Source organism: Maritalea sp. YIW29 (genome assembly GCF_057219265.1).
Genome location: NZ_JBXVVF010000001.1, coordinates 1 through 57,671, shown reverse-complemented (window position 1 = coordinate 57,671; position 57,671 = coordinate 1). Strand labels below are relative to the sequence as shown.

Here is a 57,671-nt window from a genome sequence, read left to right as displayed (position 1 = left end):
GTTCGCCCTTCTGGATGGGCTTGCGTGCAAGTTTAAACCCAATTCCAGCGTTGCGGTCCAGCTTAGCCTCAATCCCTTCGATCAAAACCATTTCGCCGCCACGAATTGGACGTGCAACACCCAAAACATTGTCGGTAGCGTCCAACAACAGCAACCTATTGTCAGTTTTCATTTTCTTGCTTTCATCGGCGCCATCATTCATAAAACTACACCTTCTCAAATGAGCTGCTTCGACGAAGAAGCCCAGCATAAATTTGCATCAAAATTTCCCAAACTTTAGATAGGCTTCTTGAGGGTCTGTACCGGCCAAAATGGCTGTGCGGACTTTGTTTTCTGTCTGCATCGCCTCAATTGAGTCTGCTGCTATTTGTTCAACGAGAGCTTTGGGCACCCGAACAAGCCCGTCTAGATCACCAAGCAAAAAATCGCCCGGCTGGATCAAGACTTCGCCAATGATAATGTCCACGTCAAAACCCGTTGGCAGCCAGTGCCCGACCACATCCCGGGGCGTGTGAAACCGACGCCAAGCTTGAAATCCCTGTGCTTTCAAAAAATGCGTATCGCGAATGCCACCATCAATAACGCAACCCAGTACGCCCTTGCTTTTTAAGGTTTCTGAGGAAAGTTCTCCCATATGGGCAATCGTATGGTCATGGGGTTGAGAAACCCAAATGTGACCAGACTTTGCCCTAGAAAGTAGGCCTGTCCACTCCAACAGCGTTTGATGTCCGTCTGCTGTTTCGTCCACACGACCTTCGATGGTAAAGACCGGTCCACACAAAACATCATCAGTCAAAAGCGGCGTCAATTGATGCGGCAATGTAAAATTGCGCAATCCCATTTTGCGCATAACATCGTGCACCACGCCAGTGTAGCATTTTCCCAAATCTGCTGTAAGCGTTCCAAGATCAGGCATGATAAAATACTTCTTCCATCATCGCCCACCATTCGCCGTCTGCGCGTGTTTCGAGCGCCTTTTGACACGGAATGCAAACGTCCCACCATTCTTTGGTGATTGGCAAATCGGCCATGCGCTTCATATCAGCTTCAAAATCGTCGCCAACATATTCCCAATACCCAAAAAGCAAGTTCTCAGGTTCGCGCAAAAAAATCGAATAATTGGTTACGTTGCAATCGCTTAGGCTTTGCAAAATTTCGGGCCAAACATCCGCATGGAGCTCTTTATACTTCTGAATGAATTCTGGTCGAATACCGATAACCATGCCCATACGTTCCATCATAGTCTCCTCAGTTTAAAACCTTGTGAGAGCCTTCAAGGCTCAATTTCTCAATTGCAGAAAAATCCCAATCGATCCCCAGGCCAGCCTCGTTCGACGGCACGCCAAGACCATCATCAATTTTCATCGTTGTATGCGTTAACCGATCAAGCTGCGGGATATATTCCAGCCATCTCGAATTTGGCACCGCGCAACAAAGCGACACATGCAGCTCCATCAAAAAGTGCGGACAGATCGATACGTTAAACGCCTCTGCCATGTGGGCAACTTTTAACCACGGGGTTATGCCACCGATCCGTGCAACGTCCACTTGCACAATGGAAGCAGCATCGCGACGCAGGTACTCGTTGAACTGAGAAAGCGAGTACATGCTTTCGCCCACAGCGATTGGAACAGAAGTACCGCATGCCAAATTCTCATGACTACCAACATCATCGGCGCGCAACGGTTCTTCAAACCACGCAACATTGTGAGCTTCTAGAATTTGAGCCCGACGGCGTGCTTCCGACAAAGAAAAGCTTTGGTTTGCATCGGTCATAATTTCAAAATGATCCCCGACGGCCTCGCGCAAAGCACACAGCCTAGCCTCGTCATCCGCGGCTGCTTCATGCCCAATCTTGATTTTGGCGCCCTTAAAACCTTCAGCTTGACGGGCTTTTGCATCCTCGATCAATTCTTCCGGCGAAAGGTGCAACCATCCACCTTCTGTAGAGTAGAGCGGAACGCTAGACTTCGCGCCACCCGCCATTTTCCACAATGGTTGGTCGAATTTTTTACACTTGAGATCCCATAGTGCAATGTCGATTGCCGCCAACGACAAAGATGTAATCGCCCCCACACTTGTGGCGTGGGTTTTGAACAGTAAATCGCGCCAAATTTGCTCGATCTGCATCGGATCGCGGCCGATCAGACTTGGAACAAGCGTATGTTCCAACAGCGCCATAATCGATCTGCCACCTGTGCCAATCGTGTAGGTATAGCCAATGCCAATCGCGCCATCACTATCGGTGATTTTTACTATTGGCGTTTCTTGGCTTTCAAAACTTTGAATGGCATCTGTGCGTTTTACCTTTGGCGGTAAATCAACCATCAAAATCTCGACGCGTTCAATCTTAGCCATTCTGGCCACCAAGCACATTGTTGCCAGTGCCAGCGTCAAACAGGTGAATGCGGTCCAGCGAAAGGTTGAATGTCAAACGCTCATCGCCCACGATAGGTCGCGGGTTTAGCATTTTGCCTTGCACATCTTTCGCGCCAATCATTGAGAACAATATTGTCTCGGTACCCAGCGGTTCCGATATCGAGACCATTAGATCAAAACTTACCGTTTCGCCATCATCCCGCATGCCATGACCCACGGGCGTCAAATCGTCAGGACGAATGCCAACGATGATATCTTGGCCTTCGCTCACGTGATTTTGCGCCCGGCTTGGTACTGGTATCAAAATATTGTCTGCCAATGCAATTTGAAGACCCGACTTGCCGTTGCTCACAACTTTACCGTCGAGCTGGTTCATTGGCGGACTACCGATAAAGGAGCCAACAAATGTGTTCACTGGATTTTCAAATACATCCAGTGGTGTACCCACTTGTTCTATGTTGCCGTCCCGCATAATCACAATGCGATCAGCAAGTGTCATCGCTTCAACTTGGTCGTGGGTCACATAAACAATCGTATTGTTGACCCGCTTATGAAGTTTTTTGATCTCAGTCCGCATTTGAACGCGCAGTTTGGCGTCCAAGTTGGAAAGTGGTTCATCAAACAAGAAGACATCGGGATTGCGAACAATCGCCCTCCCCATCGCAACACGTTGACGTTGGCCGCCAGACAGTGCGGCTGGTAGACGATCCATCAACATGCCAAGACCCAAAATCTCAGCGGCGTCTTCTACGCGTCTAACAATTTCCGTCTCCGGCAGCTTTGCGATCTTTAGTCCAAATCCCAAATTATCCCGGACGGTCATATGTGGATAAAGCGCATAGTTTTGGAATACCATCGAGATGTTGCGGTCCCGGGGCGGCAAATTATTGACGACTTTTTCGCCAATTTTAATGGTGCCATCGGATATCTCTTCCAACCCTGCAATCATGCGAAGGGTCGTCGACTTTCCGCAACCTGACGGTCCAACGAGAACGACGAATTCAGAATCTCCAATTTCGAGATCAATTGCATGGACAACTTCGAGTTGGCCATATCGTTTTACAACTTGGCTGAGTGAAACTTCAGTCATAATTATCCCTTTACGCCGCCAAATGTGAGGCCGGCAATGAGGTGTTTTTGTACTAGGAATGTGAGGATCAGCGCGGGCACAATAATGATGAATGCCATGGCGCACATCCCAGCCCAGTCTGTCGTGAACTGTGCGATGAAATCGGTGAGGCCAACAGGCAATGTCTTACTGTTTGTTGAGCGCGTTAGATTGCTTGCCAGCGCAAACTCGTTCCAACTTGTTAGGAACGCGAATATCGCCGCTGATGCAATGCCAGACTTAGCCAGTGGAAACTCAATCTTCCAAAATGCCTGCCAGCGTGTGCAACCATCAACTTCTGCGGCTTCTGCCAATTCTTTGGGAATTTGGCGGAAAAATCCGTCGATCAGCCAGATCGTAAAGGGCACATTCAGTGCCACATAAACCAGAATGATCCCAAACTGCGTGTCGATCCATCCTAGGCGGGCCCACAAGATAAATACCGGTAAACTCAAGGCAATTCCAGGCACCGTGCGTGAGAGCATAAGGCCAAGAAACAACGTGTCTTTGAACTTAAAGCGATAGCGCGCAAACGCGTATCCACCTGAAATACCCACAATGATCGCAATGGCAGTGCTGGTAGTTGCAATGATGATTGAGTTTCGGAAATAGGCAAGAACAGGAATAGCAATCTGTGTTTCGCCAATGCCGAAAATGGCATAAAAATTATCAAGCGTAAGCCGTTGAGGAATCCAAATTGCAGGTTTTGCCAGAATTTCTTGCAAAGGCCTGAACCCAGATAGGATCACCCATAGCCCTGGTATCGTGATGATCAACATCACAATGAAAGTTATAACCCAGCTGATAATAGCTTTTGTTTGAGTGCTCATTATTGTGCGCCTCCCATATAACGTCGGGCAGCGACGAGTTTAGAAAAGAAATAATAGGTGAAAGCGATCGACAATAGGATCGACACATATGCCATGGCATTCGCCATGCCCATATTTGCACTGTCATATCCAGTGCGTGCGATCAGTGTCCAAAGCAATTCGGTTCGCCCAGCGGGGCCACCACCTGTCATGGTGTCCACCACGTCATAGGCGCGCGCCACATCTAGCGATCGGATGGTCATTGCAATGTATGCAAATGGCATCAAAAACGGCAGGGTAATGTGCCTAAAGGTTTGCCACGCATTGCAACCATCAACTTGTGCTGCCTCGAGCGGGTCTTTCGGCATGGCAAATAGTCCGGCAAGCAACAGAATGGCAAAGATGCTTGTGCTCATCCAAATTTCTGCGAATGCAATGGCGCCCATCGCAAGCCAACCATCTACCAGCCAAGCAATTGCTTGATCTGTAATGCCCAACCCCTGCAGTGCATTGTTCAAAATTCCAACATTGTCGTTGAAAATGAACTTGAATTGAAAGCCAACCAAAATTGGCGAAAACATCATGGGGAACATCATAATCGTACGCATTGTACGCTGACCCCAAGTGATCTTGTTGATCAATAAAGCAATGCCCAGACCGAGCAAAAACTCCAAGTTGATCACAACTGCTAGGAATCCAACGGTGCGGAAAAACGCAACCCAAAAATCCCAATCAGCAAAGATGCGTTGGTAGTTTCGCAAGCCGACAAACTTGAAAAGCGTGTCTGGCCTTGTCAATTTATATGGCGTGAAACTCGTCCATAGCGAGAACAAAATCGGCACCAATACAACAATCAAAATCATGATAATTGCGGGCGTCAACAACACATAAGGCGTCGCTTGTTCCGAGAACATTTTTCTTTTGAAACTTGTCAAAACTGACATTTTTTCTCCAGCGAATTTTTGTCATTTCGTGACAAATGAGTGGGGTCGTAACCCCACCCATATGGAAGGGCAGAGGATTAACCTTCGTCTTCGATCAACTGATTAGCCGCAGCTGCAGCATCATCCAATGCTTGCTGTGCTGTCTTCTCGCCAACAATTGCAGCTTGAAGTTGAGGGAACAGCTCGTTCGAAATCGGGATCCATAGTGGTGTAGATGGAACCGCAAAGGCATCTTCAGCCATTGACGCACCAAATGTTTCAAACACTTCAACCAACCAATCGTTGCCGCTTGCTTTTGACTCTGCAATAATCGCCTCAATTGCATCAGGACGTGTTGGCAACAGGCCAGTACGTGCTTCTGTCATTTGGCTTTCAAAGTCAGTTAGGAATGAAACGAACGATGCCGCTGCTGCTTTGTTATCACATGCCTCAGTAACTGAGAACGAGTGAGAGCCGGACCAACCAGTCCGCTTACCGCTTGAACCTTTTGGTGCGCGGATAAGGCCAACATCGCCTTTGATTTTGCTGTCATCGCTATTGAAGAACGTAGCCCAGCCACCCCAATCAAGGTTCAAAGCGACAGTGCCTGACGCGAAGCCTAGACCAGTTTCATCCCATAGATAGTTTGGCACACCTGCTGGAACAGCTTTTGCTTCATATAGATCCACAAACCATTCTAGCGCACGAACACCTTCTGGGGAGTTGAACGCTACTTTGCCGTCATTGCCAAAAAAGCTTCCGCCTTCAGCAACAAGCATCTCGTAGAAACGACCAGAAATGCCTTCATCTTTACCCACATATTGGGTGCCGTAGAAGTTTGGTGGATCAGCAAAGAAAATCGCCTGATCTTTAACTTGTGCCCATGTCTCAGGCGGCATCAGATCGTAGCCATATTCAGCTTTAAAGTCGGCTTGATTTTTCTCATCTGTGTACAAAGATTTGATGTAATACAGGTTTGAAACGTCAGAGTGACGTGCAAGTTGCACCAAACGGCCGTCAACCATGCTGGCATTCAAAACGTTCTGAGAAATAGCACCCACAACATCTTCAGCCAAAATGGCATTCAAGTCGACATATAGCGAACCATACTGAGGCGCAAAGCTTGTGTGGTTTGAACCAACGCACCAGTTGATAGAACCAGACGCGATATCTTGTTTGATCTCACGATCGAGCTCAAAGTGGTTTTTACGCGAAAGAATTTCCACTTTCGCACCAGTTGCGGCTTCCCACTCAGGAATGCGTGTATATAGCGGCTCATACTGTGCGCCACCAATCAGTTTTACACGTAGCGTGTATCCGTCAAATTCAGCGGCGCTTGCTGCACCGGCGAACATGGTGACCGCTGTGGCACCTGCCAGCATTATGGTCGATAGTTTATTCAACAATTTCATTATTTCCTCCCTAGTGATAAATAATTGCTTAGTTTGATAGATCGAATTCACGCTCGATTAGCGCGTTGTGCTCGCCGATCGATGGCGCAGGTTTCGGGCTCTTAAGTGTTGCCCCGTCCACGCGCACCGGTGAGCGAATTGCTTTCATTGAGTGGCCATTGCCCAAGTTCAAATCTTGGAAAAAATCAAGGGCTTCAAAGCTTGATGACTTGAATAGGTCTGGCCATTGAAGAACTTCTGACGCCCAAATATCATGGGATACAAACAGCTTCATCCAATGGTCTGTGGTTTGCGCATTCAAGTGATCAGCCAACACCCGCTTGATTTGATCGCGCTGTTCAAACCACAGTTTTTCGTCGTCGAATTTAGTTAGTGCGTCACAACCAATAATGCCGCCAAGTTTGTCCACCGGTGTCATAGCAATGGCGACATAACCGTCCTTGGTTGGGTAAACCCCATAAGGTGCAGACAGATATGCGTGTGCATTATTGAATGAACTGCGCTTGGGTAAACGGTTCTGCTGATCATTCAAATGGGTGGTCAACACCTCAAATTGAAAGTCGACCAGCGCTTCCAGCAAACTTGTTTGCACGTGGGCACCACGGCCCGACATGCCGCGCCGAATAAGCGCAGCCAGAATGCCTTGGACAGCTATATTGCCTGCCAATTGATCAGCAATTGCTAGCCCCATTGCTGTTGGTGCTTGCCCATCATCTCCAGACAGCCACAACAATCCCGAACGGGCTTGAGCCAGAAGGTCTTGGCCTGGAAGTTCTTTCCAATCGCCTTCTTCCCCATATCCAGAAACGGATGCGTAAACGACACCAGAATTTAGCTCTTTAACTTGCTCATAACCCAGACCAAGTTTTTCCATCACACCCGGTCGAAAGTTTTGGATGATCACATCAGCTTTCGCGCAAAGTTTGCGCACTTTTTCCAAATCCATTTGGTCTTTTAGATTTGCAGAATAGCTTTCTTTGTTTCGGTTGATGGCATGAAACAGCGTATTGGCGCCGTGCACTTCAACTTCGGACAAATAAAGATAGCGACACAAGTCACCGACTTCTGGCCGTTCAATTTTGACGACCCGAGCACCAAAATCTGCGAGTTTCAAGCCTGCCAACGGGCCGGCCAAAAATTGAGAAAAATCGACAACCAACAACCCGTCTAGAAGTGCATCGTCGTTTGAACTGGTCTTCATCGAACACTCTCCTGATAAAGAGCGTTGATAGCATCGACGGCATCGCGATTTGAGCGCATGCCCAAAAGACAATCATAAACAATATCGCCAGCATTATCTTGGAACGACATATAACCGTGGTGCCGAGGGCGCAGGTAAGATTGCTCAAGCGTCTCTAGTGTGTTTGTAAAGAAGTTCGCGCTGTGCTCATTGCACCTCGCATCCGTCCAAGCTTCGATGTTGGCGGGCTGCCCACCTGCATCGAAAAAGGCACCTTTTTGACATTCAGCCGAAGCAATCCAAAAGGAATATTCAAGTGCAATATCCAAATGTTTAGTTCGCGATGAAATGGCAATACCCGTACCGCCAATTGGAGACCCAATTGAGCCATTGTTGGCGTGCGCGGGGACGTTCCCGACTTCGATCAAATGAGGTCTAAACCCTTTGCGAGAGTAATTGGAGTAGCCATAAAGGTATGGACAATAAGAGTGCGAGTTCCGACAGGACAGCCATTCAAAAGCAGCAATCGGGTCCATTGAATAGCTCGCTGCATCGAGGTGTTCGCTGACCCGCTTCATTTGCTCCAGTGCAAAAACACCAATATCAGGATCGATACCGATCTGGGAGCGTCCGAAATCGTGACCAATGTTCGATAGGACATTGTAAAAACTCATCAATGAATTGATGGGAATTAGAGGCCATACAACTTGCTTGTCTTTGGCCAGTTCAACAACATCATCCCATGTTTGCGGTGCATCTTTAAGCAAGTCAGGCCGTCGCGCCGATATTGGTGACGCTGCATCAATTGCCAATCCCCATTGCCGACCTTCAAAATTGTAAGACTGATGTGAAACGCCAACTGATTGGCTAGCCAACACGTTCAACTCATCATCTCGGCTCTGTCCATCAAACGCGGCTAGAATACCGGACGACGCAATATCGCCGACATGAGGGTGGTCGATGACCATAAGATCAAATTCGTCGGCCATATCTTGGATCGGGCGATCTGCGAAAGCCTGCAACGAGCGCTTTTCCCAGACAATTTGAACGTGGGGATGACGGGCATCGCAAAACATCTCAGATGTAACAACCATCGGATCGAAACCTCGCACGTGGTCCCAAGTCATGCCTTTAATTGTAACGAGCGGATCAATCATTTTTCGCTAGATCCTGCTTGTCTATTGGCACTGCTTTGTTGTGCACTAGGGTCTTGATACTTCACCGTCATCAGATGCTCGCAATAAAGCGCCAGCACACCATCTTCCTTGAAGACGCTGTAACTCACCCGAACGAGGCCCATATCGTCATATTTCGGTTCTTTGGAGAGATTCTCTCTGATGGTGTAAATCGTGTCACCGATAAAAACAGGTTTGATGAACCGAAGTCGATCATATCCATATGAGAATGAATTCAAGCAATTGGTGGCAGCAAGACCAAGTCCATAAGAGAAGACTTGGGCACCAGCAACAAGGCGGCGGCCAAATACGCCCTCATTCTTTGCAAAATGCTCGTCCGCCACATAGGGATGCAAATCCATCACCATCATATTGAACTGCATCGCCTCACCTTCAGAGATAGTCCGGCGCAAACTACGAATTTGATCACCAACGGTGAAATCTTCGTAGAACCAGTTCTCAGCATTCCAAACAGGAATTTCACCATGCGCCTCAGGCATGTCTTCAGGCGGCCGCTTGTGCGTTCCAATTTCAATCGCCATTGATCGTTTGCTCCCTAATTGCCCTCATCTTATGCTTGACTATTTTATATGTCAAATCTAATTTCATATACAAAAGTACAACAACGGGAACCAGATCATGTACGAAGACAGATATCTTGAAGAATATGAATTGGGTGAAAAACGCAGCACGATCGGCCGCACTATTACCGAGACAGACATCGTCGTTCATGCGGGTCATACCGGCGATTTTTTTCCCCATCATATGGATGAAGAATTCAGCAAGGGTGAAGTATTTGGTCAGCGCATTGCCCATGGCACGATGACTTTTGCCATCGGGATTGGTCTAACCGCCACTGCGATAAACTCAAAGGCCTTCACATATGGCTATGAGAGATTGCGATTTCCGGCGCCGGTTTTTATCGGCGATACAATTCACACTGAAATCGAAATCACACGCATATCGGATGATCCTAAGCGTCCGAAATTTGGCCAGGTTGTCGAAAGTTGTTGGGTTAAAAACCAAAAAGACGAGACAGTTTTGTTTTGCGAACATATCCTATTGGTTCAAAAACAAGGAAATGAATGATGGAATTGAAACAGAACTGGACTGCCCCCAGCAGAGCAACACCAATCATCATTATCGGCGCGGGTGGAATTGTATCGGATGCACATTTGCCCGCATATCGCCAAGCCGGATTTCCAGTCAAAGGAATTTTTGACTTAGACCACTCGCGCGCACAAGAAGTTGCAAGCAAGTGGGACATCGAGGAAGCGTTCGCAACACTAGAAGATGCCATGGCACATGGCACCGACGTCATCTACGATTTGGCGCTGCCACCTTCGGCCATCGCTGGTGTTCTAAATCACATCCCTATCGGTGCAACGGTTCTTATTCAAAAGCCGATGGGCGAAAACTTCGAGCAGGCAAAGGAAATATTGAAAGTCAGCAGAGATCGCGATCTAAATGCCGCGATCAATTTCCAACTTCGATTTAGCCCTCAGATGCTTGCAGTGCGTGATGCGTTAGAACAAGGCACGCTTGGCGAACTGTTAGAAATAGAAGTCCACCTAAACGTCAATACACCGTGGGATCTGTTCCCATTTCTTAAAGCGATGGACCGTGTAGAAATCGCTGTTCACTCAATTCATTATCTTGACCTTATTCGGTCCATGGTTGGAAAACCAAATGGCGTTCTTGCCCGCACAATGGGCGACCCCCGCGCGCCGGATATGGCCCAAACTCGCACCACTGCATTGCTGGACTATGGCGACAATCTACGATGCGTCTTATCGATAAACCACAACCATAAATTTGGCAGCAAGTTCCAAGATTGCAAATTTAGATTTGAAGGCACCAAGGGCGCATTGATGACCCAAATTGGGGTAAACCTAAATTACCCTGAAGGTGAACCAGATGAGCTGTGGTTGGCAACCACCGACCAAGAATGGCAGCAAATCCCGCTAAAGGGGTCTTGGTTTATCGACGCGTTTGTTGGCGTTATGAGCAACATACAACGCTTTCACAATGGCGAAGATCCAAAACTCGTCACTTCGGTCGAAGACTGTATTGAAACGATGGCGTTGGTTGAAGCTTGTTTCGAAGCAAGTGATTTACCCTCGCACAAATTGCCAACGATCTAGTTGAATACTAAGTCGAATTTCTGGCCGGGCCACCGATTTGAACAGAAATGGCTTCAACGGCCTCGAGCAAGAAATTTCGGCAATCTTCAATTGGCACGCCGCCGTGATAGCGCCCCATATATGGAATGGTCAGCGCAGCGGCGGCAAACCCGTCAAACCCAAATATGGGTGCGCTAATATTGACGACGCCCTTAACGACAAAGCTTTGCATTTGCTCATGACCACGAACGGAAATGTCCGTTAATTCATCGCGCAATTTTTGCGGCGGAATGTTGTCGGGATGCGGTACATTGACAATTGTGCTGTTGATTTCTGCCGGGTCGCTATTCGCCAAAATCACTCGACCGGAAGAGGTTTGCCAAAGTTCAATCCGTGCGCCCATACGAACGCTCAACACATTGTTGCCCGGATTATCAACTTGCCCAACGATCACGACGCTATCTTCAGACCTGACAGCCAGATGACACGATTGGTTACAATCCTTTGCCAATTGCCGCATGACCGGCGCGGCGGCCACGGTCAGGCGTTTTACTACCGGAATGCGGTGAGCAAGTTCAAACAAATGCGTCGTCAGGTAATATCTGTCGCTCTCTTCATCTAGCGCGATGAGTCCCCGCCGCCGCAAAACGACCAGCATCCGAAAAATTTCGCTTACCGAACGGTCCAGCCGTTTCGCAATTTCGCCTTGCGTCAAGCTCGTGCCTTCAGAGGCTAGGATTTCAACAATGTCGAGCCCTTTATCAAGCGCGGGCGCTTTGTACTTTTCAGAACTGTCCAAATTCACCACCCAAAATCGCAATCATAGTTTTAAATATGAAAATTCAAGATTGGAGTAAACAGCTAAATTGACCAAAGCCCCGCATTTGTCATTAGGATTGCTGACGTTTTCCCAACTGGCTCTGCACTAGGTTCCAAACCCAATCAAACAGTTTACGGCCCGTTTGGGCGGAAATAATTCCCTGCCGAATTTCAAACTCTTCAAAGCGGAAGTTCCTTGCGGACAGGCCGCGAGCACGCAGGTCCGCGCCAAGCTGAACACGCATTTTCTCTCCACCGCAGAAGTACACTTTGGTGTTTGCCAGACTTACGTCAGCAATGGACTGAATTTTATCAGCCGACAGATGTCCCTCTTTTGCGCTTTCAACCAAATGGATTTGGAAATTCTCGTATCTATCTGCCACTGCCTGCAACTCATCCAAGTGAGTTGCATTGGACTTATCCCGCACACAATAGAACAGATGGATTGGGGCTTTCACGTTTTCCAACTCACCCGCAAATGCCAAGAACGGCGTAATGCCAATTCCTCCGGCGATCCAAATTTCGGGTGTTTCGGCATGTTTGTTGCGTTTAAAATGACCGTAGGCTGGAGAAATTTTCACACTATTGCCTGGCTTAATTTGCTTCGCCAACACTTTCGTATGGTCACCCAGTGGCTTGAATGAGAACCGAATGTTTCGATCTTTTTTTGGTGCTGAACTGATCGTAAACGGATGCACTTCGCGCTGGCCGTCCACCTTAAAATCAACAAATGCAAATTGACCCGCATGATGGCTCAACCCGCGCGACTTTGGGGAAAGTTCTACAGACACTGCGTCGCCGCTCTTTTCAACATTTTGCACGGAGTAAGAATGCCGCCCCCGCCAAATGGCGTTGGGCAACAGGGTGAACAAGTAACAAGCTATGCCCAAAATACAAAACGTGTTGGTGTAGATGCCAACTGGATCAAACAGCTCGAAGGGCTTGATCATAAATACATAGTGAAATGCAGAGAGCGCAAACAAAGCACCCATAAATTTATGGGACAGTTTCCACCAATGATAGGGAATAAAAGTCACCACCGTGATGACCCCCAATACCAGAAAACTATAAAGCGAGAATTCGCCCAGGGTCTCGGCGAGTTCAGTCAAACCCGTTTCACGCCCCAATCCATCAATATCAGCGTCAATGGTATCGTGAAGCAACACAGCTCCCAGCGCTAAAATGCCCAGCCATTTGTGCAAAACATAAATGCGGTCGAGACCGCCAAATATCTTTTCAAGCACAACAAATCGTGTCGCCAGCAATTGCGAGAAGCTCATCAAAATAAGCGCTGCGACCCCAATATATTGGCTCATCACGGCCCAAAAATCATGCTTCATCGCGAGTGGCCAAAACCAATAAAGCGGGAAAAAAGTTCCAATGACGACGATTAGAATACCAAGGGCTCTCATATTTAACTCGCTTTTTGGGGAGAGACGCGCGGCAATTCAAGCGTTGCTTGAAAAAGAAACCCAGTCTCAGATTTGATTGATTTTAGATTGAGGGTGCCACCAACCTGTTTTGCAATTGTGGCAACGATGGCAAGGCCAATACCGGTTCCCGGCGACGTGGTTGATCCGCGCACAAATGGCATGGTCAGACCGTCAAGTTCGCTAGGCATAAACTCTCGTGCCGCATTCTCAACAACGAGCGCATTGTTCTTGGACAGGCGAACAACAATATTGCTATTCCCCTCGCGGTATTTTTCAGCGTTTTCGATCAGGTTTCTAAGAGCAATCGCAAAAGCGTCCGGATCAATGGCGGCAAATAGCGTACTGTCTTGATCCCAGTTCAATTCCAGAATTCCAGCATGACCTTTGCGATCAAAATCCGCACAAACCAAGTCAATAATCGGCACCAAGTCGATCCCAATGTCTGATTGCGCAAATCCCGCTTCCAACCGTGCAAATTGCAATAGCCGTTCAGACAGCCGTGCAAGACGTTGCAAGGATTGTTCAACGTCCTTCGCTCGAGATAATTGCTGCTCTCCATCCAGTTCGCGCTGTAACCGTTGAACCTGTGCGATCGCCCCGGCAATTGGTGTTCGCAACTCATGCGCACTGCTCGCGGCAAAGCTTCGCTCTGCATCCAAGGCGTCACGCAGGCGGGCCAATAACTCATTCACTTCTTGTGCAATTGGCGCCAATTCTCTGGGATATGTTGCTGTTTCAGCCGCGGAAAGATTGTCCGCACCCCGCTCAGCAATCTCAGCCCGCAATCGTGTTACAGGCTTCATCACCTGCTTGACCGCGAACCAAATCAAAATCGCCATCAATGGCAGGATCGCAGCCAATGGCACAAGCAGACTGATGATGCTCTGCCATATGATTTCAGACCGATGATGATCGGTCTCGATAACAACGATTGTGATCCCGCTATCAATGTCCGCCAACGCAAAATAACGCCTCCCGGCAAAGTCAAAAAATCCCAAATTTGGGGTCTTGGATATGGCTTCAGCCGGCAAGTCATCAGGCGCAAGGATCAGTTTTCCCGCTCCATCGAGAACATAGAAGCTCAAAAAAGCATCTTCGTCGATACTCGTGGAAACGGCGCTCAACTCACCTTCTTTGATCTCATGCACATCATAGACAACCAAAGGCAAAAACCGGATGGCGCTCTGCCGGAGGTTTTCATCAAATGTCTCGTTGAGTTCGTGGTTGATAACATAAGCGGCTACGCCGACACCCAACAGCCATAGGGCGGCAACGCCCGCCAAAAGCTGAACCATCAAACGCTGCGACAGGGAAAAGTTGCGCCTCAAATTACGTCTCATGCAGAATTCACCTGATAGCCAATGCCGCGCACTGTCTTGATAAGATCCGCGCCAAGCTTTTTGCGCAATCGACTGACAAAAACCTGAACAGCGTTGCTTTCAATTTCTGCCCCAAACGCATAAAGCGAGTCTTCGATATCAGAACCGGAAACCACCGCACCTTGATGTCGAACCAGTCGCTCAAGCACCGCAAATTCGCGAGCGGTTAGGCGAACCGTTTTCCCTTCTCGGAAAACCTGCTTCTTCGCCAATTCGATCTTCACGTCACCAATTTCAATGGCGGGCAATGCATCGGTTGAAAACCGCCGCGCAACCGCGCCAATCCGGGCAGCGAGTTCATCCAGATCGAAGGGCTTTACAACATAATCGTCAGCGCCAGAGTTTAGCCCATCGATACGGGTGGCGATCTGATCTTGCGCCGTTGCAATTATCACCGGGACCGGATTGTTGGCGCTGCGGATGGACTTAAGCAGATCCATGCCCAGCCCATCCGGCAGGCCGAGATCTAGGATCAGCAGTTCATAATCAACGGATTCCAAGGACAATCGCGCATCATCAATGCGCTGCATCCAATCAACGCCATGTCCGAGCGCGGCAATGTGATCGCGCACGGCAGAACCAAGAATGTGATCATCTTCAACAAGTAATATGCGCAATTGTTGCCCCTTTCATTGACTTTTAATACCAACCAAACCTGACAGCAAGCTGAACAAGTTTCTGACAATCGTTCAGCTTGGCGTCAGCCAATTGTCGTTCTGTGGTTTTGCAAACCAACCGCAGGAGATTTTTCATGAAAAAGCGTATGACAAAACTATTGGCCGCCTGTTTGATCAGCACCGCCCTCGTCGCACCCCACACCGCGTTCGCCCGGCCTGTACAAGTGACTGCCCAACTTAAAGGCTATCCCGGTCCACCCGCTTACGTGGGCGTTTATTTGGTCAAACCAGATGGTTCATTTCACTCGTCACTTGCCGTTGCAGGCCAAAAGCAAAAATACCAGGCCCACCTTCGCGGCTGGTATCGCGGCGTATCCCGCGTTGGTCGCATCGATGGCATTTCGGGTGCAAGCGTCGGCGGTGGCCGAACATTAAAAGTAACCGCAGACATCTCCGATGCGCTGATAAACGCTGGCTACAAAATCCAAGTCGACACAGCCGTTGAAGACTTCGGCGAATATCGATCTGAAGCGTCAGTCGCTCTTGATCCCAACAAGAAAACCAACACAGCAAACGGACGGGGTTTCATAAAATCTCTCACCGTCAAAATGTAAACAGCGAGGCCACCATGAAGAAGCTACATCGCTACATAACATTTCTTTCAGTCCTAGTGATTTTGCTCCTGTCCTTAACAGGGGCGATCCTATCGCTAAAACCAGCGCTCGACCATTGGAGTACCACTCTACCGACCCAAGAACGAACCGCTGCTGAGGTGGTTCTGCTGATCACCCAAAATGTTGCCGGTGTCGAACGAATTGAAAAGAAGGCAAGCGGCAAAATTGTTGCCCATGCCTTCAATCAAGACGGCGTGCAAACATTGCTGGTTAACCCGAACAACGGCGCAACAACACAAGTCTCAACGCCTTCTAGCTTCTTTTCCTTCACAAGAGAACTACATCGCTCACTATTGCTTGGCATGACTGGCAAAGCATTAGCGGGTCTGGCCAGCCTAAGCATGGCCATTCTTTGTATCTCTGGCATCTTGCTTCTCGTCCGGCGATTTGGCGGCTGGAAAAAACTATTGAATCCCGTTCGGGGTAGCTTTTTCCAAAAGTGGCACACCGAACTATCTCGTGCGGCGGCAGTTGGACTGATGTTTATCAGCTGCACCGCAGTCTATATGTCCGCAACCTCATTTGAGTTGGCGCCAACCGCGACCAGTTCAACTCTGGAATTCCCGACGAATACAGCAGTTGGCACACCGATGCAGGCTGGAGAAATGACAGCATTTCAGCAGTTGAACTTAACCGACCTGCGCGAAATCCAATTCCCGTTTCCTGACGATCCGTCCGATGTCTACACCGTCAAAACCGCCAGCGGCGTGGGCTATATCGACCAAGTTACTGGCCAATGGCTCGGTTTCCAAACCAATGGCACTGCACAGAACATTTATGAGACCATCTATATGTTGCACACCGGCCAAGGCCTTTGGTGGTTTGGCCTGGTCTTAGGCGCCACCTGTTTGGTTCTTGTTGTTATTTCAATATCCGGTCTGGCGATTTGGGCGCAGCGACAGCTCAAAGCGGTGAGAATTGCCGACAACTCCTCAGTTAAGTCCGCTGACATTGTGATTGGCGTGGGCAGCGAGGGGAATGCGACTTGGGGATTTGCCAAAACGCTGCACCAGTCATTAATAAATGCTGGCCATAGACCACACACCGTAGAGTTAAACAAACTCAACGCCGCTCATTTAGAGGTCGGCAAATTCATTGCGCTAACCTCAACCCATGGCGACGGCGATGCACCCAGCAATGCAGCACAATTTGTCCAAAACATTCAATCATTCAACCTACAAAGTGCCCCCAAATTCGCAGTGCTCGGGTTTGGAGATAGCGGATTTGAACATTTCTGCGCCTTTGCGCACGCGTCGGATAAGGCATTGTTCGATAAAGGAATGCAACGCGCCTTGCCAATTACAAAGATCGACAAACAGTGCGTACAAAGCTTTGCGAAATGGGGAAATAGCCTTGCGCCAATCCTGGGGCAAAATCTAAAACTCGAACATCGTTTGACCACACCAAAGACCAGCGCCCTCACCCTCATTCACCGGGAAGATTTCGCGGTTGGAAGCGAAGAACCAATTTCAATATTGAGGTTCGCCGCGAACAAATCCGACGGCAAATTGCCAAAATTTGAATGCGGAGATCTTGTTGGCATCGTTGCAAATGAAAACGCTGCTCCACGATATTATTCGCTGGCGTCGTCTCACAAGGACGGTTTTCTCGAAATCTGCGTCAAAAAACATCCTCATGGCCTGTGCTCAACTTACTTGCACAACCTTGAGCTTGGTCAAAGCATCAACCTGTTCACCAAATCCAACGCAACATTTCGAATTAAAGACACGAGCGCGCCAACCATTATGGTTTCTGCCGGCACTGGCATTGCTCCATTAATCGGCATGGCGCGAAGAAATCAAACCGGCAATCCCATTCATCTTTATTGGGGTGGCAGACACCCGAACCGGGACTTCCTTTATCGCGAAACCATGCAAAATTGCGCCCGCGACGGTCGAATTAGCGCCCTCAAAACAGCATTTTCACGCATTGAAAACGGCAAATATGTTCAAGCCGACATCGCCTCGGACGCAACGAAGATCCGCGCTTTGATTACCCAGAACGCTCAAATCATGGTGTGCGGTGGCAAGGAGATGGCTCAATCCTTGCACGAAACAATTGATCAAATCATTGCGCCGATCGGCTTAAACGTCGCGACGCTAAAGCATGAAGGAAGGTATGTTGAAGATGTCTATTGAGAACGAAACCCGCAAAAAATTCATCATAAACGGCCCGACGATGGGAACGCGATTTAGCGCAATCTTTTATGCTCCGATGAACACACCAACTGATGAAATCGAAACCGCACTGCACCACGTCGTCAGTGAAGTTGACCATCAAATGTCCACCTGGAAACCAAATAGCGACTTGATGAAACTAAATGCGACTCCGGTGGGACTATGGAAAGAAATTCCAACTGATCTATGCATGGTTTTGGAGATGGCGTCGCAAATCCAAGCCCTATCAAAAGGTGCCTTTGACGTTGGTGTAGGTGAGCTTGTAAATGCCTGGGGCTTCGGCCCAGAAAACGACATGCCGTCGGCCACGCTCATCAAAGAATGCGCTAACGCAACCGCACCAAACAATAAACCAGCATTTGAGGTCGATTTTTCCAAGAACTTAGCCCGGCGCATTTCACACCGAGAGATTGACTTGTCCGGCATTGCTAAAGGCTATGGGGTCGATCAGCTCGCGCGCATTCTAAACACCTATAAAATATATGATTTTTTGGTTTCCATAGATGGTGAAATGCGCGCATCTGGCAAGCATAGTTCAGGCGAATGTTGGACTGCGGCTGTTGAAAAGCCACTCATTGAGGAAAGGCAGGTCGCCAAAACATTCGAACTTGAAAATGTCGCCGTTGCCACTTCGGGGAACTATCGCCACTTTTTTCAGATTGGCGAGCAACAGGTGTCCCATACGATGGATCCGAAAACTGGCAAGCCGACCAACAACAACATCTCTTCAGTGACCGTTTTTGCGACGTCCTGCGCAAAAGCGGACGCTTGGGCGACAGCGATTTGGGTAAACGGAGTTTCAGCTGAAACCCAACCTTGTCCTGACAAAGATGTTTTAGGCATTTACGTCATTTTTGACGACGGAAGCGACTTGGAAATCCCGGTTCACGCAAATTAGGATCAAAAAATCACGCGTGTCGCCAACTCCGGTTCAAGCAACACCACAACCCTGCCATAACGCCAACAATTCCGGCCATTCGCAATGATTTTGCGATGGCTGATTGTTGTTCGATCATGGCAAAAATTCAGAAAAATTTGACGACTATTGTGCATATTATCAACAAGCGAGTGTTGACTCTCAAAGTTGTCAGACATATTACATCATATAAATACGAGGAGCGCGCATTTGGCCGACGTCAAATCGAAATCGAAAAAACAAGAGGCATCCAAAAGCGCTGCAAAGCTGCTGCCTAAGATTGTTCGCAAGAGCCGAACCGTTGAAGTCTTGGAAGCACTTGTGCACATGATCGAAGCTGCAGGACTGCAAGTTGGAGACTCTTTGCCTTCTGAAACCATGCTCGCAGATCAACTCGGCGTTGGACGCTCCACCATACGTGAAGCGCTTAACCGTTGGGAAGGGCTTGGGCTCGTTCGACGCCGTAGAGGATCTGGCACATACATTACCGCAAACATTAAGTCTTCCGTTGGGCTAAGCTCGACCGCAACAAAGTTGGAAGCTGAAGGTTTGCTCCGTATTCTGGATGTAAGGCGGACACTTGAAATAGAAGTTGTTCGACGCGCTGCACAAAACATCTCAGATGTTCAAATCACGAAAATGCAGACAGCTTACAAAAAAATGGCGCGGCTCGTAAAAGAGGGGCTGCAATGGCGTGAGGCAGATCATGAATTTCACGGTGTTATTTACGAAGCAAGCGGCAACACCATGTTCGGCCAGGTGATCAGGGATGTCGACGACGCGTTTCACGCATCAAAAGTATCGAACTCGCCCTTTGAAGATCCTGTATTTGGATTTCGTTCTGTGCCCCTTCACGAAATGCTCTGCGACGCCATCGCCCGTCGCTCCCCAGATGATGCAATTGTATCAATTTTAGAAATTCTGGATCTGGTTGAACAGGAGGTTCGATCAGTTTCTGAACCCGAATAAAACGTCCCCTCCACCGCGCGAAGAGGGACGAATAAAATAAACGAGCGCGCCAAATCATTCTGACAGCAGAACACCCCAAAAGCGATGTCATTTTTGGGAACGGAAGAGTGTGTCTGCAAAAAAAGGGAGAAGACAAAATGAAACGCATTTTTAAACTGGTGGGCATCTTGGCCGCCGGCTTGATGATTGGATCGGGAGGTGCCAACGCTCAAACAAGCGTAACGGGTTTCCACGACAGTACATCAGGCACCTACATGGACTACATGAAAACAGTCTATGCGCGCGCTGGTAAACCAGAATTGCTTCAACTGCCCCTCACCGCTTTCGATAAAGAGTTCGATCTTGTCGGACTTGCCGCTGAAAGCTGGACGCAGTCTGAAGACGGCCTAACTTGGACCCTCAATCTGCGTGACAACCTCACGTGGTCAGATGGCGTACCACTTACAGCTAGCGACTACATTTTCTCGCTAGAGCGAGCAGCGACATCTGGTTATGACTTTGCATGGTATTGGGATTTCGCCGGTGGCATCAAAAACTGGAAAGCCGTTACTGAAGGCACCATGGACGTAAGTGAACTTGGTATTGGTTCACCAGACGCACACACAATCACAGTGACAACTGAAACAGCAAAACCATATCTGCCAAGCGTTGTATCGCTTTGGTATCCTGTGCCACGTCACATTTGGGCTGAGCATGGCGATGAATATGCTGCCAACGTTGAAACACTTGTTTCTTCAGGTGCTTTCAAATTGGAAAGCTGGGAAAAATCAACCAACAAAATGGTTTTCTCCAAACGCGACGACTATAAAGGCCCATGGCCAGCTATGGTTGATCAAGTTGTCATCGATCCATCTGTTGGTGCACCAGAAGTTGGCTTCCCAGCCTATCTTGCAGGCGACACCGACTTGACCAACCTTAACGCAGGTCAAATTCCGTTTGCAGAAGCAAAATACAAAGAGCAACTGCGTACAAACGCTATTTTCGCTCTTTCATACTTCTCATTCGATTTGGATGCAGAACCATTTAACAACCTAGATGTTCGTAAAGCACTTTGGTACGCCATTGACCGCGATGAAATGACATCAACGGTTCTTAAAAACTTGGCTATTCCAGCTAAATCTTTGTTGGCACCGGGCTTCCCTGGCTACAATGAAGAGCTAACCAAATATGCGACATTTGATGTTGCAAAAGCTAAAGAGCATTTGGCAAAAGCTGGATATCCGAATGGCGAAGGCTTCCCGAAGATCGAAGTTTGGTATCGCAAGCAAGGCGGCTATAACGGTGCGATCACCGCTCCAATGTTGCAGTACCTACAGGCTGAATTCAAAGAGCACCTCGGTATCGAGATGGAAATTCAGGTGATGAGCATCCAAGAATGGATGTCAGCACTATTGGCTAAAAAGAACAATTTGTTCCTAGCGCCATATGAGTTTGATTATCTTGACCCAAGTAACTTCTACGGCATTTTCTATAAGGGCGGTCGCCACAACCACAACCTAGCGTCATATGACGAACTTGTGGCTCAAGCTGACTCGAACCCAGACTGGGAAGCTCGCTTGGAGCTTTATGCCAAAGCTGAAATGGAATTGATCAACAACGTGTCGATTATTCCACTTATGCACCCAATCACTACGTCACTTATCAAGAACGAAGTGACAGGTGATGGCACCACGCCAAACGCGCTTGGTTTCTCACCACTGGATGCACGCGTAACTTACTTCTACACTCACGTGACGAAGTAATCTGCATGGGCTGTGCCGTTCATTATTCCTCCCTAGGGTGAGAATGGCGCAGCCCAACTAAACACTGGAGTTTGGTCGACAAATGGCTCTAATTGACATTAAAAATCTGAGTGTTAGCTTTTCAAGCCCAGATGGCGAAGTACAGGCGGTACGCGATGTATCTCTGACGCTTGAAGAAGGACAAAGCCTTGGCGTTGTCGGCGAATCGGGATCAGGCAAGTCCGTATCCCTCATGGCATTGCTAGGCCTATTGTCGCCGCACTCGGCAACCGTAAACGCGGCAAAGTTAGAAATTGACGGCGTTGACATGCTTAGCTGTTCAAAAGCCGAATTGATCAGTATCCGCGGCAGGACCGCTTCACTAATTTTCCAAGACCCAATGGCTTCGTTTGACCCACTGTTCAAAATTGGCGATCAGCTGGCGGAAACGATCCTATCCCATTTTAAAGTTAGCAAAAAAGAAGCGATGATGCGCGTAGAGCGCATGTTAGATCGCGTAGAAATGCCCGATTCAAAAAGAGTCATGTACAGCTACCCTCACCAATTATCCGGCGGAATGCTTCAGCGCGCAATGATCGCGATGGCACTCATCTGTGAGCCAAAAGTTCTCATCGCTGATGAACCTACCACCGCCCTAGACGTCACAATTCAAGCGCAGATTTTGCAGCTTATTGGTGACTTGCAGGAAGAGACCGGCATGGGCCTCATCATGATCACGCATGATCTTGGCGTTGTTGCTGAAACCGTGGACCAGATTGTCGTCATGTATGGTGGCAAAGTGATGGAACAAACCTCTGTTTTCGATTTGTTTGAGACACCGCGTCATCCCTATTCCAAAGCACTGCTGGGAAGTATTCCTGGCCTCATACCTGGAAAACGAAAACTAAAAGAAATCCCGGGCCAATCCCCCAACCCAGTGTCACCACCAAGCGGTTGCCCATTTCACCTTAGGTGCGAACAAGCAGACGACAGCTGCACACAGGCATCACCAGAATTGACCTACTGGGACCAACAACACGCAACGGCGTGTTTGAAGGTGGCATCATGAATATGGCACTTGAGATCAACGCGTTATCAAAGAGCTTTTACAAAAAGCAAAGCGCGGCGGGTCTTTTTCGCTCTGAACTTGTTGAACACTTGGCCGTTGACAATGTCAGCATCCAAATACCTGAACGCAAAATTGTTGGCCTTGTGGGCGAAAGTGGTTCGGGCAAATCAACAGTCGGGTTGATGGCCATGCGATTGCTGGAGCCTTCAAGCGGTAACATTGTCCTTGATGGCAACGACATCACAAAACTCTCGCCCGAGGAATTAAAACCTCATCGCGCGAATATGCAGATGATTTTCCAAGACAGCTATTCGTCGCTCAACCCAATGATGACCCTTTGGGAAATCGTAGCCGAGCCGTTTGTCATCCATAAAATGCACACCAGCGCTGAGCGTCGTTCCAAAGCCAAAGAGTTACTCGACATAGTGGGTTTGAGCAGCGCATATGCGAATCGCTATCCACATGAGCTGTCCGGCGGGCAACGCCAACGCGTCTCCATCGCACGTGCTCTTGCGCTAAGACCCAAAGTTCTGATTGCTGACGAGCCTACATCTGCATTGGATGTTTCGGTAAAAGCACAAGTGATCAATCTCTTGCACGACCTTCAGCAAGAAATGGGTCTTTCAATCCTCTTCATCAGCCATGAACTATCTGTGGTGCGTTCTCTCGTCGACAACATTGTCGTGATGCATCGTGGTCGGATTGTTGAGCGAGCGGAAACAGAGCAAGTGTTCCAAAATGCCCAACATCCATACACCCAATCTTTGTTGGACTCCATTCCAGTACTCAACCCACACAAGCGCCGAAGACGTTCGTTTTCTACAGCCGAAGATTTGAGCCGAAACAAACCGAAGTTCCCGTCAGAAATGTTCACCTCCGCCACTGATCCAAATCTGGCGATGGTGGCAGAAAACCACTTTGTAGACGCACACCGTTTAGAAGGGACAGCATGATGCTTGGATATATCGTTCGTCGACTACTATCGATCAGTGCGACCTTTATTGTCGTCTCAATTCTTGTTTTTGTCATGATGCACGCCATTCCTGGCGGCCCGTTCGATGCCACTGATATGCCGGTGTCTGAGGCAGTGCAGGCAAAAATTATCGCGCAATATGGCTTAGACCAACCGCTACATATCCAATATTTGAAATATATGTGGGGGGTCTTACAATTTGACTTTGGCATACCCTATCAAAGCCCCGGCGAAACCGTGGTTGAACTGCTCAGTCGCGCTTGGATACCAAGTCTCGTCCTCGGGGGTGCTGGTGTGCTGATCGGTGCACCATTGGGCATCGCACTTGGCCTTTATGCAGCGCTTAACCGCAACAGCTGGGCCGATTACTTGGCGTCCGCAATTGCAACCTTAGGCCTCACAGTACCTGTGTTTGTTATCTCAATGCTACTCATCTTGGTGTTTTCGGTTTGGCTGGGGTGGCTTCCAGCAAGTGGCTGGGGCAGTCCAGACAAATGGATTTTACCGATTGTTGCCTATGCTGCCATTCCGATGGCAACCTATGCGCGATACACGCGCTCCGCCATGTTGGACACGCTCAACAAACCGTTTGTAACGGTATTGCGCGCCAAGGGGCTTTCCGAACGTGACGTCATTTTCAAACATGTCCTGCGCAACTCCGCCATTCCGATGGTTACCGTGTTTTTGCCGATGTTCATTGGCACCGCAACGGGCAGTATATTTGTTGAAGCTATGTTCCGCGTGCCCGGACTAGGTGCTTACTTTGTTTCAAGTATTGAATCCCGAGATTACCCGCTTGAAATGGCACTCGTACTCATCATCACCATTATGTTCTGCGTTGCATATTTCTTAGCAGACATTGCCTACGCGCTGCTAAATCCGCGCATCCGATTGGGAGGCAAGTAATCAAATGACAACGACAGATACAAGCACGAGCATTACAGCTCAAACACAAGAGCTGCCGACCAAATCACACGGCGCGGCTTACTACGCATGGCACCGCTTCTTGGCCAATAAAGCTGCGGTTGTTGCAGGGCTCTTGCTGTTACTCATTCTACTGATTGCAATCTTTGCCCCATTCCTAACCGGTGCCGGACCAAATGAGCAAAAGTTCCTAACGACGGCTTTAGCGTTCCCCTCCTCCGAACATTGGTTCGGCATCGATGATCTTGGTCGAGATTATTTCTCTCGCATAATTCACGGCGCACGCGTTTCAATATCCATCGGTTTGGTGGCGGCCTTGTTTAGCGTTTTGATCGGGTTGCCGCTCGGAGCGATTGCCGGTTATTTTGGTGGTGGTATTGATTGGTTCATCATGCGCATCATCGAAATTTTCTCAGTCGTGCCTCCCCTGATGGCGGCGCTTTTATTGGCTGCGCTCACCAAAGGCGGATATTTCAACATCGTGCTCATCGCAGCCCTGTTTGGCTGGGTGCAAGTTTGCCTGATGGTTCGCGCTCAAGTGATGGCATTTAGAAGTAAAGAGTTCATTCGAGCAGCCCAAGCCTTAGGCGGTTCCACTTGGTACATCATTATGCGCCATATTATTCCAAACTCAATCTCGCCGATTATTGTCGGCTTCGTTTTGGCCATCCCACTCGCCATGATGCTTGAAGCCGGATTGAGCTTCTTAGGCGTTGGCATTCCGCCGCCAACACCTAGCTGGGGCCAGATGATCAATCTTGGGATCAATTTTATGTTCTTTTATTGGCACTTGGCTTTGTTCCCCACGCTTGCTTTGGCGATTACCGTTTTAGTTGTGACAATGTTTGGCGACGGGCTTCGTGATGCCCTCGATCCAACACTCAAGGGTCGATAAAATGACGACAAATTTCGCCGACTATTTCTTGCTCCAAAAAGGGCTAACGTTCCTCAACCATGGTTCGTTTGGCTCCTGTCCAAAACCTGTTTTTCAAACCTACCAGGATTGGCAACTGCGATTGGAACAGCAGCCAGTAGCCTTTTTGGACCAAGAACGCGATCTAATCGAAAATCTATCCAAGCCGCGCGAAGTGCTGGCAAAAATGTTCAATACCTCGCCACAAAATCTTGTGCGCGTCACTAATGCCACAACAGGTTTGAACGCCATCGCGCGTTCCATCGCTTTGGCAGATGGCGATGAGATTTTGACCACCGATCACGAATATGCGGCGGTTGAAAACACATGGGAATTTCTGGTGCGCAAAGTTGGCGCCAAAGTTGTACGCGCAAAAGTCACATTGCCGCTCGTGTCCAATGAACAGTTTTTTGACGACCTTGTCTCACGCATGAATGAGCACACGAAAATCTTACTGCTCAGCCACATCACGTCTCCCACGGCTCTCCATTTCCCGATCAAAGACGTGGTTGATGAAGCCCGACGGCGCGGCATAATCACAGTGATTGACGGTGCACACGCACCTGGTCTTATCGACCTCGACCTTGATGAGCTGGGCGCAGACTTTTATGTCGGCAATTGCCATAAGTGGCTACTCGCGCCCAAGGGCGCGGGCTTTTTATGGGCACATCCAAATTGGCATCAAAAGCTGGAACCGCTTGTCATCAGCCATGGTTGGAGCGTTAAGGACCGAAAAGAGGATCGCACGGCATTCCTAGACAGTTTTGAAATTCAAGGCACGCAAGACCCATCCGCATGGCTGGCCGTGCCCGCCGCGATTGAGTTTCGCGATACGCATAATTGGGAACAGGTCAGCCGGGCCTGCGATTTGTTGGCGCAAGAGACGGCACAACGCATTGCAGACATTACAGGACTAGAACCACTTAGTTCTCCAAAATTCTGCTCTCCGCAAATGATTTCTATGCCAATGCCGAAAACAGACTGCCACGCGTTGAAGAACTTTCTTCTAACAAAATGCAATATTGAAATGCCGGTATTTGACTGGCAAGATACGACCATCATCAGACTGTCCGTCGCCGCGTATAATAGCCAAGGTGATATGGATCATTTGGTGAACTCAGTAGCTGCCTATATTAGGCAACAGGCCTGATCATTCCAATCCGAGTTTGCAAACCTCTCTAAATTTTGCCGCCCCGGCGGCAGTTCCCTTGGTGCCGAAACTATAGACAATTTCACCATCCTCATTGAGAACATCAAGTTTGGTCGCGCGGGCTAATGCGTCAATACCGGGCTTGCCGGCATGGATGGATCCAAGCCAAGCCTGATCGCCCAACCCGCCATCAAAATAGTACGCGTCCCACCTTTCACGATAAAGCACGCCTCCGCGCATCGTATATAAAAGCGACAATTTTGCCGTGTCACCATCTTCGCCATAAAGCCGTGGCAAGGCGGGGCCAAAGAACTTCACACCAAGCCGATAATCTTGCCAATCATGCTGATCACATCCAAATTCAAACCCGAATTCGTGCATTTGGATGCTCATGGACGCTTGCTCGACGCCTGACCGGTTTTGACCTTCGTGAACGTTCCATTCCTGAGCGTTTGCACTTGCATAGCTCAGCAGAAAAACCACGAGCGCGGTGACCAATTGTTTGAAATTTCCCATATTCATGTCTTTCCGCTCTTTTGCCAGATCGGCATTATCCTAAAATCCAAAATCTGCCATCACAAAGCTGAGGCAGGTATCGTCATATTTCTGCCCTTCATAGACGCCCAAGATGGTGATCAGTATGCCGTTCGGGCTGATCATTTCGCCCAACAATATTTCTTGCACGCCAGTTTCATCTCTTAATGTGCGCACCCAAGTTCTGCCATCATCGGTTTTGATCTCGATCTGGCGAACACGCGAGTTTTCAATGAATGTTTTCGTTGTCTTGTCATATCCGTTGGCAATCATAAGTCGGTCAAATGATGGAGGATTGTCGCCTTCCGCATAAGGTTGAAAAGAGAGTTCGATCCCAACGCCAATGCCATAACCTTGTTCGCCCTCACACCATGCACCTTCACCGCCCAAATTGTCGGGCCCATAAGAATATTCTTTTTGGGCAGGCAGTTTACTCAACACGCACCAAGTGGCCGATTTCGCACCCTCAGCACCAAATTCCTCCGTGTGGCAAAAAACATCACCTGTTTGTGCAACAACGTCCTTTGATTTCGGCCCTTCCACTTTCTCAGTTTGCTTCGGCTTTTCAACCTCAACATGATCTGCATTGGCGGCAGCAATGCACCCCGCAAGCGCCGTTTGGCCATGTCCTGCCAAACTCCCGTCTTCGTTGTAAAAGTCCTGGCTTGAGTTCAGGATCATATCCTCGAAATTAAGGCTGTGGCTTTCTCGCATCGCAACAGAGCCCTCGATCCAATGCTCAAGAACAAATTGCAGCATCCCGCCTTCTTGTTCCGCACCACCAAAGGTGAAATGAGGCTGATAAGCGCCATTTTGGTGTGAATGAAGAAGAATTATGTTTCGTTCCAAATCATAGCCAAATTCAATTTTTTCGCCAAAATCTGTGCCTGTCTCAAATAGACAATTGTAGGTCTCCCACGCGGCATATGAGGGAACAGACCAAGCCGAGACTGCAATAGTGGCTAACGTCGGCACCAAGGCTAGTTTGATAAAATGAAACATAACTGATCGCCAATTCTACTTCTCGAGTTTGCAGACAACTTCATAACTACCAGAGTTTTGACGAATTCCGATATAGCCGCGATATGCCCAGTCTTTGCGTCCCTGTTCGAGTGAATATGATGATGAGTAAAAACCAACGCCACAATAATGACCAAAGCCAACGCAACTACCAGATACACCATTGCAGCCGCTGTCCGTATAAAGCCCCTGCTGATTTCCATTTTGGTCAACGAAATAAAATGGTGCGCTCGTGCCTGCAAAGCTAGCCGTCGGCAAAGCAAAGAATATTGCGCTCGCAACCAATACTAAATATCCAATGACTCTATGTCTCAAAAACATGTTCAATTCCAATCGAGTGTATAATCCAATGTAAAAACTAGATAGGTGAAACCAATTCGGGTCAATTAGGACAGATGTACTAGTGCAACTGGCTTATTTACCGAGTAGGCTTTTGATTTGTGCTGAAAGCCGGACAATGAATTCTGCCTTTTCTACAGCTGTTGATTTCCAAGCCGACCGCGCTCGGCTATTTGCCCGGGCACCAGCCAAAATCTTCTTCGGTCACATCGCATCAGCCTGTGTGTTGATCTATTTGGCGTGGGACGTTTTGGCCCTTCACTGGATTTTGCTTTGGGCAATACTGGAAATCGTGATCACCCCAACACTGCTATATTTGCTCGGCAAGCAAGCTGAAAAGGCTGATGATACTGGCCTAAGCCTAAACGTTTGGCAGAACCAACTTCACGCCCTCTTTGCATTGGTTGGCATAAGCTGGGGCACCTTTGCTTTTTTCGGCCTTGATGTACAAAACCCGGCCCATTTCTCCATGCAAATGGCAATTGTTGCTGGGGCATCTGCTGCCGCGGCGCGATCGCTCGGTATCTTCAAATTCTCGTTCTTTTTCTACGAAATTCCGTTTACCGGTCTGCTTGCCATCCGTATCTTTATGATGGGTGGTGACTTTATTTTATTGGGTATACTTGTTGTTATCTTCATGCTGATGATGTGCGGGTTAGCCAATGATACCAGCGAAGAACTGTCCGACTATTTAGCCACCAAACTTGAAAATCTCGACCTTGCCGAAAAGTACCGCACTGCCGCAAAGGATGCTGACCGCGCCAATGCCGCAAAGACACAGTTTTTGGCGCAGGCAAACCATGATCTGCGCCAACCGATCCACGCAATCGCACTGCTCAGCGAATGCCTAAGGGACCAAGATCTCGATGATGAGGGCAAAGAAATTGTCGATACGATTGATACGTCTGTCGACAATCTATCTAAACTTTTCAAATCCTTACTCAACATCACATCTCTGGATTCCGGCGGACTTCAACCCGAAATGTCCAGTTTTTCCCTCGATGAAGTTTTGCGCCAAACGGTCCGACAGGCCCAGCCAGAGGCAGAAGAGCGCAGTTGTGAACTTCGGCTAGTTACGACATCTCATTGGGTTAAAACCGACAAAGCTTTACTCACCTCAATTTTGCAAAATCTTGTTTTTAATGCAGTGAAATATGCGCCAAATGCCAAAATCCTGGTCGGCGCACGCATTGGCGGCGCCGATGTTTCCGTGCACATTCTTGACCAAGGCCCAGGCGTTCCCGATCACCTCAGTGCCAAAATCTTTGATGAATTTGTCCGCGGCAATCCCCATGGACCCGGGCGAACTGACGGGTTAGGGCTGGGCCTATCCATCGTGGCGCGAACGGCAGAATTGCTAGAACTAGATGTGGCGTTTCGGTCAGAGGAAGATGTTGGAACCCATGTCAGCATCAAAGGGTTGCAACACGTCGAAAACACCACACAACCTGCGGATAAGACGACAGAGATAAATCTGCAAACATCATCAAATGTCAACGTTCTGATTGTCGATGATAATGAGGAAGTCCTGTTTGGCATGCAAATGCTTTTGCAAAAGTGGGGCTATGAAGTGACTGCGCGCTCACCTAGCGATCCAATCGATATCGCGCCGGATATCATTCTGATGGACTTCCACCTCAACGGCCCACAAAACGGCATTCAATTGGCGAGGGCAATCGCAGCTAAGCATGCCGCCCCAATCCCAACAGTCATCATAAGCGGCACGATCAGCGAGGAAATGGAAACATTGGCGCGAACTGCTGGATTTTGGACCTTGAGCAAGCCTGTTTCTGCGCTTCAACTTAGGTCTGTGCTGCTCGCGATGGCAGCTGCGGTTGGTGACAGAGACGATTCAAGCAGAATTGAGGTCTAAACCAACCCATGCAGCACCGCCAGCGCTGACGCGGCCGATCGTGTATTCACGCCCAATGACCTGAACAATGCTGATATATGCGCTCGAACGGTAAACGGAGATATATCAAGTTCACGCGCGATTTCTTTGTTCGTTTTGCCCTGCCCCAATCGTATCAGCACGTCAATATGACGTTGCGGGAGAGCGTCCATGGGATTTGGGTTCGTCAGTTCATCTGGCGCGCTATCGAGTTGAACGACGAGTTCGCCCTCGACGACTTTGGTGATTGCTTGCACCATTTCGTCAGGCGGAATCGATTTGGAAATGAAGCCATTTGCTCCTGCATCCATCATTTGCTGCGCAATTTGGCCATCATCGGTCATCGACACAACAACAAGTGCCGTGTGCGGATACGTCTTGCGTAAAAGACGAATGGTGTCAGCACCCTGGAATCCTGGGAACACCAAATCAAGCAACATGAGCGTTGGCACAGGTTGTTTTTGCGCTTCCAGCATCAAACTCTTGGTGTCTGCAACTTCAGCAACCACGCACGCCATCACGCGCTGAACAATGCGCCTCAACCCTTCGCGAAACAGCGGGTGATCATCGGCAATTATGATTTTGTCGCTCATTACCGCTCTTAACTACTCAAACAAGTACTTGGTCAAGACAAAAGGTACTGGCACTAGCTTAGACCAATACGGCAGCGATTGACCAGTAGACTAGTTAAATCTGGCCTGCGTTTTAGCTTTGAAAACCTTGTGCAAAAAACAAGACCTATCAACTTGGGCGAAAATCAATTCAATATAGCACTCGCTTTTTGCTCAATTCGCTTGATTTTTCTGCTAGAAACATCCATACAGTCGAAATACGTTACAGCCATCATTGGCTAACTGATCTGCCGGCTTGCCGGTTTGCTTGGCTTCCCCTGATTTAGCGAACGTTTAAAACCGTGTACATGTTGTACGCGGGAAAATCGCTCTTACGCCTACGGCTTCGGGCATATTTATAAGGTATCAGCCATGACAAACGGCACAGTAAAATTCTTCAATTCCACTAAAGGCTTCGGCTTTATTACCCCTGACGATGGCGGCAAAGATGCATTCGTGCACATTTCAGCTGTTGAACGTGCTGGCCTTTCAGGTCTAGCTGACGGCCAAAAAGTTTCTTATGAACTTGAAAGCGGTCGTGACGGCAAAGTTTCTGCAACTAATCTTCAGTTGGCAGACTAAATAATTCTTCAGGGTCGCCTTTTATAAGGCGGCCCTGTTTCTATTCTCAGACGACCCAAGTACTTTCAGCGCCATTACGATATGCGATCGCCATATTGTGGTGCAAAAACCACTCCCCCACATTCGCGCACTTAACCTGAAGACTTTTAGTCTTCGCACACAAAGCTTTGCCGTGCTTAAAATTCAATTATGTGGCAGGTTTGTTGCGCTATCGCAGTATATTGAGCGGTTAAGATAACCGGTTGGACATCTCTTCAATGTCCTTTTCCACACATTCCAGCAACTCCAATGTTTTGGCACGGCTTAGTGGAACGTTCCGCGCCGCGATCGCTTCATAGAGTTCTCGGTGCAGTGGAAATGAGCTCGAGCCGAAGTCCTTGCGATCATATGGTTGCGCAAAAAATTGCCTAAACGGGCCACGCATACTTTCAATGATCTGCTCAAACATTGGATTTGCGGCCGTTTTGTAAATCGACAAGTGAAAAGCCAAATCCTCATCAAGCGCAGCGCCGGTCTCATTGTGCACGCGCTCCATCTCGATCAATGCAATTTCGATCTTGCGGATGGCTTCGTCGGTGCCCCGAACACAGGCGAGAGCCGCCGCTTCAGCCTCAAGTGCCCTACGGACATCAAGGGCCAGCAACAGACCTTCGCGTTCAGTGCTGAGCGCTAAGGGCACCAATATCTCATTGGTGTCGGCTTTGCGGCGCAAAAATGTTCCAGATCCGCGCTTGATCTCTAGCACGCTCATCGCCTGCAATTGCCGTACAGCTTCTCGGATCGATGAGCGACCGACGCCCAATGCAGCCATCAATTCAAACTCTGAGGGTAGACGATCCCCCTCATTGTAAGCATTCGTCTTAAAAAACCGCAGCAATTGATCGACTACGGCATCTGACTTAGACGCCGTAGAAATCCGCTCCAAACCGTGCAATTTTTCATTCATGATGACCCCAGTGCGAATCGACGTATTCGGTTATTACACTCTTAAACCAGAGTTTGCGTCAAATACACTAAATCCGCCAGCCCGAAGGCTGACCTGAACTGTGTCACCAGACTTGATGCTCGATTCTGGGTCCACGCGCATAACCATTTGCGTTTCTCCAATCGTTCCCCAAACAAGGCGTTCAGACCCAAGCAGTTCCACCAAAGAAACGTCAAGCGTGTAACCGGATTTCTCCGCCGTGGTGACATGCTCTGGGCGAATTCCAAGTTCAACCTTAGTGCCCGCCTCAGGCGTGCTGTCGAGTTCGCACTCATTAAGTGGAACTGTGAAGTCAGCGGTCTTAATCTCACCGTTTGACGTCACTTCACCCGGGACAAAGTTCATGGATGGCAGGCCGACAAATTGGGCAACATATCGATTTGCAGGTCGTTGATAGATTTCTTCGGGCGTCGCCAACTGTTGGACAATACCGTCTTTCATAACTGCAATGCGATCAGCCAAGGTTAGAGCTTCAACCTGATCATGGGTCACATAAATCATCGTCGCCGCGAGTTCCTGATGCAATCGCTTCAATTCGACCCGCAGCTCAGCACGAAGTTTTGCGTCAAGGTTGGAAAGCGGCTCGTCAAATAGGAACACATCGACTTTACGCACTAGCGCGCGGCCAATTGCGACCCGTTGGCGTTGCCCGCCGGACAGTTCGCTTGGACGACGGTCCAATAAGGGTTCAATTTGCAACACACGGGCTGCCTCATTGACCAAGCGCTCAGCTTCGTCCTTAGGCACTTTGTTCATGCGCAGACCAAAGCCAAGGTTTCCGCGAACGGTCATATTGGGATAAAGCGCGTAGGACTGGAACACCATGGCGATGCCGCGGTCTTTTGGCTCTTCCCAAGTAACGTTGCGTCCGCCGATCCAGACCTGACCACTACTTGCTTCTTGGAGGCCCGCAAAAGTGTTGAGCAATGTAGATTTGCCACAACCCGATGCCCCCAGCAACACAAGGAATTCTCCCTTGCGAATATGCAGATCAAGCTTTTTCAAGACTTCCACCGCACCAAACCGGACACTTAAGTCCCGCGCGCTAACGTGAGAATCTTCGTTCATTTCAATTGATTGCGTCATGGCTTGCATTACCCTTTTACTGCCCCGGCCGCGATGCCGCGTACGAACCAGCGTCCTGAAACAAAATAGACCAAAAGCGGCACCAGCGCTGTGAGAAGCGTAGCCGCCATATTTACGTTGTATTCTTTCTCGCCACGCAGCGAGTTCACGATGTTATTCAGCTGAACAGTCATCGGCATATTGTCGCGACCGCCAAAAATCAGGCCCAACAAATAGTCATTCCAGATGCCTGTAACCTGCAAGATCACAGCAACAATGATGATGGGAATAGAAAGCGGCAAAAGCACAAATCGATAGGTCGCCCAGAACCCGGCACCATCTACCCGTGCAGCCTTGAAAATTTCTGAAGGCAGCGTTGAGTAGAAATTGCGAAAGATCAGCGTCATGATCGGCAAGCCAAAAATCGTATGGATTGCAACAATGCCCGGCAGCGTGCCGTAAAGCCCGGTCGCGGAAAAAATCCTAATCATCGGATAGAGCAATGCCTGATATGGAACAAATGCCCCAAACAACAGAACCGCGAAGAATACTTCTGCACCTTTAAAGGTCCAAAACGTCAAAATGTAACCGCAAAGCGATCCAGCCATTACAGAAACAATAAGGCTCGGGATCAAGATGCGCATTGAATTCCAAAACCCGACTTTAATGCCTTCGCATTGGAGACCGGTACATGCTGTGCCCCATGCCTTGGTCCACGCGTCGATTGACCAAACGCGCGGCCATTCCAAAATATTGCCTAGTCGAATTTCAGGCATTGTTTTGAGTGACGTCATCACAACGACATAAATTGGCAACAAAAAGAACGCAGCAGCAATTGCCAAGAACAAGTAAATTGCGATCCGGTTATATGAAAGACTACTTGGTTTTGCGCCGCTTGGTACGACAGAACGAACATCGGTCATTTACGATCCCTTCTTGCGCATATGTTGAATATAAAGCCACGGAGCAAGGGCCGCGATCACAGTGATCAGCATCACTGTCGCACCAGCCATGGCTAGGCCAACATTGGCGCGTTCAAGAATGTGATCCAACACAAACTTGGCTGGCACCTCTGTGGCAATTCCGGGTCCGCCATCTGTCATGGCGACAACAATGTCAAAGCCCTTGATCACTGAAAGCCCGAGCAGAACAACGCTCGCAAAAATTACAGGCCCAAGTACAGGCGCAATGATATGAACATAGACGCGCCATGGCCTGATGCCGTCAATGCGCGTCGCACGCCAAATCTCTTGATCAACGCCGCGCAATCCAGCCAGCATCAAAGCCATCACGAGACCAGATCCATGCCAAACTGCAGCAATTACGATGGTATAGATCGCCATGTCTTGGTTCGCTAACCAATCAAACGTGAAATTGGTCCAACCTAGTTCGCGCATTGCGTTTTGAATGCCTAAGGTTGGATTTAACAACCATTGCCAGGCAAGGCCGGTCACGACAAATGAAAGCGAATAGGGATAAAGGAATACCGTGCGAAAGAATGACTCGCCTCGAATTTTTTGGTCAATGAGGACCGCCATCAAGAAGCCGAGGATCAATGCGCCGGATATAAAGAAAATGCCGAACAAAACCATGTTCTTGAGCGACACGAGCCAGCGCTCGGTTGCAAACAATCTCTCATACTGAGCAAAGCCAACATATTTGGCGCTTGGTAACAATTTTGATCCGGTAAAGGACAATTGTACCGACCAAGCAACGCACAGTACAAACACCACGAACACAACAACGATGAAGGGTGTTATCGCAATCCGGGACGCAAACTTAGAACTACGTAGATATCGTGACATCTCGTATCCTTAGGTAAAAGCAATGGAAATATTGCGCCGCGACCCCAACAATTGGGAGGAGTCAAAAGTCGCGGCGCAAGAATCGACAATTAGTCGATTGTTTTAACGGCGTTCACCATGCGAGCGATCGCATCGTCAGCACTCATATCTTCAGAGTTCCAGAACTGCGTGTAGATGTCCTGAAGTGCTCCGGCCAAATCGGCAGAGATATACATGCTGGTTGAACCAACATGGGTATCATCACGGGCAGTCAGCTTAATCGCTTGTTGACCGCAAACATCCATCTTGGAAACGTCAACGTCAGGTCGAACTGGGATCGAACCCTTCACATTGTTAAACGCAACTTGAACTTCAGCGTTCATCATTGTTGTCGCCATCAATGATTGAGCCGCACGATCTTCCTCGTTACCCGTTTTTGGGAACACGAAAACATCGCCAGAAATCATGTATGGAGACCCTTCGATAACAGCAGGGATACAGCCATATTCTACGCCGGGTTTTTGACCAGCGGCTAGGAATTCACCCTTTGCCCAGTCACCCATGATTTGCATACCGGCTTTACCAGATATCACCATGTTCGTGGCGTCATTCCAGCTACGGCCAGGTGAACCAGCGTCTGTTTCTTTAACAAGTGCACGCAAACGTGAGTAAATATCAAATACCCGACGCATCATGCCAGAATCAACGGCATTCAAATCGCGCTCTTTAAACACTTTGAAATATAGCTCTTGTCCACCAACGCTCAACAACACAGCGTTAAACGTCAATCGTTCCTGCCAGCTTTCACCACCAAGTGCCAATGGAACAACGCCAGCAGCCTTCAGTTTTTCTGCAGCAACAAAGAAGCTATCCCAATCCGTAGGTGCTTCAACACCAGCGCTTTCCAACACTTCAATGTTGTACCACATCCAGTTTGATCCATGGATGTTCACAGGCACGGCGTAATACGAACCATTACGCTTCACGAGGTCTTTGAAAATACCTGGAAATAGTTTGTCCCAATTGCCAGCGGCGGCTTCTTCATCAAGTGAATTGAGCAATCCTGCATCAACGATTTCTTCGAACTCGCGTGAAGTGTTGAACTGACCAACTTGAGGCGCATCTCCACCCATCAAACGGTTGATGAAGGTCGACTTAGCGGCACCGCCACCAATTCCATTATCAACCCATTCACCGCCGTTGGCGTTGTATGCATCCGCGAAAACCTTGATCGCAGCTGCTTCGCCAGCAGATGTCCACCAGTGTAGAACTTCAGCTTTTTTGCCATCGGCCATTGCAGCTGGCGTGAGCGCCAATACAGCAGCACCTGCCAACAAAATCTTTTTCAACATCATTATTCTCTTCTCCCTAGTTAGTCTTAACTCGACCATGAACTGGCTAAGTCTCGGTCCTCCCAGAAACACCCGACGCAAGTGCGCCCTTGATGTCGCTGAGAATTGCTTCACGGCCTTCAAGGCCGCAGAAAATCCTTATGGTGTTTTTAGGCACGTCAAATCGATGCATCGCATTCGGGCCCTGATCGCTTCGTTTGGCGATTGACGCTGGTAGCGCGAGGCTTTCGTAGCCGCCCCAACTCACGCCCAGGCGAACTATTTTTAGCGCGTCACAAAAGGCCGCAATTTCCACATTGTCCTGCAGTTCAATTGTGAACAGACCGCCGCCGCTGCGAAGTCCATCGGGCAATGGTGCGCTCACGCCTGGGCGATATATATTGCGAATATTTGGATCGTCTTTTAACCCTGCAGCCACAAAGTCAGCGGTTTCACAATGCTCGCGAAGGCGCACACCCAAAGTGCGTAATCCACGTAGGATCAGCCATGCTTCCATCGCGGATAGTTTGCTGCCCAACAAGGACAGTGACTGCCCTCGAATTTGATCAACAAGATTTGCACTGCCAATAACGCAGCCAGCAACAATATCTGAATGGCCACCCAAATATTTCGACGCAGAGTGGGCCACCAAATCAAAGCCCATCAACAGTGGGTTTTGCAGCAATGGAGATGCGAAACTATTGTCAAAAATTGTGGTTACGGCGTGTTTCTTCGCTAACCCGGCAATCGCTGGCAGGTCGAACGCTTCAAACACAAAACTGTTTGGGCTCTCAATATATAGAAGCTTTGCACTGGCAAGCTTTTCATCCAGCTCAACCAAATTGGCGCAGTCAACATATTCAACCGAAATGTCAAATCGCTGCAGAAACAACTCAAAAAATCGATAAGCGTCCGAATATACATTCTCGACGCACAGAACTGTGTCGCCAGCATTCACAAATGCCAAAATGGAACTGGAAATCGCTGCCATTCCACTGCCAAAGGCAATCGCAGCCTCACCCTGTTCGAGCTTCGCGAGCTTGCGCTCTAGCTCAGCAACCGTCGGGTTTTCTGTTCGTGAATAAATATTGGCATTGCTCTTGCCTGTATATCGCGCTTCCAATGCAGCATAGTTTGGAAAAACAAATGTGGATGAAGGATGAATGGCAGGCGAAGCTGCCCCAAACGGGTGCTCCATATCATCTTGAGCAAGCATTAGTTCCAGAGCATCTTTGCTTAACACAGGTTCACAATTCCAATTCAAGTTGCCATATAAGACGTCAGACGTCTGATTTATGAACTAGATTATTTGCTGCTGTCAAGCACATACCAGCGAAATTTATTTCGTGCGGCTAAACCCAGAATCCACCATTGATACATCTGACGTCATATGTTTACTGTAGCGCTATCACATGCATCTTGTTGAATTGATGGTGCTTTATCTTGATGTCTTATGTTTATGAGGCGTCGCAAATCTCAGGCAAACTGCGCCTTTTATCGAGCGAATTTTTGGGGAAGAAAATTGGATAAATTTGATTTTTTTGACGGACACAACGACACACTTTTGCGCCTACTCAAGGATTTCGGCGAAGATTCTGCACACCATTTCATTGACGGGAACTCTAAAACTGATTTGGATTTACCACGAGCAATTGAAGCAGGCTTTGCAGGCGGTTTTTTTGCCATTTTCGCCCCTTCACCCGAGCAGCATGACTTTGCTGATTATCAGATAAAAACCGGTTATCAGGTGCCGATGCCACCCGCATTGCCAATCGCACACGCGCAGCATTCTACATTTCAATTGGCTAATCTACTGAAGCAGATCGAAGAAAAATCGGACGGTCGATTCTCGATTTGCACCAACACAAATGACATAAAAAAGATACGAGCAGAAAACGGCATAGCGGCTATTATGCACATCGAGGGCGCTGATTGCATCGATCCAGATTTCAAGATGCTGGATGAATTATATGACCGCGGCCTGCGCTCAATTGGCCCAGTATGGAGCCGTAATAACAATTTCGGAAATGGCGTGCCATTTCATTTCCCAAGTTCGCCAGACATTGGCGATGGCCTGACGCCGCTCGGCAAGAACTTGGTCGAAAAATGCAACGAGAAGAAAATGCTGATCGACCTTTCTCACCTCAACGAAAAAGGTTTTTGGAATGTCAGCGAAATAAGCAACGCGCCGCTGGTAGCCACCCACTCCAATGCGCACCATTTGTGCGCATCGCCACGAAACCTAACCGACAAACAGCTCAAAGCCGTATCAGATAGCGGTGGCGTTGTCGGCGTCAATTACGCACCATGCTTTTTCTCGCCGGATGGGTTGCTGGATGCCAGCACACCAATTGAACTTCTGCTTTCCCAATTCGAATATTTGGTCAATCAGGTTGGAGAAGATGGCGTGGCGTTGGGGTCGGATATTGATGGCGTTGTGATGCCCGAAACAATCGGCGATATCACTGGCGTGCCCACATTATTTGAGGGGCTGGCGGCGCGCGGCCTTAGTGACAATCAGATTGAAAAAATTGCAATTGGCAATTGGATGCGCGTGTTGGGCGATACAATTGGATAGCCCGGACAAAAAAATGTCGCGATGGAGTTAACCGTCGCGACATTAGTTAAAGGGAGTTTGCGTAGTTTTAGACAGTACCGCCCAATGAACCTTCCAATGTTGCCAGTTCCTGACCACCAGCCATCATATCTTGCAGTTCTTCGGGCGAAATTTCATCGCGCTTTGCAGTGCCCAACGTCTTGCCGCGGTTAAGCACGGTAAAACGATCACCAACCGCCATCGCATGCCGCACATTGTGCGAAATGAACACGACACCAATGCCTTTTTTCCGCACCTTATCGATGGTGGCGAGAACATTGGATGTTTGGCGTACGCCAAGAGCTGATGTGGGCTCATCCAAAATCAACACCTTCGCACCAAAGTGAACAGCACGGGCAATAGCAACGGTCTGACGCTCACCGCCCGACAACGTGCCAACAGCCTGAGTTGGTTCCCGCAACCGAATACCCATTTTGGCCATCTCGGACATGGTGACCTCATTGGCGTGTTCAAAATCGATAAAGTTGAACGGGCCAACCTTTTTCTGGGGTTCGCGCCCCATCCAAAAATTGCGCGTGACCGACATAAGCGGGATCATGGCCAGATCTTGGTAAACGGTCGCGATGCCGGCCTCGATTGCCGCGCGAGCGTTGCCAAATTCAACCTTTTCCCCATCGACCAAGATTTCACCTTCGGTCGGCTGGTGAACACCCGACATGGTCTTAATAAAGGTCGACTTTCCAGCGCCGTTATCACCAAGAAGGCAATGACATTCACCTGGCATTACAGAGAGCGAAACACCTGCAAGCGCGATAACAGAACCAAAGTGCTTTTGGATATCGCGTAGTTCAATAAGTGGAGTACTCATCTCATCGTTCTCCTGTGATCATGCGACGAATGTAAGTGTTCAGAATAACCGCAAAGAGCAGGATTAGACCTAGGAACACACGGAATAGCGAGCTTTCAACACCGGCAAAGAACAAGCCTTGTTGAACAACACCAAATATCAAGGCACCAAGTGCGGCCCCAATAACTGAGCCATAACCGCCCGTTAGAAGTGCCCCGCCGATTACCACGGCAATGATCGCCTCAAATTCTTTAAGCAACCCGCGGTCAGCACCAGCTGATCCAAATTCCATCACCTGACAGGTCGCAAACACTGTCGCGCAAAATGCGGTAAACATGAACATCAAGATTTTGACGCGATTGACGGGAACTCCAACATAGCTAGCTGCTTGTGCGTCTCCGCCAGCGGCAAAGATCCAGTTGCCAAATCGAGTTTTAGTCAAAACGATATGACCAAAAACAATCAGAATCAGTGCCCAAACAATAAGCATCGGTATGCCGTCAACGACAGGTAGACCTGCTTTAGTTCCACGTTCAAACGTCGCGATTAGTCCGGCTTCACCGAGCCAGCTGAACAGGTCTTGAAATATTTTGCCGCCAAATACTGCCGCAAGCCAGTCACCTTCAGCCGCATCGCGAATGCCACCAATAATCGTTTTTCGTTCGATCAATTGCGGCAGAAAAATTGTAAATCCGCGCAAGATGAACAAAAACGCTAGCGTAACAATAAAGCTTGGAAGGCCAGTTCGGACCACGACATACCCACTGAGCGCACCGATGGCGACACAGACAACAAACGTGACCAATATGGCAATCCACACCGGCAGTTGAAGGGTAATCGACATGATCGCGATAAGCATGCCAGCAAAGCCGATCATCGAGCCAACCGACAAGTCAAATTCGCCTGCGATCATCAACATGCACGCACCAACTGCAATGATTGCAAATTGGGCTGAAACGATTGTCCAGTTCATAACTCCTTGGGAGTTGAACATTCCTGAATCAGATGCCGTCAGGAAGAAAAATACAAACACGAGAATTGTACCGCAGATACCGCCCAATTCCGGGCGTATAAGTGCCTCGCGGAACTTAGAACGAACTTTAACCCGTTCATCAGGGGCTGCTGGAGCATTTTCGTTGGACATTGAAACCTCTATTCAAACAATGAAAAGGGGTGGTCAGCAAGGCCGACCACCCCATCAGTCTATTACCGACTAGCGATATTCGCCAGCAAACTCTTCAACTTTAGCCAAAGCGTCTTTAGTTACGAAGCCAGGGCCAGAGTTGATGTTGTTGCCTGGAAGCACGCCGTAACGGTCATAGTTGGTAAGAATCACAACCGGCAGATAAGCCTGCAAGAATGGTTGTTGGTCGATACCCCACTGGATAACACCTGATTTAATGCCTTTAACGATGTTATCGCCAAGATCAAATGTACCAAAGTAGATGTCGCCCGCCATGCCATTTTCTTCCAATGCAAGAAGAGTTGGATCAGCTGAGGTTGGACCAAGTGTCAAAACAGCATCTGTATCTGGGTTTGCTGTTAGGTAAGCTTGAACACGGTTTTTAATCTCAGCAGGATCTTGACCACTATCAATCATTGAGCTTCCAAGATCGATACCAAGACCGTCAGCAAATCCGCGACAACGCTCAGCTACCACGGTGTTTGAAATAACGTGGTTCACACAAACAAATGAGCCAATGCCATCGCCTTTAGCGCGAAGACCGGCAGCAAAGCCTGCGTCATATTCTGGCTGACCAACAAACATCAAAGCACCAACTTCGCGTGTCTGTTCAGGTGTACCTGAGTTCATGATGATCACATTGATGCCCTGATCAACCGCCGCGCGGATTGGTCCGCTAAGCACGTCAAAATCAGCCAATGTTGTGATGATGCCGTTTGGATTTGAAGCCGCAGCTTGCTCAATAATACGAGCCATGTCAGCTAGATCACCAGTTGGCGGGTTGCGGTATTCAACCTCAACACCCATTTGCTCACCAGCAAGGGCGATACCATTCTTAATGGTGTTCCACCAGCTATCGCTATCTGGAGCGTGGCTGACCAAAATGTACTTTTCGCCTGCAGCCTGTGCAGCTGAAACGACGCCAGTTGTCGCCAAAGCAACACCTACGGCTACGCCAGCAACGGTTTTGAGTAATTTCTTCATTTTCTTCCTCCCAATTCAGAACGACGACTTGTTATCTAACTAGACAACAGCTCAGTCACATATAATCAAACACAAACGAATTCATTTTGCAACCGGTTGCAAAAATAAGTTTTGAACTTTATGTTTTTTATGTGGATAGAACGGCGGATCGTTTTCAAAAAAGGTATGGTAGAGGCCATGGCGATAACATTAAAAGAAGTTGCGAAATTGGCTGGCGTGTCTAGGTCTGCTGTTTCTCGCTCTTTCACAGATGGCGCAAGTGTTTCCGACAAAACACGAAAGAAGGTCGAGAAAGCCGCGCTTGAGCTTGGTTATCGCCCCAGTTTAATCGCAAGAAGTTTGGCGACAAATCGCACAAAACTAATTGGACTTGTCGCAAACAACTTCCAAAACCCAATATTTTTGGAAGTCTTTGACCTTTACACCCAAGCCTTGCAAGAAAAAGGCCTTCGGCCGCTTTTGGTCAATTTGACCAATGAAACCGATCCCGAAAATTCCATTCAAATGCTACGGCAATATCGTGTTGACGGTGTGATAGTAGCGACATCGACGCTTCCGCCGGAATTTTCTATCGCATTGAAAAAAGCCGACGTGCCAGTCGTCCATGCCTTCGGCCGCTTCAACGCAACTCAGCATGTTCATGTGGTTGGAATTGATAACCAAGCTTGCGGACGCATGGCCGGGCAAACGCTAATAGACCATGGATATAAGTCTGTTGGCTTTTTGGGCGGCCCAAAATTTGCGACGTCAACTCAAGATCGTGAATTAGGCTTTCGCCAAGTCATGAAAGAAAATGGAATTGAAATCGCCAGCGTTCGCTATGCCGACGCATATGCATATGATGCCGGACGGCGCGCGATGCATGCTCTATTGGAAGAAGAAAAAGTTGAAGCCATGTTTTGCGGTGATGACTTGATCTGCATTGGCGCAATGGATGAAGCCTGGTCAAAAGGATTGCGTATCCCCGAAGATATTGGATTTATCGGGTTCAACGATATGTCGATGGCTTCATGGCAGGCTTACAACTTAACGACAATTCGTCAGCCTACACGAGACATCATCAAAAGCTCAATTGAGCTGGTTGTGTCGATGGTAGAAAATCCAGGCCGCGCATTGGAAACACGAATTTTTCCCTGCGATGTAAAAGAAAGGGGCACATTGCGCCCCCTCCCAAAATCGTAAGTTATTTAGATATCCAAGTCCGTCCAAACGCTATCAGCTTTCGCTGAACGGGTAGATGCGTCGATTGCCGCCATGGAAATCATGCCGTCATAAGCCGTTGGATATTCGACATCTTTTGCGTAAATGACCTTACCCGATTTACGAGCGTCGATGTCTTTTGCGATGCTTTTGTAGATATTAGCAAACGCAACTGGTGCCCCTTCAGCGTGTCCAATTGTTAGACGCGACGCATCCAATGAAGATTGGCTTAGACCGTTTTGACCGCGCTCTAATATTTGCACACTTTGGTTGATCGGGTTCCAATAAAGTTGGTTTGGTTGTTCTTGTGCCCAACGCAATCCGCCTTTTTCACCAAACACTTGCAGCGTCAAACCATGCATGCGGCCGATGGCAATGGAGCTACTCCATAATCTGCCAACCGCACCTTTGTTCATGCGCAACGCCACCAGCGCATCGTCTTCGAGCTCGCGACCTTCCAAACAGGCGGCGAAATCGGCTGAAACTTTGGCCGGATTTTGCCCCAGAACGAAGCTTGCGAGATGAAGCGCGTGAATGCCGCAATCAGCAAACTGTGCCGAGATACCGGCCTGTTTCGGATCGTAACGCCAACGAACACGCGGATTGTCGGCATCTGCCGCATCAGCATGGAACCCATGCGAGAACTCAGCCACAAACGAACGCACCGCACCCAGCTCACCTTGCCTAATCATATCGCGCATCTGGCGCACCATCGGGAAGCCAGAATAGCCATAATTGACCGCGCAGATTTGCCCCGTGGACTTTTGCAAAGCAACGATTTCCTTTGCTTCGTCCAATGTCATCGTCATCGGCTTTTCACAAAGGACATGAAATCCATTTTCCAAGAAAGCTTTGGTGATTTCAAAGTGCGTCGCGTTGGGCGTCGCGACCGTTACAAGATCCAACCGTTCGGCACGATTCTTTTCGCCTTCCAGCATTTCCTGCCAACTGCCATAAGCTCTGTCAGAATCAAGTCCTAAGCGAACGCCATAATCGTTAGCCCGGACAGGATCGATATCCATCGCGCCAGCGCAAAACTGGAATTTGTCATCAAGCGCAGAGCACATACGATGAGCAAGCCCAATTTGACTGCCTTCACCGCCGCCGATAATTCCCCATCTAAGTTTTGTCATTTATCAATCCAATTCAAAACCAATTGACGCCAAGTAGTTGCGATTTAACTTTGCATCGCTAACTGGTGAAGTGTCACCTTCTGGGTCACAATCTTGCTCAACTGTGCACCAACCTTCAAATCCTGACTGTACCAACATGTCACGCACTGCTGGAAAATCTGTTTCGCCATCCCCAAGATTACAGAAAATTCCATTGCCGCAGGCTTCGTAAAAGTCAACCTGATTCTCGATGGTTTCTGCCTTCACCTTCGGATCTATGTCTTTGAAATGCATATAGGAAATTCGATCCATATGGCGCTTCATAAAGGCAACCGGGTCAAATCCCGCATAGTGAGAATGCCCCGTATCTAAGCAGATCTTAAGCACCTTCTCATCAACTTCATCCAAGAGCCTTTCAACTTCATCTTCAAAATCCATGAAGCCCGCAGCATGGGGATGGATTGACGGGGTTAGCCCATATTCTTGTGCACCCAATTTGGCGACATCTTCAATGCGACCGCGATATGCACGCCATTCCGCATCATCCATTTTTTCAGCTTTTGACGGACGCCCAGCGGTTGGCGCTCGTCTAGGAGAGATAGAATCGATGAGAACAAGGTGCTTGGCACCATGGGCTCTCAATGCTTTACACGTGCGCACTGCACCATCCATAACATCATCCCACTTGTCAGGGTCATGAAACGCGCGGAAAACAACGCCCCCAATCATCTCGAGTTCACGCATTGCAAACTCATCAGCGACAAGGTTTGGCTCCTCCGGCATAAATCCAACAGGACCCAGCTCAATCCCTTTATACCCGGCTTGCTTGCACTCATCCAAGACTTTTAGCCAATGCGGGTTGCGTGGATCATCTCCAAATTCAACGCCCCAAGAACATGGTGCATTACCAATTTTAATTGTCATATCGGTGACCTTATTAAACACTCAATTTGCGCTGACCTTTTGCCAGCTCTTATTTTGCGACGAAACAAACGCTGTTTCGACAATTTTATTTACTTGCAACCCATCTTCAAACGTTGGCCAAACAGCCTCGCCCGTTTCAATAGCTTGCAGGAAATCTTTTGCTTCAATGATGATTTGATCCTGATAGCCCGTGCCGTGGCCCGGCCCCTGACAAAACGCCAAATAGTCCGGGTGGCTTGGCCCAATCAGAATTTTTTTGAAACCGCGCTCAGCTTCAGGACCCTTCATTTCATAGAACCAAAGCGCATTTTGATCTTCTTGATCAAATCGAATGGCGCCTTTTGTGCCTGTAATTTCATAGGCATAACCCATTTTTCGACCCGTCGCCGTACGCGAAAAGTAAAGATGGCCCATTGCGCCAGATGCAAACCGGCACATCATCTGTGCTTGGTCGTCATTGGTCACCTTTTGAGGACCCTCGTCAGACGAACGTTCCTCAAAAACTGTCTCAATTTCTGCAATCAGTTCTGTGATTGGCCCAACAAGCGCTAGAGCACCATTGATCATGTGCGGGGCGAGATCACCCATTGTGCCATTTGCACGTCCTTCTGTCCGCCAATTTGCTGGCAATGATGGGTCAGCCAAAAAGTCTTCTGTGTGCTCGCCGCGAAACCAGGTTACGTCGCCAATTTTGCCGTCAGCAATGAGTTTGCGCGCAAACTGGCTGGCAGGTGTACGGATATAGTTGAACCCAACCATGTTTGTAACGCCCGCTGACTTTGCAGCCGAAACCATTGCTATGCTGTCTTCAACTGATGCTCCAAGAGGTTTCTCGCAAAAAACAGGCTTGCCGTTCGCAAATGCTAATTCTGCAATCTCTCGATGCGTTTCTTGGGGTGACGCAATCACAATTGCTTCAACTTTGTCGTCCAACACGAGGTCACGCCAATTCGTGGTTGCACGCGCAAATCCAAAATCAACTTTATACTGGTCAGCCGACTTTTCAGACCGGGCACAAACCATCTCTAAACGGGGGCGCAACTTCGTGTTGAACACAGTGCCCACCGCGCTCATTGCAACCGCATGGGCCTTCCCCATATAGCCGCCACCAACGATGCCAATACCTATTTCCAACCCAAATCCCCATTTTTTTCAAATTCTTTTTGCAACCGGTTGCAAAATAGGTAAACTCCAAATATGCTTTGTCGTCAAGAGCAAATTGTCATGGCGCAATTTGTACATACGATCTGGAAATTTTTGGAGTAACTTATGTCAGGCACCGCTGACACGATCCGGCTAACAATGACGCAAGCACTTGTGCGTTATTTGGCCGCGCAATTTATAGAGATTGAGGGCGAAACTGTTCGCCTGTGCGCAGGCGGCTTTGGCATTTTTGGCCACGGCAACGTTTCCTGCTTGGGCGAAGCGCTTTACAACCATCGCGAAGAACTACCACTTTACCGCGGTCAAAATGAGCAATCGATGGCCCATGCCGCAATTGCCTATACAAAAAAGACCTTACGCCAACGGTTTATGTTTGCGTCCGCGTCCGCGGGACCTGGCACAACAAATATGGTGACAGCAGCAGGGTTGGCCCATGCCAACAGATTGCCGATTCTGTTTTTATGCGGTGATACATTCAACACCCGACTGCCAGACCCAGTATTGCAACAGGTTGAAAACTTCAACGACCCTACGTTAAGCGTGAACGACGCATTTAAGCCGGTCACGCGTTTCTGGGATAGAATCACACATCCAGCGCAAATCCTGCATTCACTGCCGAACGCCATCGCAACGATGCTTGATCCTGCTGATTGTGGGCCAGCTTTTATCGGCATGCCACAAGATGTGCAGGGCTGGGCATATGATTACCCGCTCTCGTTCTTTGAAAAGAAGGTTCATCGTCTACGTCGGCAAGCAGCGGATGAAAACGAGATGGCCGATGCTGCAAAGGCAATTTCAAATGCTGAACGTCCCGTCATCATTGCTGGTGGTGGCGTTCAATATTCGGGTGCGACTGAAGAGCTGCAAGCGTTTGCTGAAAAGCATCAAATTCCAGTTATTGAAACGATTGCCGGACGCGCAAATTTTTTGCATGAGCATGATTTGAATTGTGGTCCTGTTGGCGTCACCGGGTCAGATTCGGCAAATTATGTTGCTGAAAATGCCGACCTTGTTTTGGCTGTCGGCACGCGACTTCAAGATTTCACCACTGGGTCATGGACCGCTTTTGCGCAGGACGCAAAATTGGTCGCCCTAAATGTTGGTCGATTTGATGCAGGTAAACATTTGGCAAAACCAGTGGTTGGCGATGCTAAATTATGTTTGCCCATTCTATCTTCACGTCTCGACAGCTACCAAGCACCTAAATCTTGGTTAGAAACGGCAAAATTGGAACGTCAAAAGTGGGATGCATATGTTGACGACAACATTTCCCCGAACGGGGCCGATGGCTCCAATCGTCCGATGTCATACGCGCAAGTGGTTGGCGCCGTAAATCGGCTTTGCGAACCCAACGACAGGGTTGTTGCAGCGGCAGGCGGACTGCCGGCTGAAGTCACCGCAAATTGGCGCACAAAGTCGCTTTCATCTGTTGATGTCGAATTTGGCTTCTCATGTATGGGATACGAAATTGCTGGTGGTTGGGGCGCACGTATCGCGCAGATGGAAGACGCGCCAGAAAATGACACGATCGTTTTCACCGGCGACGGATCATACTTGATCATGAATTCGGACATTTATTCTTCGGTTCTAACCAACAAAAAGATGATCATCATTGTCTGTGACAATGGAGGCTTCGCTGTCATCAATAAGTTGCAAAATAACACCGGCAACAAGTCGTTCAATAACCTGATTGAAGACTGCAATATTGTTGGCGAACCATTTGCAGTGGATTTTGAAGCTCATGCCCGTTCAATGGGTGCTGCAGCCGAGACAATTCAAACCATTGAAGAATTCGATGATGCCTTCGCCCGCGCAAAAGCGTCCAAGCGAACTTATGTCATTTCACTCAAAGTCGACCCATATGAAGGCTGGACCAAGCAGGGCCATGCATGGTGGGAAGTTGGCACACCCGAAGTGAGCGACAGCAGCGACGTTCGAGATGCCCATGTGGACTGGGAAAGCTCGCGTCACCGCCAGCGCAAAGGTGTATAATGGTAGACTTTTCTCGCCTTCAACAACGCAAGTTTGTCGTGTTCGGCCGTGCTGGGATGGATTTTTATCCTGACCCTCCAGGTACGCGCACCAAAGAAGCTTCGCAGTTCTTCGCCTGTCTTGGCGGCTCATCTGCGAACATTGCGGTCGCCCTAACCCGGCACGGCTGTTCCGCAGACTTAGTGACCTCGGTGTCAAACGACGCCATAGGTCATTTTGTCCTTAACCAATTGGACCATTATGATATTGGCCGCGATTATGTAAAACTTGTCGACGGTGAAATGCGCACGTCGCTCGCCGTTGTCGAGACGCGGGTTGAAGACCATCAATCCGTCATCTATCGCAACAACGCCGCAGATTTCGAAGTAAATTCATCCGACTTTGCCGATCTTGATTTCAGCCAATATGGCGCGATGATCTTAACAGGCACAGCGTTAGCAGGAGAGCCATCTAAGTCTGCTACAATGGAAGCAATTGGCCGTGCGAAGGCTGCAGGCCTACCCATCATTTTTGACGTTGACTATCGTCCCTACTCTTGGCCATCAAATGAGATCGCGTCTGCGACATATCGAGAAGTTGCAGAGCAATGTTCAATTGTTGTTGGCAATGATGACGAATTTGGCGTGATGGCAAACGACTATGACCAAGGCCAAGACTTTGCCAAACATCTGGCTCAATCTTCCTCGTCGATTGCTGTCTATAAAATGGGGCACAAAGGTTCGGTAACATTCGTTGATGACGACGAGTTTCGAACAGGCATTTTTCAAGTTAAGGCACTAAAACCCACAGGTGCTGGCGATGCGTTCATGGGCTCTTTCATTGCTGCACTCGCGCAAGGAAACTCAGTACAAAAAGCTGTCGAAAACGGCTCCGCCGCCGCGGCCTATGTCGTTGAGCGGGTAGGTTGTGCACCGGCGATGCCGAACACCCAGGAACTAGAAGAATTCATCAAAAATCATAGCGGCCTTTCAGCCGTTTGATCGGTTTTACGCATAGGAGTTAACATGCATATTCCGCCATTTGACAACCAGAACAAACCGATCGTTGATGTAAATGACAGCCGCGTTCCACTTAACTATTTCAACATAGTAAAGCTCAACCGCGGTGATGCATTTGAATATCAAACGCCGGGTTATGAGACATGCGTGGTGCCTGCAACAGGCACCATCGATGTGGACGTTGAGGGTCAGAAATATGTCGGCATTGGCCAACGCACTGTAGATGTTTGGGATGGTGAACCTGAAGGTGTCTACGCACCGATCAGCGCGAAGGTTACTTTCGTTTGCACATCAGAAACCGCCGAAGTTTTCATCGCCGGAGCACCATATGAAAAGGCGCTAGACCCATTTGATATCCGAGCGGCTGATATTGATCTTGTGCAATACGGATCTGACGATACAAAAACCCATCGCAAGATAAAGCATATTCTGGGCAACAAGCTCCACGACAAGGTCGGTCGCTTGTTGGTCTCTGAACTTTATACCGTGGGACAAGGTGGCTGGTCAGGCTTTCCACCGCACAAACACGATACGGATCGTTTGCCCGATGAAACCCGGCACGACGAAACCTACAATTATCGGTTTAAGCCTGACCATGGCTTCGGTATGCAGCTTGTTGAACGTGAAGAAGGCAAGGTCGGCGACGCCTATCACTTGGTGAACGGCTCTACGATCTATTTGGAAAACGGATATCACCCTTGCGTGGCGGCACCGGGATACGAAATGTATTATTTCACGATCCTTGGTGGCCTATCCCAGCGCTCACTGGTGCAATATTTCCACCCCACCCATTCCTATCAGATTGAAACGATTCCGGGCATCAAAGACATGATTGCGAAATTTAAATGAGTGCAGTTTCGCTGGCAGACGTTTTACAACCTGCAATGACGGGCGGCTACGCAATTGCCGGTCTAGTCGTTTTGGGTTGGGAAGACGCGCGCGCTTATGTTGAAGCCGCAGAAGAAACCGGCATACCAATAATTTTGCAAGCTGGCCCCGGCTGCCGCAAACATACGCCTGTGCCAATCTTGGGCAGAATGTTTCGCCATCTTGCAGAGCAAGCAAGTGTGCCCGTGGTTTGCCACATTGACCATGGATATTCAGCTCAGGAATGCCAAGAAGGTATCGATAGCGGCTTCACGTCCGTGATGTTTGATGGCTCAAAATTACCCATTTCCGAGAACATCGATAAAACCGCAGCCATTGTTGAAGTGGCCCATGCCGCAGGTGTTTCTGTTGAGGGTGAAGTTGGTTTTGTAGGTTATGCCGAAGGCGCCGCCTCTGCAGGTACTTTGCCTGAAGAAGCCCAGCGATTTGATAAGGAAACCGGCGCCGACGCCCTCGCGATTTCGGTTGGCAATGTGCACCTGAAAACGGAAAAGACCGCAGGCATCAATATCGAATTGTTGCGCAAAATCGAAGCCGTCACCCAATTGCCGCTCGTGCTACATGGCGGCAGTGGCGTACCCGTTGATGTGCGCCAAATGTTGGCCAAAACCAGCCGTGTTTCAAAGTTCAACATTGGGACCGAACTGCGCATGGCATTTGGCAATGCGTTGCGTAAGTCGGTTGCAGACCAACCCGACAAATTTGATCGTGTTGCTCTATTGGAACCAACAATCACGCCGGTTCGGGACGCAACGAAAACAGTGATTACAGCCTTTGGGAGAGCCTAAAATGCTGAGAATTGGACTATTAGGTTGCGGCCGTATTGGCCAAGTGCATGCGCGCAGCATTGCCCTAAACCGCGATGCAGAACTTGTGGCCGTGGCAGATGCGCTTGAAGCTTCTGCAAACCAATTGGCCAAGGAGCATGGCGCTCAGGTACGCGATGCTTATGCGATTTGCTCGGCTGATGATGTAGATGCTGTATTGATCGGCACGCCAACCGATACACACATCGATTTCATCCTGGCCGCCGCAAAAGCGGGCAAGGCGATCCTTTGCGAAAAGCCATTTGATCTGGACACTAATCGCATCAAGCAATGCCTTACTGAACTGGACGAAAAAACAGTCCTGATGTTTGGTTTTCAGCGCCGATTTGACCCTCACTTTGGTGCACTGAAAGCGCAAATCAAGCAAGGGGCAATTGGCGATGTTGAAATGATCAATCTGATCTCGCGCGACCCCGGTCCGCCGCCGCTTTCTTACATCGCCCGATCCGGTGGCATATTTGCGGATATGATGATCCATGACTTGGACATGGCACGCTTTCTGTTAGAAGAAGAGCCAATTTCCGTGCAAGCAATGGGTGCAGCCCTTGTGGATCCAGCAATTGGGGAAGCAGGCGACTTTGACAGCGCAGTCGTTCAACTTCAAACCGCAAGCGGCAAAATCTGCCAAATTTCATGCTCGCGTCGCGCAACTTATGGCTACGATCAACGGGTTGAAGTTCATGGCTCAAATGGCGCGCTTCAGGCCAAAAACCAGCATGAAAATGCGGTCCGCCTAGCCAATGGAGACGGTTATCGTGACGCCCCTTTGATGAATTTCTTCCTCGAGCGCTACATGCCTGCGTACCGCATAGAGCTTGATCACTTTATTGATGCTGTCAGGAATGGCGCTGCGCCAACGCCCTCGGGCAACGACGCTCTTAGAGCCCAAATGCTGGCAGAAGCCGCGCAAAAATCAGCACATACAAAACAAACCGTCTTTTTGGATCAATAACATGTTTTATTCTGAAGCTAAATGCAGCCTTGAAGATTTCGCACCATTGGTGACACGCACACTTAGCGTTGAAGAAGCACCAAACGCAGCCTCAATTATCAAAAACATTCCAATTTATGAGTGCGCAACTTTGCGCCAACTCACAAACAGCAATCGCAGCGGCATATTGAGTGAACTTGCAGGCATGCTGCTGGATGGCGCAGGCGTGTTTGTGATGAAGGGTGCGTTCACCGACACAGGTGTGGTCGATGATGCGTCAGCCGCGTTTGATACGATCATTGAAAATGAACGCGAGACGATCTCTGGCGGCGACCATTTTGCCGCGAAAGGCGCAAATGACCGGATCTGGAATGCACTTGAAAAGCTTTGCGTTGAAGCGCCCGATGTTTTTGCCCGCTATTATGCAAATGATATGGTCGCCCTCGCCGCAGAAGCATGGCTGGGGCCAAACTATCAGGTCACATCGCAAATCAACGTGGTGCGCCCTGGCGGCCAAGCCCAACAAGTGCATCGGGACTACCACCTTGGGTTCCAATCAGCGGATGAAGCTGGCCGATACCCTGCGCATATGCACCATCTTTCACCTGGTCTGACACTTCAAGGTGCGGTCGCCCATTGCGATATGCCGATTGAAACTGGCCCGACCAAGTTGCTGCCATTTTCTCAGACATATCAGCCCGGCTATATGGCTTGGCGCAGAAAAGATTTTGTCGCCTATTTTGAAGACAATTGCGTTCAGTTACCACTTGAAAAAGGTGATGCCGTTTTCTTCAACCCAGCACTGTTCCACGCCGCGGGTTCGAATGTCACCGCAGATGTTTCACGCATGGCCAATCTGTTGCAAATTTCCTCGGCGTTCGGACGAGCTATGGAAATTGTAGACCGGAAACGCATGAGCAATTGTGTATTCCCGGCCCTTACGTCCAATAATTTGGGCCAGCAAGATGTCGTCAATGCCATTGCCGCAACTGCAGAAGGCTATTCGTTCCCCACAAATTTGGATCGCGATCCACCGATTGGTGGGCTTGCACCCAAAACGCAACAGCAAATCTTGGCAGAGGCCGTCACGCAGGGTTGGACGAGAGACAAACTGAGCACTGAGCTAGACGCATTGACCGAACGGCAATTATCTCACTAAATAATCAGGAAAATAGCTCGCGTTCGCTCTTCACCAAGTCAACGAGGAACTTGGTGACGGCGGATACACGAGCCAAATCACGTTGGCTTTCATGCACTGCCAGCCAATAGGAACGCTCGATCTTTTTCTCGGCTAAGATGGGCTCCAATGTTGGTTCTCTCAGCGCCAAATAGTCGTGCAAAATGGCAATCCCTGCCCCACCCTTTGCCGCTTCCAATTGCCCGGCTGCGCTTGAAATTGCCAAGTCGGACCGCCAATTGCGCAGGAACTCATGGGTGTAATTTAGCGAGGGCGTGTACATCAGGTCGTCCACAAACCCAATGAGTTTATGGTTGGAAAGCTCGGCTCGCTCCGTTGGCCGCCCCATCCGATCGAGATAGGATTTCGATGCATAAAGCCCCAAACTATAATCCGTGAGCTTGCGCGCAACCAACCGACCCTTTTCCGGACGCCCGACCATGATCGCGATATCAGCTTCCCGAAGCGACAATGAAAAACTGCGCGGCACAGGCACGAGTTCAATCTTTAAGTCGGGATAACGGTCTCCAAATGCAAACAAACGAGGTGCCAAAAACCCAACACCGAAACCATCCGGAGCGCCAATACGCACTGTTCCGCTCACCCGCGCATCGTTATCGGCCATGCCTTCAAGGCCAACTAAAATTTCACTTTCTGCGCGCTCAAGCGAAGCCAAAAGTTTTTTGCCTGCATCGGTCAACTCACATCCATTGGTTCGCCGAACCAATAGTTTACTGCCAACAGCATGTTCCAATGCAGACACCCGCCGACTCAGCGTCGCCTGATTGACACCTAATGAACGCGAAGCCGCCAAAAACTGCCCATGTCGACCAACCGACAGAAACAAACGCGCATCATCCCAATTCATTATCTTATTCCAGTTTTTGAAATTCAGTTCATCAAATATGGATATTTAATTTCAATTTTGCAAGTTGTAAGTTTGGGCAAGTTCTTTAGGAGAAACAGCGCATGACCCAAATTGGCCATTTCATATCCAATAATGAAGTTGCAGGCACATCCGGCAACCACAAAGATGTTTTCAATCCCTCCACAGGTGAAATCAGCGCGCAGGTCGCGTTGGCAAGTGTCGATGAAGTCGGCACAGCCGTTGCTGCGGCAAAAGCTGCGTGGCCAGCTTGGTCAAAAACACCTGCATTGCGCCGTGCCCGAATTCTGGATCGGTACAAAGCAATCTTGTGGGAACGGTTGGATGACCTCGCTCGCGTAATCTCAAACGAGCACGGCAAAACATTTGACGACGCCCAGGGCGAAGTCACCCGCGGGTTGGAAGTCGTCGAATTTGCCGTCGGCATCCCCCACCTCATCAAGGGTGAGTTCAGCGAAAATGTCGGCACAGGCGTCGATAGCCACATGGTGCGGCAAGCACTAGGCGTTGTGGCTGGCATTACCCCGTTCAACTTCCCCGCCATGGTGCCAATGTGGATGTTCCCGGTGGCGCTCGCAACTGGTAACACATTCATCCTGAAACCAAGTGAGCGCGATCCATCCGCCGCCAACTTGATGGCTGAATGGTTAAAAGAAGCTGGCCTGCCAGACGGTGTGTTTAATGTGGTGCACGGCGATAAAGTCGCCGTTGATGCATTGCTTGAGCACCCTGACGTTAAAGCGGTCAGCTTTGTTGGTTCAACACCCATCGCGCAATATATCCACCAAAAGGGTGTGGCCAACGGCAAACGCGTGCAAGCACTTGGCGGCGCGAAAAACCATATGGTGATCATGCCAGACGCCGACTTGGATATGGCTGCAAACGCATTAATGGGCGCTGCTTTTGGCTCGGCTGGCGAACGTTGCATGGCCATTTCTGTTGCCGTGCCCGTAACCGACGCCGTGGCAGACGCATTGGTTGAAAAACTTGTGCCTAAAATTGAAGCTCTAAAAGTCGGCCCGTCGCTTGAAGCCGGCATGGAAATGGGCCCACTCGTGACCGGTGAGCACTTGTCAAAGGTTACTTCCTATATTGACGCCGGTGTCGATCAAGGCGCAAATCTGGTGGTCGATGGCCGCGGCATCAAAAAGCCTCAAGGCCACGAAGACGGATACTTCATTGGCGGATCTCTATTTGACAACGTCACCCAAGACATGACGATCTACAAGGAAGAGATCTTTGGCCCTGTACTTTCCATGGTACGTCGCCAGTCTTACCAAGACGCTGTCGACCTCATTCACGGACATGAATATGCAAACGGCGTGTCCGTCTTTACCCGCGATGGCGACACTGCACGTGCCTTCTCGCAGGATATTGAAGTTGGCATGGTGGGCATAAATGTACCCATTCCGGTTCCAATGGCCTTTTACAGCTTCGGCGGCTGGAAGGCGTCGCTGTTCGGCGATCATCATATGCATGGAATGGAAGGCGTGCGTTTTTACTCGCGGATGAAAACAACCACGAGCCGTTGGCCAACGGGCGTGCGCAACGACGCCCAGTTCTCAATGCCAACATTGGGCTAAACATCTAAAACAAAAACGAAAACGGCGCCGGTACACCGGCGCCATCTTTGTGTTCGACGTCAGGTCTGATCCCTTTCTCTTAAAAAAAAGGCGGCGCGTGTTTTCCTACGTAGATTTCGGGAGGTATTTACCATTAATAAAACTGCAACCGATTGCAGGTATGCTAATCAGAACGACTCAAAACGCCCTATGAGCAGTATGCAACCGGTTGCAAGGAAACTTCGATGTCTAGCATTTTTCACAAGCAAATATTACGTGTCCCCGCCAAGTTTGTGTTTTTCTCGGCATGCACCGGGCTGTTGGTCGCAATAGTATCCTACATCGCGGCGGCAAATATTATTACCGAGCAAACAGAAGCTCGAATGACGTTTGTGGCGAAAGAAGCTGAACAAGATATCAGCAGCTTTGTGAACGAACGTATTGACCTCGCTTCATCGCAAGCCCGAGACCCAAATGTCATCTCCGCCATTCAAAACCTTCGTTCTTCCCTAAAGAAATATGGCGAAGATTGGGGGGAGCAAATTCGGGCTGACTACGGACCTGGAGGGGACGTCGCGTCCAAGAATGAAGGCGACAAGACATCCTACGACAGAATGTTTGCCAAGTTTGGACCAACATTTTCCGAACTCGCAACTTCGTACGGCCTAACAAGTGTTCTACTGGCCGATCCTGAAGGCACCATCTTTTACTCAACCAACATGGGTGCAGAAATTGGCAACAAGCTAAACCTGCCTGCACCTATTATTACGCGCGAAAACCTGTTTGCCAGCGACTTAACTCAAATGGGTGCAGAAGAGACTTCAGCCGCCCAATTCATTTGGGCAAATGTCGTGCACTATGGGGATCATATCGGCACCGTTATCCTGCAAATTGATAAGCCCGCTATCATCGAGGCTCTTGGGCATCCAGCAGCGCTTGGCGAAACAGGCGAAGTGCGCCTCGTTGACAGCAGTAACATTGTTTTAGGAATCTCAACACCCGTTGGGCAGCGCAACCCTGAGATGGTGATCACGCAGGATTTGGCTGCAGCAGAGGGCTTTAACTCTTTCATTGACCAAGACTTCCAAACAAATGTGCGTGGTCGCGTCGAGCCCGTATCTGTCTCTGAATTTGGATGGAGCATCTTGGCTCTGGAAACAGAGACAGAAGTATTCGCACCGCTCCGAAACCTTGTCTATTCGATTTCAGGTTTAATGGCGCTCATCCTACTGGGTGCATCTGCGCTAGGATTTTACTTCTCTCGCGGCATCGTCGGCCCCATTACAAAACTTGAAGCAACCATGCAAAAAATTGCTGGTGGCGAATTTGAAACTGAAATTAAGGGACTCAAACGTAAAGACGAACTCGGCGAAATGGCGCGTGCGGTTGAAGTGTTCCGGGAGAACGGTCTTCGGGTGAACCAAATGACCGAGGAAGAAAAGATCGCCGAGCGT

The 57,671-nt window shown here is 49.1% G+C and carries 56 protein-coding genes (1 of these 56 running past the window's edge); 24 read left to right on the top strand and 32 right to left on the bottom strand.

Features of this window, described 5'->3' with window-relative positions; all coding sequences use genetic code 11:
• From AC2D8L_RS00280 to AC2D8L_RS00230, 11 genes are all read right to left on the bottom strand, one after another.
• On the bottom strand, window positions 1-202 hold the 5' portion of the coding sequence (locus AC2D8L_RS00280) for a UxaA family hydrolase (RefSeq protein WP_484683450.1). Its footprint begins 140 nt before the window's first position; the window shows 202 of its 342 coding nt (coding positions 1-202); it begins with the start codon at window positions 200-202; the stop codon falls past the left edge of the window.
• A gap of 57 nt (window positions 203-259) precedes the next feature.
• The gene (locus tag AC2D8L_RS00275) at window positions 260-916 is read right to left on the bottom strand and encodes an RraA family protein (RefSeq protein WP_484683449.1); all 657 of its coding nucleotides are present in this window, start codon (window positions 914-916) and stop codon (window positions 260-262) included.
• Window positions 909-1,238 (bottom strand): L-rhamnose mutarotase, encoded by a 330-nt coding sequence (locus AC2D8L_RS00270; protein WP_484683448.1) that lies wholly within the window; start codon window positions 1,236-1,238, stop codon window positions 909-911. Before AC2D8L_RS00270 ends, AC2D8L_RS00275 begins: the two co-directional genes overlap by 8 nt.
• 10 nt (window positions 1,239-1,248) lie before the next feature.
• Window positions 1,249-2,358 carry a mandelate racemase/muconate lactonizing enzyme family protein gene (locus AC2D8L_RS00265; RefSeq protein WP_484683447.1) on the bottom strand — a complete coding sequence of 370 codons (1,110 nt, stop codon included), beginning with the start codon at window positions 2,356-2,358 and terminating at the stop codon, window positions 1,249-1,251.
• Window positions 2,351-3,469 (bottom strand): ABC transporter ATP-binding protein, encoded by a 1,119-nt coding sequence (locus AC2D8L_RS00260; protein WP_484683446.1) that lies wholly within the window; start codon window positions 3,467-3,469, stop codon window positions 2,351-2,353. Before AC2D8L_RS00260 ends, AC2D8L_RS00265 begins: the two co-directional genes overlap by 8 nt.
• 2 nt (window positions 3,470-3,471) lie before the next feature.
• Window positions 3,472-4,317, bottom strand: coding sequence for a carbohydrate ABC transporter permease (locus AC2D8L_RS00255; RefSeq protein WP_484683445.1), 846 nt, complete (start codon window positions 4,315-4,317; stop codon window positions 3,472-3,474).
• Window positions 4,317-5,210, bottom strand: a complete 894-nt coding sequence (locus tag AC2D8L_RS00250) for a carbohydrate ABC transporter permease (protein ID WP_484685128.1) — start codon at window positions 5,208-5,210, stop codon at window positions 4,317-4,319. The genes AC2D8L_RS00255 and AC2D8L_RS00250 overlap by 1 nt, the downstream gene beginning before the upstream one ends.
• Window positions 5,211-5,317: 107 nt before the next feature.
• Window positions 5,318-6,622 carry an extracellular solute-binding protein gene (locus AC2D8L_RS00245; RefSeq protein ID WP_484685127.1) on the bottom strand — a complete coding sequence of 435 codons (1,305 nt, stop codon included), beginning with the start codon at window positions 6,620-6,622 and terminating at the stop codon, window positions 5,318-5,320.
• Window positions 6,623-6,659: 37 nt separating this feature from the next.
• The gene (locus AC2D8L_RS00240) at window positions 6,660-7,832 is read right to left on the bottom strand and encodes a CaiB/BaiF CoA transferase family protein (RefSeq protein WP_484683444.1); all 1,173 of its coding nucleotides are present in this window, start codon (window positions 7,830-7,832) and stop codon (window positions 6,660-6,662) included.
• Window positions 7,829-8,968 carry an ABC transporter substrate-binding protein gene (locus tag AC2D8L_RS00235; RefSeq protein ID WP_484683443.1) on the bottom strand — a complete coding sequence of 380 codons (1,140 nt, stop codon included), beginning with the start codon at window positions 8,966-8,968 and terminating at the stop codon, window positions 7,829-7,831. Before AC2D8L_RS00235 ends, AC2D8L_RS00240 begins: the two co-directional genes overlap by 4 nt.
• Window positions 8,965-9,528, bottom strand: a complete 564-nt coding sequence (locus AC2D8L_RS00230) for a MaoC family dehydratase (RefSeq protein ID WP_484683442.1) — start codon at window positions 9,526-9,528, stop codon at window positions 8,965-8,967. The genes AC2D8L_RS00235 and AC2D8L_RS00230 overlap by 4 nt, the downstream gene beginning before the upstream one ends.
• Window positions 9,529-9,625: 97 nt before the next feature.
• On the opposite strand from AC2D8L_RS00230, the gene AC2D8L_RS00225 reads away from it, so the two are divergent.
• Window positions 9,626-10,075: a MaoC family dehydratase gene (locus AC2D8L_RS00225; protein ID WP_484683441.1), complete on the top strand. Its 450-nt coding sequence runs from the start codon at window positions 9,626-9,628 to the stop codon at window positions 10,073-10,075.
• Complete coding sequence (locus AC2D8L_RS00220) at window positions 10,075-11,130, top strand: Gfo/Idh/MocA family protein (RefSeq protein WP_484683440.1); 1,056 nt, start codon at window positions 10,075-10,077, stop codon at window positions 11,128-11,130. Before AC2D8L_RS00225 ends, AC2D8L_RS00220 begins: the two co-directional genes overlap by 1 nt.
• A gap of 7 nt (window positions 11,131-11,137) precedes the next feature.
• Here the strand turns inward: AC2D8L_RS00220 and AC2D8L_RS00215 are convergent, their stop codons facing one another.
• From AC2D8L_RS00215 to AC2D8L_RS00200, 4 genes are all read right to left on the bottom strand, one after another.
• A complete protein-coding gene (locus AC2D8L_RS00215; protein WP_484683439.1) occupies window positions 11,138-11,908 on the bottom strand; it encodes an IclR family transcriptional regulator in 771 nt (256 codons plus the stop codon).
• Between the two features lie 91 nt (window positions 11,909-11,999).
• Window positions 12,000-13,340 carry a ferredoxin reductase family protein gene (locus AC2D8L_RS00210; protein WP_484683438.1) on the bottom strand — a complete coding sequence of 447 codons (1,341 nt, stop codon included), beginning with the start codon at window positions 13,338-13,340 and terminating at the stop codon, window positions 12,000-12,002.
• 2 nt (window positions 13,341-13,342) lie between these two features.
• Complete coding sequence (locus tag AC2D8L_RS00205) at window positions 13,343-14,701, bottom strand: sensor histidine kinase (RefSeq protein WP_484683437.1); 1,359 nt, start codon at window positions 14,699-14,701, stop codon at window positions 13,343-13,345.
• Window positions 14,698-15,357: a response regulator transcription factor gene (locus AC2D8L_RS00200; RefSeq protein WP_484683436.1), complete on the bottom strand. Its 660-nt coding sequence runs from the start codon at window positions 15,355-15,357 to the stop codon at window positions 14,698-14,700. Before AC2D8L_RS00200 ends, AC2D8L_RS00205 begins: the two co-directional genes overlap by 4 nt.
• A gap of 134 nt (window positions 15,358-15,491) precedes the next feature.
• Here AC2D8L_RS00200 and AC2D8L_RS00195 point away from each other — a divergent pair, with 134 nt between their 5' ends.
• The 10 genes from AC2D8L_RS00195 to AC2D8L_RS00150 all read left to right on the top strand — a co-directional run bounded on the left by AC2D8L_RS00195 (window position 15,492) and on the right by AC2D8L_RS00150 (window position 26,843).
• Window positions 15,492-15,971 carry a DUF2271 domain-containing protein gene (locus AC2D8L_RS00195; RefSeq protein WP_484683435.1) on the top strand — a complete coding sequence of 160 codons (480 nt, stop codon included), beginning with the start codon at window positions 15,492-15,494 and terminating at the stop codon, window positions 15,969-15,971.
• Between the two features lie 14 nt (window positions 15,972-15,985).
• Entirely contained in the window at window positions 15,986-18,169 is a 2,184-nt protein-coding gene (locus tag AC2D8L_RS00190) for a PepSY domain-containing protein (RefSeq protein WP_484683434.1), read from the top strand.
• Window positions 18,159-19,106 (top strand): FAD:protein FMN transferase, encoded by a 948-nt coding sequence (locus AC2D8L_RS00185; RefSeq protein WP_484683433.1) that lies wholly within the window; start codon window positions 18,159-18,161, stop codon window positions 19,104-19,106. The genes AC2D8L_RS00190 and AC2D8L_RS00185 overlap by 11 nt, the downstream gene beginning before the upstream one ends.
• 228 nt (window positions 19,107-19,334) lie before the next feature.
• On the top strand, window positions 19,335-20,093 hold the full coding sequence (locus AC2D8L_RS00180; protein ID WP_484683432.1) for a FadR/GntR family transcriptional regulator: 759 nt from the start codon (window positions 19,335-19,337) through the stop codon (window positions 20,091-20,093).
• 137 nt (window positions 20,094-20,230) lie between these two features.
• Complete coding sequence (locus AC2D8L_RS00175) at window positions 20,231-21,835, top strand: peptide ABC transporter substrate-binding protein (RefSeq protein ID WP_484683431.1); 1,605 nt, start codon at window positions 20,231-20,233, stop codon at window positions 21,833-21,835.
• Between the two features lie 82 nt (window positions 21,836-21,917).
• The gene (locus AC2D8L_RS00170; protein ID WP_484683430.1) at window positions 21,918-22,883 is read left to right on the top strand and encodes an ABC transporter ATP-binding protein; all 966 of its coding nucleotides are present in this window, start codon (window positions 21,918-21,920) and stop codon (window positions 22,881-22,883) included.
• Window positions 22,880-23,836: an ATP-binding cassette domain-containing protein gene (locus AC2D8L_RS00165; protein WP_484683429.1), complete on the top strand. Its 957-nt coding sequence runs from the start codon at window positions 22,880-22,882 to the stop codon at window positions 23,834-23,836. The genes AC2D8L_RS00170 and AC2D8L_RS00165 overlap by 4 nt, the downstream gene beginning before the upstream one ends.
• Entirely contained in the window at window positions 23,836-24,762 is a 927-nt protein-coding gene (locus AC2D8L_RS00160) for an ABC transporter permease (protein ID WP_484683428.1), read from the top strand. The genes AC2D8L_RS00165 and AC2D8L_RS00160 overlap by 1 nt, the downstream gene beginning before the upstream one ends.
• A 4-nt stretch (window positions 24,763-24,766) precedes the next feature.
• The gene (locus AC2D8L_RS00155; protein ID WP_484683427.1) at window positions 24,767-25,675 is read left to right on the top strand and encodes an ABC transporter permease; all 909 of its coding nucleotides are present in this window, start codon (window positions 24,767-24,769) and stop codon (window positions 25,673-25,675) included.
• A 1-nt stretch (window position 25,676) separates the two neighbouring features.
• Complete coding sequence (locus AC2D8L_RS00150; RefSeq protein WP_484683426.1) at window positions 25,677-26,843, top strand: aminotransferase class V-fold PLP-dependent enzyme; 1,167 nt, start codon at window positions 25,677-25,679, stop codon at window positions 26,841-26,843.
• Here AC2D8L_RS00150 and AC2D8L_RS00145 read toward each other — a convergent pair whose 3' ends face one another.
• The 3 genes from AC2D8L_RS00145 to AC2D8L_RS00135 are packed head-to-tail and all read right to left on the bottom strand — an operon-like array spanning window position 26,844 to window position 28,718.
• Window positions 26,844-27,365, bottom strand: coding sequence for a hypothetical protein (locus AC2D8L_RS00145; RefSeq protein WP_484683425.1), 522 nt, complete (start codon window positions 27,363-27,365; stop codon window positions 26,844-26,846).
• A 33-nt stretch (window positions 27,366-27,398) separates the two neighbouring features.
• The gene (locus AC2D8L_RS00140) at window positions 27,399-28,379 is read right to left on the bottom strand and encodes an NADase-type glycan-binding domain-containing protein (protein ID WP_484683424.1); all 981 of its coding nucleotides are present in this window, start codon (window positions 28,377-28,379) and stop codon (window positions 27,399-27,401) included.
• Window positions 28,380-28,394: 15 nt separating this feature from the next.
• Entirely contained in the window at window positions 28,395-28,718 is a 324-nt protein-coding gene (locus AC2D8L_RS00135; RefSeq protein ID WP_484683423.1) for a hypothetical protein, read from the bottom strand.
• 136 nt (window positions 28,719-28,854) lie between these two features.
• On the opposite strand from AC2D8L_RS00135, the gene AC2D8L_RS00130 reads away from it, so the two are divergent.
• Window positions 28,855-30,609, top strand: a complete 1,755-nt coding sequence (locus AC2D8L_RS00130; RefSeq protein ID WP_484683422.1) for an ATP-binding response regulator — start codon at window positions 28,855-28,857, stop codon at window positions 30,607-30,609.
• On the opposite strand, the gene AC2D8L_RS00125 is transcribed toward AC2D8L_RS00130, so the two are convergent.
• Window positions 30,606-31,220, bottom strand: coding sequence for a response regulator (locus AC2D8L_RS00125; RefSeq protein WP_484683421.1), 615 nt, complete (start codon window positions 31,218-31,220; stop codon window positions 30,606-30,608). The genes AC2D8L_RS00130 and AC2D8L_RS00125 overlap by 4 nt on opposite strands.
• Before the next feature lie 390 nt (window positions 31,221-31,610).
• Between AC2D8L_RS00125 and AC2D8L_RS00120 the strand changes: the two genes are divergently transcribed.
• A complete protein-coding gene (locus AC2D8L_RS00120) occupies window positions 31,611-31,820 on the top strand; it encodes a cold-shock protein (protein ID WP_435666492.1) in 210 nt (69 codons plus the stop codon).
• Between the two features lie 229 nt (window positions 31,821-32,049).
• Here the strand turns inward: AC2D8L_RS00120 and AC2D8L_RS00115 are convergent, their stop codons facing one another.
• The 6 genes from AC2D8L_RS00115 to AC2D8L_RS00090 all read right to left on the bottom strand — a co-directional run bounded on the left by AC2D8L_RS00115 (window position 32,050) and on the right by AC2D8L_RS00090 (window position 38,228).
• On the bottom strand, window positions 32,050-32,766 hold the full coding sequence (locus AC2D8L_RS00115) for a FadR/GntR family transcriptional regulator (protein WP_484683420.1): 717 nt from the start codon (window positions 32,764-32,766) through the stop codon (window positions 32,050-32,052).
• Window positions 32,767-32,799: 33 nt separating this feature from the next.
• Window positions 32,800-33,891: an ABC transporter ATP-binding protein gene (locus AC2D8L_RS00110; protein WP_484683419.1), complete on the bottom strand. Its 1,092-nt coding sequence runs from the start codon at window positions 33,889-33,891 to the stop codon at window positions 32,800-32,802.
• Window positions 33,892-33,899: 8 nt separating this feature from the next.
• Window positions 33,900-34,793, bottom strand: coding sequence for a carbohydrate ABC transporter permease (locus tag AC2D8L_RS00105; RefSeq protein WP_484683418.1), 894 nt, complete (start codon window positions 34,791-34,793; stop codon window positions 33,900-33,902).
• Window positions 34,794-35,675, bottom strand: coding sequence for a carbohydrate ABC transporter permease (locus AC2D8L_RS00100; protein WP_484683417.1), 882 nt, complete (start codon window positions 35,673-35,675; stop codon window positions 34,794-34,796).
• An 89-nt stretch (window positions 35,676-35,764) separates the two neighbouring features.
• The gene (locus tag AC2D8L_RS00095; RefSeq protein ID WP_484683416.1) at window positions 35,765-37,009 is read right to left on the bottom strand and encodes an ABC transporter substrate-binding protein; all 1,245 of its coding nucleotides are present in this window, start codon (window positions 37,007-37,009) and stop codon (window positions 35,765-35,767) included.
• A 43-nt stretch (window positions 37,010-37,052) separates the two neighbouring features.
• Window positions 37,053-38,228 carry a PLP-dependent transferase gene (locus AC2D8L_RS00090; RefSeq protein WP_484683415.1) on the bottom strand — a complete coding sequence of 392 codons (1,176 nt, stop codon included), beginning with the start codon at window positions 38,226-38,228 and terminating at the stop codon, window positions 37,053-37,055.
• A 279-nt stretch (window positions 38,229-38,507) separates the two neighbouring features.
• Here AC2D8L_RS00090 and AC2D8L_RS00085 point away from each other — a divergent pair, with 279 nt between their 5' ends.
• A complete protein-coding gene (locus tag AC2D8L_RS00085; RefSeq protein ID WP_484683414.1) occupies window positions 38,508-39,563 on the top strand; it encodes a dipeptidase in 1,056 nt (351 codons plus the stop codon).
• A gap of 67 nt (window positions 39,564-39,630) precedes the next feature.
• On the opposite strand, the gene AC2D8L_RS00080 is transcribed toward AC2D8L_RS00085, so the two are convergent.
• From AC2D8L_RS00080 to AC2D8L_RS00070, 3 genes are all read right to left on the bottom strand, one after another.
• Window positions 39,631-40,410 (bottom strand): ATP-binding cassette domain-containing protein, encoded by a 780-nt coding sequence (locus AC2D8L_RS00080; protein ID WP_484683413.1) that lies wholly within the window; start codon window positions 40,408-40,410, stop codon window positions 39,631-39,633.
• Between the two features lies 1 nt (window position 40,411).
• Window positions 40,412-41,533: an ABC transporter permease gene (locus tag AC2D8L_RS00075; RefSeq protein WP_484683412.1), complete on the bottom strand. Its 1,122-nt coding sequence runs from the start codon at window positions 41,531-41,533 to the stop codon at window positions 40,412-40,414.
• 69 nt (window positions 41,534-41,602) lie between these two features.
• Window positions 41,603-42,556, bottom strand: a complete 954-nt coding sequence (locus tag AC2D8L_RS00070) for a sugar ABC transporter substrate-binding protein (RefSeq protein WP_484683411.1) — start codon at window positions 42,554-42,556, stop codon at window positions 41,603-41,605.
• Window positions 42,557-42,733: 177 nt separating this feature from the next.
• Here AC2D8L_RS00070 and AC2D8L_RS00065 point away from each other — a divergent pair, with 177 nt between their 5' ends.
• Entirely contained in the window at window positions 42,734-43,738 is a 1,005-nt protein-coding gene (locus AC2D8L_RS00065) for a LacI family DNA-binding transcriptional regulator (protein WP_484683410.1), read from the top strand.
• Between the two features lie 5 nt (window positions 43,739-43,743).
• On the opposite strand, the gene AC2D8L_RS00060 is transcribed toward AC2D8L_RS00065, so the two are convergent.
• From AC2D8L_RS00060 to AC2D8L_RS00050, 3 genes are read right to left on the bottom strand one after another with little or no spacing between them, the layout of a single operon-like run.
• Entirely contained in the window at window positions 43,744-44,889 is a 1,146-nt protein-coding gene (locus tag AC2D8L_RS00060) for a Gfo/Idh/MocA family protein (RefSeq protein ID WP_484683409.1), read from the bottom strand.
• 3 nt (window positions 44,890-44,892) lie between these two features.
• Complete coding sequence (locus AC2D8L_RS00055) at window positions 44,893-45,792, bottom strand: sugar phosphate isomerase/epimerase family protein (RefSeq protein WP_484683408.1); 900 nt, start codon at window positions 45,790-45,792, stop codon at window positions 44,893-44,895.
• A 21-nt stretch (window positions 45,793-45,813) separates the two neighbouring features.
• The gene (locus AC2D8L_RS00050; RefSeq protein WP_484683407.1) at window positions 45,814-46,926 is read right to left on the bottom strand and encodes a Gfo/Idh/MocA family protein; all 1,113 of its coding nucleotides are present in this window, start codon (window positions 46,924-46,926) and stop codon (window positions 45,814-45,816) included.
• A gap of 135 nt (window positions 46,927-47,061) precedes the next feature.
• Here AC2D8L_RS00050 and iolD point away from each other — a divergent pair, with 135 nt between their 5' ends.
• From iolD to AC2D8L_RS00020, 6 genes are read left to right on the top strand one after another with little or no spacing between them, the layout of a single operon-like run.
• Complete coding sequence (iolD, locus tag AC2D8L_RS00045) at window positions 47,062-48,948, top strand: 3D-(3,5/4)-trihydroxycyclohexane-1,2-dione acylhydrolase (decyclizing) (protein WP_484683406.1); 1,887 nt, start codon at window positions 47,062-47,064, stop codon at window positions 48,946-48,948.
• Complete coding sequence (gene iolC / locus AC2D8L_RS00040) at window positions 48,948-49,928, top strand: 5-dehydro-2-deoxygluconokinase (RefSeq protein ID WP_484683405.1); 981 nt, start codon at window positions 48,948-48,950, stop codon at window positions 49,926-49,928. Before iolD ends, iolC begins: the two co-directional genes overlap by 1 nt.
• A 24-nt stretch (window positions 49,929-49,952) precedes the next feature.
• Window positions 49,953-50,795 (top strand): 5-deoxy-glucuronate isomerase, encoded by an 843-nt coding sequence (locus tag AC2D8L_RS00035; RefSeq protein ID WP_484683404.1) that lies wholly within the window; start codon window positions 49,953-49,955, stop codon window positions 50,793-50,795.
• Window positions 50,792-51,622 carry a class II fructose-bisphosphate aldolase gene (locus tag AC2D8L_RS00030; protein WP_484683403.1) on the top strand — a complete coding sequence of 277 codons (831 nt, stop codon included), beginning with the start codon at window positions 50,792-50,794 and terminating at the stop codon, window positions 51,620-51,622. The genes AC2D8L_RS00035 and AC2D8L_RS00030 overlap by 4 nt, the downstream gene beginning before the upstream one ends.
• A 1-nt stretch (window position 51,623) precedes the next feature.
• Window positions 51,624-52,613, top strand: a complete 990-nt coding sequence (gene iolG / locus AC2D8L_RS00025; protein WP_484683402.1) for an inositol 2-dehydrogenase — start codon at window positions 51,624-51,626, stop codon at window positions 52,611-52,613.
• A gap of 1 nt (window position 52,614) precedes the next feature.
• On the top strand, window positions 52,615-53,751 hold the full coding sequence (locus AC2D8L_RS00020) for a phytanoyl-CoA dioxygenase family protein (RefSeq protein ID WP_484683401.1): 1,137 nt from the start codon (window positions 52,615-52,617) through the stop codon (window positions 53,749-53,751).
• A 4-nt stretch (window positions 53,752-53,755) separates the two neighbouring features.
• Here the strand turns inward: AC2D8L_RS00020 and AC2D8L_RS00015 are convergent, their stop codons facing one another.
• A complete protein-coding gene (locus AC2D8L_RS00015) occupies window positions 53,756-54,637 on the bottom strand; it encodes a LysR family transcriptional regulator (RefSeq protein ID WP_484683400.1) in 882 nt (293 codons plus the stop codon).
• Window positions 54,638-54,738: 101 nt separating this feature from the next.
• Here AC2D8L_RS00015 and AC2D8L_RS00010 point away from each other — a divergent pair, with 101 nt between their 5' ends.
• Both AC2D8L_RS00010 and AC2D8L_RS00005 read left to right on the top strand, forming a co-directional pair.
• On the top strand, window positions 54,739-56,238 hold the full coding sequence (locus AC2D8L_RS00010) for a CoA-acylating methylmalonate-semialdehyde dehydrogenase (RefSeq protein WP_484683399.1): 1,500 nt from the start codon (window positions 54,739-54,741) through the stop codon (window positions 56,236-56,238).
• A 224-nt stretch (window positions 56,239-56,462) separates the two neighbouring features.
• Window positions 56,463-57,671, top strand: a 1,209-nt coding sequence (locus AC2D8L_RS00005) for a HAMP domain-containing protein (protein WP_484683398.1), incomplete at its 3' end; no start/stop codon positions are given.

Excerpts from the sequence above, each read along its gene's own strand:
- AC2D8L_RS00030 (WP_484683403.1), top strand. The coding sequence starts at position 50,792 with ATGAGTGCAGTTTCGCTGGCAGACGTTTTACAACCTGCAATGACGGGC.
- AC2D8L_RS00125 (WP_484683421.1), bottom strand. The coding sequence starts at position 31,220 with ATGAGCGACAAAATCATAATTGCCGATGATCACCCGCTGTTTCGCGAA.
- AC2D8L_RS00070 (WP_484683411.1), bottom strand. The coding sequence starts at position 42,556 with ATGAAGAAATTACTCAAAACCGTTGCTGGCGTAGCCGTAGGTGTTGCT.
- AC2D8L_RS00115 (WP_484683420.1), bottom strand. The coding sequence starts at position 32,766 with ATGAATGAAAAATTGCACGGTTTGGAGCGGATTTCTACGGCGTCTAAG.
- AC2D8L_RS00015 (WP_484683400.1), bottom strand. The coding sequence starts at position 54,637 with ATGAATTGGGATGATGCGCGTTTGTTTCTGTCGGTTGGTCGACATGGG.
- AC2D8L_RS00265 (WP_484683447.1), bottom strand. The coding sequence starts at position 2,358 with ATGGCTAAGATTGAACGCGTCGAGATTTTGATGGTTGATTTACCGCCA.
- AC2D8L_RS00250 (WP_484685128.1), bottom strand. The coding sequence starts at position 5,210 with ATGTTCTCGGAACAAGCGACGCCTTATGTGTTGTTGACGCCCGCAATT.
- AC2D8L_RS00060 (WP_484683409.1), bottom strand. The coding sequence starts at position 44,889 with ATGACAAAACTTAGATGGGGAATTATCGGCGGCGGTGAAGGCAGTCAA.
- AC2D8L_RS00185 (WP_484683433.1), top strand. The coding sequence starts at position 18,159 with ATGTCTATTGAGAACGAAACCCGCAAAAAATTCATCATAAACGGCCCG.
- AC2D8L_RS00230 (WP_484683442.1), bottom strand. The coding sequence starts at position 9,528 with ATGGCGATTGAAATTGGAACGCACAAGCGGCCGCCTGAAGACATGCCT.
- AC2D8L_RS00260 (WP_484683446.1), bottom strand. The coding sequence starts at position 3,469 with ATGACTGAAGTTTCACTCAGCCAAGTTGTAAAACGATATGGCCAACTC.
- AC2D8L_RS00095 (WP_484683416.1), bottom strand. The coding sequence starts at position 37,009 with ATGATGTTGAAAAAGATTTTGTTGGCAGGTGCTGCTGTATTGGCGCTC.
- AC2D8L_RS00120 (WP_435666492.1), top strand. The coding sequence starts at position 31,611 with ATGACAAACGGCACAGTAAAATTCTTCAATTCCACTAAAGGCTTCGGC.
- AC2D8L_RS00010 (WP_484683399.1), top strand. The coding sequence starts at position 54,739 with ATGACCCAAATTGGCCATTTCATATCCAATAATGAAGTTGCAGGCACA.
- AC2D8L_RS00190 (WP_484683434.1), top strand. The coding sequence starts at position 15,986 with ATGAAGAAGCTACATCGCTACATAACATTTCTTTCAGTCCTAGTGATT.
- AC2D8L_RS00100 (WP_484683417.1), bottom strand. The coding sequence starts at position 35,675 with ATGTCACGATATCTACGTAGTTCTAAGTTTGCGTCCCGGATTGCGATA.
- AC2D8L_RS00205 (WP_484683437.1), bottom strand. The coding sequence starts at position 14,701 with ATGAGACGTAATTTGAGGCGCAACTTTTCCCTGTCGCAGCGTTTGATG.
- AC2D8L_RS00195 (WP_484683435.1), top strand. The coding sequence starts at position 15,492 with ATGAAAAAGCGTATGACAAAACTATTGGCCGCCTGTTTGATCAGCACC.
- AC2D8L_RS00035 (WP_484683404.1), top strand. The coding sequence starts at position 49,953 with ATGCATATTCCGCCATTTGACAACCAGAACAAACCGATCGTTGATGTA.
- AC2D8L_RS00080 (WP_484683413.1), bottom strand. The coding sequence starts at position 40,410 with ATGAGTACTCCACTTATTGAACTACGCGATATCCAAAAGCACTTTGGT.
- AC2D8L_RS00140 (WP_484683424.1), bottom strand. The coding sequence starts at position 28,379 with ATGTTTCATTTTATCAAACTAGCCTTGGTGCCGACGTTAGCCACTATT.
- AC2D8L_RS00160 (WP_484683428.1), top strand. The coding sequence starts at position 23,836 with ATGCTTGGATATATCGTTCGTCGACTACTATCGATCAGTGCGACCTTT.
- AC2D8L_RS00170 (WP_484683430.1), top strand. The coding sequence starts at position 21,918 with ATGGCTCTAATTGACATTAAAAATCTGAGTGTTAGCTTTTCAAGCCCA.
- AC2D8L_RS00275 (WP_484683449.1), bottom strand. The coding sequence starts at position 916 with ATGCCTGATCTTGGAACGCTTACAGCAGATTTGGGAAAATGCTACACT.
- AC2D8L_RS00145 (WP_484683425.1), bottom strand. The coding sequence starts at position 27,365 with ATGAATATGGGAAATTTCAAACAATTGGTCACCGCGCTCGTGGTTTTT.
- iolC (WP_484683405.1), top strand. The coding sequence starts at position 48,948 with ATGGTAGACTTTTCTCGCCTTCAACAACGCAAGTTTGTCGTGTTCGGC.
- AC2D8L_RS00255 (WP_484683445.1), bottom strand. The coding sequence starts at position 4,317 with ATGAGCACTCAAACAAAAGCTATTATCAGCTGGGTTATAACTTTCATT.
- AC2D8L_RS00075 (WP_484683412.1), bottom strand. The coding sequence starts at position 41,533 with ATGTCCAACGAAAATGCTCCAGCAGCCCCTGATGAACGGGTTAAAGTT.
- AC2D8L_RS00220 (WP_484683440.1), top strand. The coding sequence starts at position 10,075 with ATGGAATTGAAACAGAACTGGACTGCCCCCAGCAGAGCAACACCAATC.
- iolG (WP_484683402.1), top strand. The coding sequence starts at position 51,624 with ATGCTGAGAATTGGACTATTAGGTTGCGGCCGTATTGGCCAAGTGCAT.
- AC2D8L_RS00210 (WP_484683438.1), bottom strand. The coding sequence starts at position 13,340 with ATGAGAGCCCTTGGTATTCTAATCGTCGTCATTGGAACTTTTTTCCCG.
- AC2D8L_RS00020 (WP_484683401.1), top strand. The coding sequence starts at position 52,615 with ATGTTTTATTCTGAAGCTAAATGCAGCCTTGAAGATTTCGCACCATTG.
- AC2D8L_RS00155 (WP_484683427.1), top strand. The coding sequence starts at position 24,767 with ATGACAACGACAGATACAAGCACGAGCATTACAGCTCAAACACAAGAG.
- AC2D8L_RS00235 (WP_484683443.1), bottom strand. The coding sequence starts at position 8,968 with ATGATTGATCCGCTCGTTACAATTAAAGGCATGACTTGGGACCACGTG.
- AC2D8L_RS00055 (WP_484683408.1), bottom strand. The coding sequence starts at position 45,792 with ATGACAATTAAAATTGGTAATGCACCATGTTCTTGGGGCGTTGAATTT.
- AC2D8L_RS00270 (WP_484683448.1), bottom strand. The coding sequence starts at position 1,238 with ATGGAACGTATGGGCATGGTTATCGGTATTCGACCAGAATTCATTCAG.
- AC2D8L_RS00065 (WP_484683410.1), top strand. The coding sequence starts at position 42,734 with ATGGCGATAACATTAAAAGAAGTTGCGAAATTGGCTGGCGTGTCTAGG.
- AC2D8L_RS00130 (WP_484683422.1), top strand. The coding sequence starts at position 28,855 with ATGAATTCTGCCTTTTCTACAGCTGTTGATTTCCAAGCCGACCGCGCT.
- AC2D8L_RS00225 (WP_484683441.1), top strand. The coding sequence starts at position 9,626 with ATGTACGAAGACAGATATCTTGAAGAATATGAATTGGGTGAAAAACGC.
- AC2D8L_RS00135 (WP_484683423.1), bottom strand. The coding sequence starts at position 28,718 with ATGTTTTTGAGACATAGAGTCATTGGATATTTAGTATTGGTTGCGAGC.
- AC2D8L_RS00240 (WP_484683444.1), bottom strand. The coding sequence starts at position 7,832 with ATGAAGACCAGTTCAAACGACGATGCACTTCTAGACGGGTTGTTGGTT.
- AC2D8L_RS00110 (WP_484683419.1), bottom strand. The coding sequence starts at position 33,891 with ATGACGCAATCAATTGAAATGAACGAAGATTCTCACGTTAGCGCGCGG.
- AC2D8L_RS00150 (WP_484683426.1), top strand. The coding sequence starts at position 25,677 with ATGACGACAAATTTCGCCGACTATTTCTTGCTCCAAAAAGGGCTAACG.
- AC2D8L_RS00175 (WP_484683431.1), top strand. The coding sequence starts at position 20,231 with ATGAAACGCATTTTTAAACTGGTGGGCATCTTGGCCGCCGGCTTGATG.
- AC2D8L_RS00165 (WP_484683429.1), top strand. The coding sequence starts at position 22,880 with ATGAATATGGCACTTGAGATCAACGCGTTATCAAAGAGCTTTTACAAA.
- iolD (WP_484683406.1), top strand. The coding sequence starts at position 47,062 with ATGTCAGGCACCGCTGACACGATCCGGCTAACAATGACGCAAGCACTT.
- AC2D8L_RS00105 (WP_484683418.1), bottom strand. The coding sequence starts at position 34,793 with ATGACCGATGTTCGTTCTGTCGTACCAAGCGGCGCAAAACCAAGTAGT.